This window comes from Candidatus Pelagibacter ubique HTCC1062, assembly GCF_000012345.1.
Taxonomy (GTDB): Bacteria; Pseudomonadota; Alphaproteobacteria; order Pelagibacterales; family Pelagibacteraceae; genus Pelagibacter; species Pelagibacter ubiqueversans.
Map to the genome: position 1 here is coordinate 1207901 of NC_007205.1, position 57671 is coordinate 1265571.

General features: G+C 31.7%; 59 protein-coding genes (2 of these 59 running past the window's edge). 30 read left to right on the forward strand and 29 right to left on the reverse strand.

Translation table 11 applies throughout. The annotated features are described in order from the left end of the window. The 4 genes from purE to SAR11_RS06380 all read left to right on the forward strand — a co-directional run. On the forward strand, positions 1-220 hold the end of the coding sequence (gene purE / locus SAR11_RS06365) for a 5-(carboxyamino)imidazole ribonucleotide mutase (protein ID WP_006998011.1). The gene continues 272 nt to the left of window position 1, outside the view; 220 of the gene's 492 nt are visible here — the last part of the coding sequence; the start codon falls outside the window, past its left edge; the stop codon is at positions 218-220. 9 nt (positions 221-229) lie between these two features. Continuing rightward, a complete protein-coding gene (locus SAR11_RS06370; RefSeq protein ID WP_006998010.1) occupies positions 230-1276 on the forward strand; it encodes a 5-(carboxyamino)imidazole ribonucleotide synthase in 1047 nt (348 codons plus the stop codon). Positions 1277-1287: 11 nt separating this feature from the next. Continuing rightward, the gene (locus tag SAR11_RS06375) at positions 1288-1755 is read left to right on the forward strand and encodes a GNAT family N-acetyltransferase (protein ID WP_011282269.1); all 468 of its coding nucleotides are present in this window, start codon (positions 1288-1290) and stop codon (positions 1753-1755) included. A 118-nt stretch (positions 1756-1873) separates the two neighbouring features. Beyond that, on the forward strand, positions 1874-2080 hold the full coding sequence (locus SAR11_RS06380) for a cold-shock protein (RefSeq protein WP_006998008.1): 207 nt from the start codon (positions 1874-1876) through the stop codon (positions 2078-2080). 81 nt (positions 2081-2161) lie between these two features. On the opposite strand, the gene SAR11_RS06385 is transcribed toward SAR11_RS06380, so the two are convergent. Beyond that, positions 2162-2920, reverse strand: coding sequence for an alpha/beta fold hydrolase (locus SAR11_RS06385; RefSeq protein ID WP_041185800.1), 759 nt, complete (start codon positions 2918-2920; stop codon positions 2162-2164). Positions 2921-2979: 59 nt separating this feature from the next. Between SAR11_RS06385 and SAR11_RS06390 the strand changes: the two genes are divergently transcribed. Genes SAR11_RS06390 through SAR11_RS06400 form a run of 3 tightly spaced genes read left to right on the forward strand, consistent with a single transcriptional unit; the run spans position 2980 to position 4555 of the window. Continuing rightward, on the forward strand, positions 2980-3327 hold the full coding sequence (locus tag SAR11_RS06390; protein ID WP_006998006.1) for a cupin domain-containing protein: 348 nt from the start codon (positions 2980-2982) through the stop codon (positions 3325-3327). A 37-nt stretch (positions 3328-3364) separates the two neighbouring features. Then, positions 3365-4111, forward strand: a complete 747-nt coding sequence (locus SAR11_RS06395; RefSeq protein ID WP_011282272.1) for an aspartate/glutamate racemase family protein — start codon at positions 3365-3367, stop codon at positions 4109-4111. Between the two features lie 3 nt (positions 4112-4114). Further along, positions 4115-4555 carry a hypothetical protein gene (locus SAR11_RS06400; protein ID WP_006998004.1) on the forward strand — a complete coding sequence of 147 codons (441 nt, stop codon included), beginning with the start codon at positions 4115-4117 and terminating at the stop codon, positions 4553-4555. On the opposite strand, the gene SAR11_RS06405 is transcribed toward SAR11_RS06400, so the two are convergent. Further along, a complete protein-coding gene (locus SAR11_RS06405; protein WP_011282273.1) occupies positions 4545-4856 on the reverse strand; it encodes a hypothetical protein in 312 nt (103 codons plus the stop codon). The genes SAR11_RS06400 and SAR11_RS06405 overlap by 11 nt on opposite strands. A gap of 109 nt (positions 4857-4965) precedes the next feature. Between SAR11_RS06405 and SAR11_RS06410 the strand changes: the two genes are divergently transcribed. Next, positions 4966-5817: a DMT family transporter gene (locus tag SAR11_RS06410; RefSeq protein ID WP_011282274.1), complete on the forward strand. Its 852-nt coding sequence runs from the start codon at positions 4966-4968 to the stop codon at positions 5815-5817. A gap of 4 nt (positions 5818-5821) precedes the next feature. Here SAR11_RS06410 and SAR11_RS06415 read toward each other — a convergent pair whose 3' ends face one another. From SAR11_RS06415 to SAR11_RS06430, 4 genes are read right to left on the reverse strand one after another with little or no spacing between them, the layout of a single operon-like run. Further along, positions 5822-6409 (reverse strand): sarcosine oxidase subunit gamma family protein, encoded by a 588-nt coding sequence (locus SAR11_RS06415; protein WP_011282275.1) that lies wholly within the window; start codon positions 6407-6409, stop codon positions 5822-5824. Next, positions 6406-9402 (reverse strand): sarcosine oxidase subunit alpha family protein, encoded by a 2997-nt coding sequence (locus tag SAR11_RS06420; RefSeq protein WP_011282276.1) that lies wholly within the window; start codon positions 9400-9402, stop codon positions 6406-6408. Before SAR11_RS06420 ends, SAR11_RS06415 begins: the two co-directional genes overlap by 4 nt. A gap of 1 nt (position 9403) precedes the next feature. Continuing rightward, a complete protein-coding gene (locus SAR11_RS06425) occupies positions 9404-9670 on the reverse strand; it encodes a sarcosine oxidase subunit delta (protein WP_011282277.1) in 267 nt (88 codons plus the stop codon). After that, a complete protein-coding gene (locus SAR11_RS06430; RefSeq protein WP_011282278.1) occupies positions 9671-10927 on the reverse strand; it encodes a sarcosine oxidase subunit beta family protein in 1257 nt (418 codons plus the stop codon). 126 nt (positions 10928-11053) lie between these two features. On the opposite strand from SAR11_RS06430, the gene SAR11_RS06435 reads away from it, so the two are divergent. Next, entirely contained in the window at positions 11054-12739 is a 1686-nt protein-coding gene (locus tag SAR11_RS06435) for a formate--tetrahydrofolate ligase (protein WP_011282279.1), read from the forward strand. 3 nt (positions 12740-12742) lie between these two features. On the opposite strand, the gene SAR11_RS06440 is transcribed toward SAR11_RS06435, so the two are convergent. Together SAR11_RS06440 and SAR11_RS06445 are read right to left on the reverse strand one after the other, a co-directional pair. Then, complete coding sequence (locus SAR11_RS06440; protein WP_011282280.1) at positions 12743-13534, reverse strand: type 1 glutamine amidotransferase; 792 nt, start codon at positions 13532-13534, stop codon at positions 12743-12745. After that, positions 13531-14697, reverse strand: coding sequence for an iron-containing alcohol dehydrogenase (locus tag SAR11_RS06445; protein ID WP_011282281.1), 1167 nt, complete (start codon positions 14695-14697; stop codon positions 13531-13533). The genes SAR11_RS06440 and SAR11_RS06445 overlap by 4 nt, the downstream gene beginning before the upstream one ends. A 71-nt stretch (positions 14698-14768) precedes the next feature. Between SAR11_RS06445 and SAR11_RS06450 the strand changes: the two genes are divergently transcribed. Both SAR11_RS06450 and SAR11_RS06455 read left to right on the forward strand, forming a co-directional pair. Continuing rightward, a complete protein-coding gene (locus SAR11_RS06450) occupies positions 14769-16145 on the forward strand; it encodes an aldehyde dehydrogenase family protein (protein WP_011282282.1) in 1377 nt (458 codons plus the stop codon). Position 16146: 1 nt separating this feature from the next. After that, positions 16147-16902 (forward strand): SDR family NAD(P)-dependent oxidoreductase, encoded by a 756-nt coding sequence (locus tag SAR11_RS06455; RefSeq protein ID WP_011282283.1) that lies wholly within the window; start codon positions 16147-16149, stop codon positions 16900-16902. 47 nt (positions 16903-16949) lie between these two features. Here the strand turns inward: SAR11_RS06455 and SAR11_RS06460 are convergent, their stop codons facing one another. From SAR11_RS06460 to SAR11_RS06480, 5 genes are all read right to left on the reverse strand, one after another. Beyond that, entirely contained in the window at positions 16950-18026 is a 1077-nt protein-coding gene (locus tag SAR11_RS06460; RefSeq protein WP_011282284.1) for a C4-dicarboxylate ABC transporter, read from the reverse strand. A 137-nt stretch (positions 18027-18163) separates the two neighbouring features. Beyond that, positions 18164-19495, reverse strand: coding sequence for a TRAP transporter large permease (locus SAR11_RS06465; RefSeq protein ID WP_011282285.1), 1332 nt, complete (start codon positions 19493-19495; stop codon positions 18164-18166). Continuing rightward, positions 19495-20004, reverse strand: a complete 510-nt coding sequence (locus SAR11_RS06470) for a TRAP transporter small permease subunit (RefSeq protein ID WP_011282286.1) — start codon at positions 20002-20004, stop codon at positions 19495-19497. The genes SAR11_RS06465 and SAR11_RS06470 overlap by 1 nt, the downstream gene beginning before the upstream one ends. Positions 20005-20010: 6 nt before the next feature. Continuing rightward, positions 20011-20205: a hypothetical protein gene (locus tag SAR11_RS06475; protein WP_011282287.1), complete on the reverse strand. Its 195-nt coding sequence runs from the start codon at positions 20203-20205 to the stop codon at positions 20011-20013. Beyond that, the gene (locus tag SAR11_RS06480; protein ID WP_006997993.1) at positions 20199-21227 is read right to left on the reverse strand and encodes a glycerol-3-phosphate dehydrogenase; all 1029 of its coding nucleotides are present in this window, start codon (positions 21225-21227) and stop codon (positions 20199-20201) included. The genes SAR11_RS06475 and SAR11_RS06480 overlap by 7 nt, the downstream gene beginning before the upstream one ends. Before the next feature lie 79 nt (positions 21228-21306). Here SAR11_RS06480 and SAR11_RS06485 point away from each other — a divergent pair, with 79 nt between their 5' ends. After that, positions 21307-22638, forward strand: a complete 1332-nt coding sequence (locus tag SAR11_RS06485) for an NAD(P)-binding domain-containing protein (protein ID WP_011282288.1) — start codon at positions 21307-21309, stop codon at positions 22636-22638. Between the two features lie 32 nt (positions 22639-22670). On the opposite strand, the gene SAR11_RS06490 is transcribed toward SAR11_RS06485, so the two are convergent. From SAR11_RS06490 to SAR11_RS06515, 6 genes are all read right to left on the reverse strand, one after another. After that, positions 22671-24824, reverse strand: coding sequence for an ABC transporter permease (locus tag SAR11_RS06490; RefSeq protein ID WP_011282289.1), 2154 nt, complete (start codon positions 24822-24824; stop codon positions 22671-22673). 9 nt (positions 24825-24833) lie between these two features. Further along, entirely contained in the window at positions 24834-25859 is a 1026-nt protein-coding gene (locus tag SAR11_RS06495) for a quaternary amine ABC transporter ATP-binding protein (protein ID WP_006997990.1), read from the reverse strand. Positions 25860-25931: 72 nt separating this feature from the next. Then, on the reverse strand, positions 25932-26480 hold the full coding sequence (locus tag SAR11_RS06500) for a hypothetical protein (RefSeq protein WP_011282290.1): 549 nt from the start codon (positions 26478-26480) through the stop codon (positions 25932-25934). A gap of 11 nt (positions 26481-26491) precedes the next feature. After that, on the reverse strand, positions 26492-26869 hold the full coding sequence (locus SAR11_RS06505; protein WP_006997988.1) for an MORN repeat-containing protein: 378 nt from the start codon (positions 26867-26869) through the stop codon (positions 26492-26494). A 34-nt stretch (positions 26870-26903) separates the two neighbouring features. Next, the gene (locus SAR11_RS06510) at positions 26904-27383 is read right to left on the reverse strand and encodes a hypothetical protein (RefSeq protein ID WP_006997987.1); all 480 of its coding nucleotides are present in this window, start codon (positions 27381-27383) and stop codon (positions 26904-26906) included. A 90-nt stretch (positions 27384-27473) separates the two neighbouring features. After that, complete coding sequence (locus tag SAR11_RS06515; RefSeq protein WP_006997986.1) at positions 27474-28418, reverse strand: ABC transporter substrate-binding protein; 945 nt, start codon at positions 28416-28418, stop codon at positions 27474-27476. Between the two features lie 115 nt (positions 28419-28533). Between SAR11_RS06515 and SAR11_RS06520 the strand changes: the two genes are divergently transcribed. The 17 genes from SAR11_RS06520 (at position 28534) to SAR11_RS06600 (ending at position 46643) form a co-directional block, all read left to right on the forward strand. Further along, entirely contained in the window at positions 28534-30861 is a 2328-nt protein-coding gene (locus tag SAR11_RS06520; protein WP_011282291.1) for a DUF1989 domain-containing protein, read from the forward strand. Positions 30862-30864: 3 nt separating this feature from the next. Continuing rightward, on the forward strand, positions 30865-31215 hold the full coding sequence (locus tag SAR11_RS06525; protein ID WP_011282292.1) for a hypothetical protein: 351 nt from the start codon (positions 30865-30867) through the stop codon (positions 31213-31215). Positions 31216-31314: 99 nt separating this feature from the next. Then, positions 31315-32643: an NAD(P)/FAD-dependent oxidoreductase gene (locus SAR11_RS06530; protein WP_011282293.1), complete on the forward strand. Its 1329-nt coding sequence runs from the start codon at positions 31315-31317 to the stop codon at positions 32641-32643. 72 nt (positions 32644-32715) lie between these two features. Then, the gene (locus SAR11_RS06535; protein WP_011282294.1) at positions 32716-34185 is read left to right on the forward strand and encodes a glutamine synthetase family protein; all 1470 of its coding nucleotides are present in this window, start codon (positions 32716-32718) and stop codon (positions 34183-34185) included. A gap of 24 nt (positions 34186-34209) precedes the next feature. Further along, entirely contained in the window at positions 34210-35154 is a 945-nt protein-coding gene (locus tag SAR11_RS06540; RefSeq protein WP_011282295.1) for a class II glutamine amidotransferase, read from the forward strand. Then, complete coding sequence (locus tag SAR11_RS06545; RefSeq protein WP_011282296.1) at positions 35142-35996, forward strand: GXGXG motif-containing protein; 855 nt, start codon at positions 35142-35144, stop codon at positions 35994-35996. The genes SAR11_RS06540 and SAR11_RS06545 overlap by 13 nt, the downstream gene beginning before the upstream one ends. After that, positions 35996-37420, forward strand: a complete 1425-nt coding sequence (locus SAR11_RS06550) for an FMN-binding glutamate synthase family protein (RefSeq protein WP_006997979.1) — start codon at positions 35996-35998, stop codon at positions 37418-37420. Before SAR11_RS06545 ends, SAR11_RS06550 begins: the two co-directional genes overlap by 1 nt. Before the next feature lie 9 nt (positions 37421-37429). After that, positions 37430-37831: a hypothetical protein gene (locus tag SAR11_RS06555; protein ID WP_006997978.1), complete on the forward strand. Its 402-nt coding sequence runs from the start codon at positions 37430-37432 to the stop codon at positions 37829-37831. 125 nt (positions 37832-37956) lie between these two features. After that, positions 37957-39357: an ammonium transporter gene (locus tag SAR11_RS06560; RefSeq protein WP_011282297.1), complete on the forward strand. Its 1401-nt coding sequence runs from the start codon at positions 37957-37959 to the stop codon at positions 39355-39357. 11 nt (positions 39358-39368) lie between these two features. Continuing rightward, positions 39369-39593: a hypothetical protein gene (locus tag SAR11_RS06565; RefSeq protein WP_006997976.1), complete on the forward strand. Its 225-nt coding sequence runs from the start codon at positions 39369-39371 to the stop codon at positions 39591-39593. A gap of 60 nt (positions 39594-39653) precedes the next feature. Next, complete coding sequence (locus SAR11_RS07085) at positions 39654-39806, forward strand: hypothetical protein (protein WP_006997975.1); 153 nt, start codon at positions 39654-39656, stop codon at positions 39804-39806. A 12-nt stretch (positions 39807-39818) separates the two neighbouring features. After that, on the forward strand, positions 39819-40697 hold the full coding sequence (locus tag SAR11_RS06575) for a class II glutamine amidotransferase (RefSeq protein WP_011282298.1): 879 nt from the start codon (positions 39819-39821) through the stop codon (positions 40695-40697). 3 nt (positions 40698-40700) lie between these two features. After that, positions 40701-41381, forward strand: a complete 681-nt coding sequence (locus SAR11_RS06580) for a protein glxC (protein WP_011282299.1) — start codon at positions 40701-40703, stop codon at positions 41379-41381. 2 nt (positions 41382-41383) lie between these two features. Further along, a complete protein-coding gene (locus SAR11_RS06585; RefSeq protein WP_006997972.1) occupies positions 41384-42700 on the forward strand; it encodes an FMN-binding glutamate synthase family protein in 1317 nt (438 codons plus the stop codon). Positions 42701-42743: 43 nt separating this feature from the next. After that, positions 42744-44069: a type III glutamate--ammonia ligase gene (gene glnT / locus SAR11_RS06590; RefSeq protein WP_011282300.1), complete on the forward strand. Its 1326-nt coding sequence runs from the start codon at positions 42744-42746 to the stop codon at positions 44067-44069. Between the two features lie 15 nt (positions 44070-44084). Then, positions 44085-45215, forward strand: coding sequence for a diaminopropionate ammonia-lyase (locus SAR11_RS06595; RefSeq protein ID WP_236608318.1), 1131 nt, complete (start codon positions 44085-44087; stop codon positions 45213-45215). Positions 45216-45221: 6 nt separating this feature from the next. After that, on the forward strand, positions 45222-46643 hold the full coding sequence (locus SAR11_RS06600) for a cryptochrome/photolyase family protein (RefSeq protein ID WP_011282302.1): 1422 nt from the start codon (positions 45222-45224) through the stop codon (positions 46641-46643). On the opposite strand, the gene SAR11_RS06605 is transcribed toward SAR11_RS06600, so the two are convergent. The 8 genes from SAR11_RS06605 to SAR11_RS06640 are packed head-to-tail and all read right to left on the reverse strand — an operon-like array spanning position 46640 to position 54088. Then, entirely contained in the window at positions 46640-47059 is a 420-nt protein-coding gene (locus SAR11_RS06605; protein ID WP_006997968.1) for a secondary thiamine-phosphate synthase enzyme YjbQ, read from the reverse strand. The two genes, SAR11_RS06600 and SAR11_RS06605, sit on opposite strands and share 4 nt — an antisense overlap. Continuing rightward, entirely contained in the window at positions 47056-48114 is a 1059-nt protein-coding gene (gene zapE, locus SAR11_RS06610) for a cell division protein ZapE (RefSeq protein WP_020169615.1), read from the reverse strand. Before zapE ends, SAR11_RS06605 begins: the two co-directional genes overlap by 4 nt. Further along, positions 48101-48538 carry a hypothetical protein gene (locus SAR11_RS06615; protein WP_011282304.1) on the reverse strand — a complete coding sequence of 146 codons (438 nt, stop codon included), beginning with the start codon at positions 48536-48538 and terminating at the stop codon, positions 48101-48103. Before SAR11_RS06615 ends, zapE begins: the two co-directional genes overlap by 14 nt. 2 nt (positions 48539-48540) lie before the next feature. Further along, a complete protein-coding gene (locus tag SAR11_RS06620) occupies positions 48541-49839 on the reverse strand; it encodes a PQQ-binding-like beta-propeller repeat protein (protein ID WP_006997965.1) in 1299 nt (432 codons plus the stop codon). Then, positions 49832-50476, reverse strand: coding sequence for a hypothetical protein (locus tag SAR11_RS06625; RefSeq protein WP_011282306.1), 645 nt, complete (start codon positions 50474-50476; stop codon positions 49832-49834). The genes SAR11_RS06620 and SAR11_RS06625 overlap by 8 nt, the downstream gene beginning before the upstream one ends. A 2-nt stretch (positions 50477-50478) precedes the next feature. After that, complete coding sequence (gene acnA / locus SAR11_RS06630; protein ID WP_011282307.1) at positions 50479-53148, reverse strand: aconitate hydratase AcnA; 2670 nt, start codon at positions 53146-53148, stop codon at positions 50479-50481. Positions 53149-53153: 5 nt separating this feature from the next. Next, complete coding sequence (locus SAR11_RS06635) at positions 53154-53741, reverse strand: LysE family translocator (protein WP_011282308.1); 588 nt, start codon at positions 53739-53741, stop codon at positions 53154-53156. A 5-nt stretch (positions 53742-53746) separates the two neighbouring features. Beyond that, positions 53747-54088, reverse strand: coding sequence for a tRNA-binding protein (locus SAR11_RS06640; protein ID WP_011282309.1), 342 nt, complete (start codon positions 54086-54088; stop codon positions 53747-53749). Between the two features lie 27 nt (positions 54089-54115). On the opposite strand from SAR11_RS06640, the gene argE reads away from it, so the two are divergent. After that, positions 54116-55306: an acetylornithine deacetylase gene (argE, locus tag SAR11_RS06645; protein ID WP_011282310.1), complete on the forward strand. Its 1191-nt coding sequence runs from the start codon at positions 54116-54118 to the stop codon at positions 55304-55306. A gap of 21 nt (positions 55307-55327) precedes the next feature. Here argE and SAR11_RS06650 read toward each other — a convergent pair whose 3' ends face one another. Together SAR11_RS06650 and speB are read right to left on the reverse strand one after the other, a co-directional pair. After that, on the reverse strand, positions 55328-56764 hold the full coding sequence (locus SAR11_RS06650) for an aldehyde dehydrogenase family protein (RefSeq protein WP_011282311.1): 1437 nt from the start codon (positions 56762-56764) through the stop codon (positions 55328-55330). A gap of 14 nt (positions 56765-56778) precedes the next feature. Then, positions 56779-57671, reverse strand: partial view of an agmatinase gene (gene speB / locus SAR11_RS06655; RefSeq protein ID WP_011282312.1) — the 3' portion only. 73 nt of this gene lie beyond the right edge of the window; only the last 893 of its 966 coding nucleotides appear in the window; the start codon falls outside the window, past its right edge; it ends in the stop codon at positions 56779-56781.

The window sequence follows — 57671 nt, forward strand, 5'->3', positions numbered from 1 at the left end:
AATTGAAAGTAAAAAGCTGAAAGGTCTTGATAGTCTTCTATCCATTGCACAAATGCCAAAAGGAATACCTGTTGGAACATTAGCAATTGGAGAAGATGGTGCAATTAATGCTGCCTTATTAGCTGCATCTATTATTGGTCTTAGTGATTTAACTGTTAAGAGAAAATTAAATCAGTTTCGTTTAAATCAAAGCAAATCTGTTAAAAAAAAACCCAAATAGTTGTAAAATATGTCTAAACCAATTCTTGGAATTATAGGGGGAGGTCAGTTAGGTAGTATGCTTGCTATTGCTGCAAATAAACTTGAAATTAAAACAGTTATTTTTTGCAATGATATTGATGCTCCTGCCCAAAATTTTTCTAATGATTTTGTACAAGGTGAATATAATGATAAAAACAAGATTAATGAGTTTTTGAGTAAAGTTGATGTTGTAACTTATGAATTTGAAAATATTCCCTATGAAACATTAAATGAAATTAATAAAATAAAACCTGTTTTACCAAAACCTTCTGTAAATAGAATAATTCAGCATAGATTAGCAGAAAAAGATTTTATCAATAATCTAAATATAAGAACTACAAGATATGTATCTATTGAAAAAAAATCTGAAATAGATTCTGTTGAAGATTTATTACCTGGTATACTCAAAACTACTACATTAGGATATGATGGCAAAGGTCAACACCCTATTAACAGTTTAGAAAATTTAGACTCAATTGATGTTGATTATTCAAAAGGTTATATTTTAGAAAAATTAGTAAAATTAAAAAAAGAAATTTCAATAATCATTACTAGGTTTGGTATTCAAAAATATGAAATTTATGAACCCATTGAAAATGAACATGAAGATCAAATCTTAAGAAATTCTAAAATTCCAGCAGAGATTAGTGATAAAATATTAGAACAATCAAAACTATGGGCTACAACAATTGCAGAAGAATTAAAATATGTTGGAACTTTGTGTGTTGAGTTTTTCATTGACAGGAATGATAACCTTTATGTAAATGAAATTGCACCAAGAGTTCATAACTCAGGGCATCTAACAATTAATGCGTATAATGTAAGTCAATTTGAAAATCATGTAAGAGCAGTTTGTAAACTAGAGCAAATACCTCTTAAAAAAATATCCAATGCAATGATGACAAATATAATTGGAGATCAAATTACTAATTACAGAAATAAAGAACACAATGAAAATGAATTTTTCTTTGATTATCTTAAAAAAGAAATTAAACCAAAAAGAAAAATGGGGCACCTAACAACTCTTCTTAAGTAGATATTACTCATATGCTAAAATCAATCGAAGGAAATTTTGATAATCCAGAAGTTCATGAGCTACTTATAAAGCATTTCATTGAGTTAAGATCTGTGTCACCTGAAGGTAGTGCTCACGTACTTGATATAGCTGGATTAAAAGATCCAACTATTAAATTTTGGAGCCTGTGGGAAGAAAATGACCTAATGGGTAGTGGTGCATTAAAATTCCTAGATAAAGAACATGGTGAGTTTAAATCTATAAGAGTTAGTGACAACTTTAGAGGTAAAGGAAATGGTACAAAAGTCATAAATCATCTAATTAATGAGGCAAAAAAACTTAATATTAAAAGATTGAGTTTAGAAACAGGTGCTGGTGAGTTCTTTTTAAATGCCAGAAAACTATTTAGTAAGTGTGGTTTTAAGCCCTGCGAGCCCTTCTCTCATTATAAAAAAGATATCAACTCTATTTATATGACCATGCTAATAAGCAACAAATAAGTCTTTAATTATTTATTCTTTTAAATTTAGTTGACAAAACCTCAATAAATCTAAACAAAGCGTGAATTACTTAATTATAAGTAATAAAAGTAACACAATAAAAAGTAAGAAGATAAATATGAGTCTACAAGGAAAAGTAAAATGGTTCAATCCAACTAAAGGTTTTGGTTTTATTGAAAGAGAAGATAAAGAAAAAGATGTATTCGTTCACGTTTCAGCTGTTAGAGATGCTGGTATGAACGGTTTAGATGAAGGTCAAGCTTTGACTTTTGAAGTTGAAGATGGTCCAAAAGGTCCTTCAGCGGTAAATTTAAAAACTGCATAATATTCACACTTTCTATTGGCTGCGATTTTTTAATTAAATTAATTTTTTAATTATTTAGCTAAATATTTCAGCCAATACCAATCAGTTTTTTTTAAGAAATTCACTCACTATTGTATTAAATTCATCTGGCTTCTCTAAATGGACATTGTGAGAGCAGCCATTAACTATTCTAAGTTCACTATTTATAATATTTTCTTTTAAAGTTTCTACTTGGTTGAAGTTATAGGCTTTGTCTTGATCTCCCCAAATTATCAAAGTTTCATTCTTAATATTTTTTAAATTTTCAATACCACTCCAATTTTTCATAGCAACAAGAGCATTGTCCGCCGCCTCTAAAGAAGTTTGTTTACCCGCTTCTTCACATAAATAAAAATATTTAGATTTATCCTCTTCAATGAACCATGTTTTTGCAATTCTATAAGCTGTGTTATCCAGTCCATTAATTTTTAGTTTGTCTCTAGAAACATCTATGGTTTCAAATCTGCCAGGTATATTTCCTCTTGGTCCTGTACCATAACAAATTAATTTTAATATTTTTTCACCTGCTAACTTTGCCATTTCTTGCACGATCATGCCACCCATTGAGTGACCTAATAAATAAAAACGTTCTATTTTCTTTTTTTCTAAACTTGTCAATATAGATTTAGCCATACCTTCAATTGAATTATATGAGTTAACTTTATTACTTTTTCCAAAACCGGGTAATGCTGGTGCCAAAACTCTAAAATTCTTTTTAAAAAAGTCAGTTTGCAAAGTCCACATCTCAGATGATCCTAAAAAACCATGCACTAACACTAGTGGAGTGCCACTTCCCATATCTTCAATAAATATATCTTGCATATTTATATTTTATTAATAATCATCGAATATAACAATTTAATAATAAGTAACTAACAAGTATGACAAATAGAAAAATAACTGACCTTTATGATGTTGAATTCACTCCATTTGATAATTATGGGGTTGTTGTGCCTGGAATGAGTTGGCATAAAATTAGCTATAATAAAGAAAATGGTGGTAATGGAACTTATCTTTTAAAGATGGAACCAAATGCTAAAAGTTTGCCCCATGTGCATACAGGCTTTGAGGAATTTTTGATGTTAGAAGGTGAATTAACTGATCCAGATAATAAAGTTTTTAAAAAAGGTGATTTTGTTACTTTTGAACCAGGCTCTACACACTCATCCTTTACTAAAGATGGTTGCTTAATTTTAGTTTTTATGAGAGGTATCAACAAACCTCTTTAAGGAATTATTAAATAAATTTAATAGAAAATATATATTTATGATTGGAATTTTAGGCGGAATGGGAACTCAAGCGGGACTTGATTTTTGCAATAAACTCGCAATGTTAAATAGAGGAAAAAGTGATCAAGAATACCCTTTATTCATGCTTTATAACAAATCAAATATTCCTGGAAGACCAGAATCTATTGGTGTTCAAACTAAATCATTATCTACAATTCCAAGAAACTCAAAAAATACAAAAAAATATAATAGAGTTTTAAAAAGTTTGTTAGATGGATGTAAATCATTAGAAAAAAGTGGGTGCAAATTTATTGTTATACCCTGTAACACTGCACACTATTGGTATGAAGATTTAAGGAAAAAAATCAAGATACCGATCATTAACATGCCTAAAGAAGTTTTTATACAAACAAAAAAAAGTTGTAAAAAAAATTCTAAAATTGGACTTCTTGCAACAGAGGGAACTTTAAAAACTGAGATTTATGATAAAATTTTTAAAAAGGATTATGTATTGATTAAACCTTTAAGTAATTTACAAACAAGTTCAGTAAACAAAACAATCAAACATGTAAAAATGGGCAATATAAAACTAGCAGAAAAAACTATTAAGCCTGCAATTAAATATTTAATCAAACAAAAATGTAAAAAAATAATACTTGGCTGCACTGAGATACCTATTGCAATTTTTGCATATAAATCTTTACAAAATGCTAAAGTTTCAAAATTGTACCTTGATCCTAATTTAATATTAGCCAACTCCTGTATGGCAAAATATAAAAAATAGATAATGAATATAAAAGTCAAAAAACCATATGTTATATATATGGCTGAAATTATTTACTCCTACGTTTCTATTGAAAAGAATAAAGATCCGGAGCTTGATGTAAAACAAGCTATTAATAAATTCATGGAAACTAATGAATTTATAAAATTAAGCACTGGTGCATTACATGACGAATGGTTTGGTGAATTAAAAAAAAATGAGTATCTAGACAAAGATACTGGAAATAAAATACCAGATGAAACCATTAAACTTTTAGAAATTCAAAAAGATATGACTATTAAAAATTTAATTAAAATTCCTAAACTTTACGAGACTGAAAACAATACTCTCATCGAAGCATCAAATAGAGCACAACAATTTTTATGGCGTATGTGTGAAAGTTATGAACTGTGGTGTAAAGAAACTGGGCAATCAGAGCAGCTATTATTGGGTATTACTGATTAGCTAATTGAATAATTTTACTTGTTTTTTCTATTCTACTTTTTACTAAAGCAAAAAACTCTTCTTGACTTTCTTCTTCTTCAACTTTTAATTTTTTATCATCTACAAAGCTTTTAATATTTTCAGTAGGAGACTTACCGGTAATTTCTTTAACTGCTTGATTAGAACCATATGAAAGGCCAGCTTGATAGATATTACCAGAACTAGCTAATGTATAAGCAGGTCCTAATAAGGCTGCACTTTGCACACAACCATTAAGAAAAAATAGCAAAAATAATCCAGCAAATATCTTTTTTAAAATCATTATACTCCCACTTAATCCTAAGTATTTAAAAGCACAACTCAAGAGAGAAAGTGTTCATTTTGGATATTAATCTCTAATATTGGTATAAAATATAGCCTATAACCTTGGTATGGTTAAAATTTTTCCATTCATTTTTATTGTTTTATGGTCCTCCGCTTTTGTGACAACAAAACCAATAATAGATAACAGTGATCCCTTCGCAGCATTAGCATTTAGATTTTTTGTGGTAGCTTTTGGTTTCTATATTTATTCAATTTATATAAAACAAAAAATTTTAACAAATTCAAGAAACCTTCTACAATCACTTTTTAGTGGGGTACTTTTTCATGGTGTTTATTTAGGAGGTGTTTTTTATTCAGTTTCAATCGGAATGCCCACCGGTATTGCTGCATTAATTGTAACCTTACAGCCAATTTTAACCAATGCTTTAGCAGGAAAATTTTTAGGTGAAAAAGTTACTTTTAAACAATGGATTGGAGTGATCCTTGGATTTATTGGTGCAGCTTTAGTTTTAGGTTTTGATATTGGATCAAGCCTTCCTATTTTTGGAGTGATAGCTTCTTTTGTGGCTCTTCTGGCGATCACAACTTCTACTTTATGGCAAAAAAAAATAAGTAATAATTTACCTTTATCTGTCAGTAATATGTATCAAGCAATAGGTGGCTGTTCTTTTCATATAATAATTATTTTAATTTTTAGTGAACCTTATATTAATTTTACATCCACATTCTTAATAGCAATGAGTCATCAGATATTCCTTGTATCTTTTGGAGCTTTTACAATCTTAATGTTTTTAATTAAGAACAACTCAGCAAGTAAAACTGTTTCTATATTTTTTTTAATACCCCCTACTACCGCAATAATGGCTTGGATATTTTTGAATGAAAAATTGAATAATCTAGATTTAGTTGGTTTTGCTGTGGCAACTTTTGGTGTTTATATTGCAACAAGAAAGCAATAAATTTTTAAATTCCTTTATAACCAAATTCTAAGCAAGCATCAGTAATTGAATGATAAAAAGATTCTCCAAAACTTCTTAATGTAAATATTCTAACTTTATCTGGATTGTCATCTAGCATATCAATTGTAACTGACATTCCGTTATAAATTGAATTTAAACAAGTATCTTTTTTCAATTCATTAAAATTAAAAGGGCATCCTTTTTTTAATATCTCTTTTGTATTTTTTCCCTCTATTTGAATTATCGCTCTGCTATGAGATATATTTGTTATGGCAAAATCTGTTTCTGGTAATTTTTCGTTAATTTCTTTTAAAATTTCTTTTTTTGAAGAAACTAAAAGCCAGTTATTTGGTCCATTCCATAAAATTCTTGTATTGGTGTTACAGCTTATATTTAGAGTTTCATTTTTTAAGTTCAAATCATCTAACTTAATATTTTCAATAGTTATTGCTGAACTATTATACTTAACAATTTGAATGATTAGATAATCGCTTAATTCGCTTATTTTTAACAGTTCTTTATCATTTTTTCCTTCATGATCACCAAACAAACCTTTGATATGAATATTCTTTAAAGCAGAAATTGAACTCATGATCTTACTCTTTCACCTTTTGGATCAACATAATGGGATGAAACAATCTCAACTGGTATTGTTTTATTTTTTAAAGGTGACATTGCAAATAGTTTTTGCCCTATCATATTTTTTCCATCCTTAAGAATTGCTAGTGAAAATGGATTATCGTATTCAACACTCCAACAAGATGCAGAAATATATCCTAATTTAGGGTTTGGTGTTGGAGCCATTGCATCTTTAACTAAATGAGACCCTTCTGGGATACTTGTTTTCTTATCAATTGGAACAACCCCTACTACTTTTTGTCTATCTTCAGCTATAAATGCTTCTCTTTCTAATGAACGCTTTCCTATAAAATCTTTCTTTTTACTAACAAGTCCTTCTAAAGAGTTATCATAAGGAATGGTTCTGCCATCAAGTTCTGATCCTGCAATGTGACCCATTTCAATTCTTAGAGTTGATAATGCTTCAGTGCCGTAAGGTTGAATTTTAAATTCTTGTCCTACTTCCATTATCTTCTCCCACATAAAATTTCCATTGTCAGATTCGACATTAACCTCATAAGCAAGCTCTCCTGAAAATGAGATTCTAAAAATTCGTGCGTGAACTCCAAATAAATCAGCTTCTAAATATCCCATAAAAGGTAACCCTTCATTTGAAGCATCAATATTTGGAAATAATTTTTGTAATAAATCTCTAGATTTTGGCCCAGCAATTGCAGCTCCTGCCCATTGCTCTGTAGTTGAAACCACATTTACATTTAGTTCTGGCCATACAAGTTGTAGATAATATTCAAGATGAGATAAAACATTTGCTGCTTGTGCTGTTGTTGTTGTCATATGATAATGGTTTTCAGAAATTCTCGTTGTTGTTCCATCATCCATAACAATTCCATCTTCTCTTAACATTACACCATACCTTGCTTTACCAACTGGCAGTTTTAACCAAGCATTAGTGTAAACTCTATTTAGTAGCTCTGCTGCATCAGGTCCTTTAATGTCAATTTTACCTAAAGTAGTTACGTCACAAACACCTACATTTGTTCTAACATTTTTAGCTTCTCTTTTTGAACCTTCAAATAAAGTTTCTTCTCCAATTTTATAATATCTTGGTCTCAACCAAACACCTGCGTCCACAAACACAGCATTATTTTTTTCATGCCAAGTGTGCATTGGTGATTTTCTTGTTGGTTTTGAATGTTTACCAACTTCTCTTCCAACAATTGCACCAATTGTAACTGGTGTATACGGAGGTCTAAAAGTTGTATGACCTACTTCTGGCACTATTTTATTTTCAATGTTTGAAACTAGCTGCAAACCGTTGAGATTACTTGTTTTTCCTTGGTCTGTGGCCATTCCTAGTGTCGTATATCTTTTTACATGTTCTATGGATCGATATCCTTCTTTTAGTGCAATTTCTACATCTGAAACAGCTACATCGTTTTGAAAATCTAAAAATCTTTTATATGTTTTTCCTTTAGGCAAAGGCACACACCAAAATTTATCATGTGTGGTAGATTTTTTTTCCATAACTGTTGGCGATGATGTTTTGTTATCATTATTAGTAATTTTTTTTGAAAGTTCATATCCAGTTTCAAATGAACTTTTTAAAGTTTCTTCTAATGTAAAAGTTCCATTTGCTGCACCTAAAGTTGTTTCATTTTGTTTTGATAATCCAGGTACAAATGCATCTATATCCTTATTAAAAGTAGTTTTATTTCCTGATTGAGAAGCTAAATGTATTGTTGGTGTCCAAAAACCTGAAACACAAATGCAATCACAATTGATATTTTCTAAAGTTCCTAGTTCATTTTTATCATCTGAAATTTTTGCAACTTCAGCTGATTTAACTTTTTTATACCCTTTTGCAGCAACTACTACGTAAGAAAATTTAATTTCAATATCTAGTTTTTTTGCTTCATCTATAATTTCTGACTTTGGTTCTTTTCTTGTATCTAAAATAATTGGATCAACACCATTTATTTTAAACTCTATAGCCGTTTCATATCCGCTATCATTATTGGTAAATATTAAAGGTTTTTTACCAACTAACACTCCATAAACTTTTAAATATTCTTTTGCTGCAGAAGACAGCATCACACCTGGTGTATCATTATTTCCAAATACTAAAGGTCTTTCAATTGATCCTGATGAAATTAAAACTTCTTTTGCTCTAATATACCAAAGTCTTTGTTTTGGATTGTATTTTTTAGTTTTAGGTAAGTGATCACTTAATTTTTCTGACATGACTAACATATTGTGATCATAGTAACCAAATACTTGAGATCTATTTTTAACAATAACATTAGGCATTTCTTTAAGTTCAGAAATAATATTTTCTGCCCATTCTTTTCCTGTTTGATTTCCAATATTAACCTCGCTAGTTAATAAAGTTCCACCAAATCTAGGCTTGTCTTCTGCTAAAATTACTCTTGCTCCATTTTTAGCAGCAGCATATGCACTTGCTAAGCCAGAGGGTCCTGAACCTGCAATTAACAAATCACAATACTCATATTTATGTTCATATCTTTCCTTGTCATGCTCAATTGATGCAACCCCAAGTCCTGCTGCTTTTCTTATAAATGGCTCATAAACTTTGTACCAAAAACTTTTTGGCCACATAAACGTTTTGTAATAAAATCCTGCTGGAAGAAATATTTTTAACAAATTGTTGATAGCACCAATATCAAAATTAACACTTGGCCAACAATTTACACTTGTTGCTTCCAAACCTTCAAAGAGCTCTTGTTCTGTAGCTTTTACATTCGGTTCAGTTTCATTATTTCTGTATAATTGAACAATTGCATATGGCTCATCTACACCTGCACCAAAAAAACCTCTGGGTCTATGATATTTAAAGCTTCTTCCTATTAAATGAACTCCATTAGCAAGTAATGCTGAAGCTAAGGTATCTCCCTCGTAACCAAAGTAAGTTACTCCATTAAACTTAAATGAGATTTTTTTATCTCTATTTATTAATCCAACATTATCTAATCTATAATTTTGTGTCATATTAAATATCTTCGCTAGCTTTAACGGTTTTAAATATTTCGTGAGTTGCAGTGTCTCTTTCTATTTTAATCCACTGTCTGCATCCTGATATATGTTGCCATAGCTCTTTGTGTTTTCCTCTTAAACTTTTTCTATTATAAACAAAATTATCCCAATCTTGATCTGAAACTTCTTTATTAAGTTCTGGTCTTTTAACGGTTGCATCACCACCGTATGAAAATTCATTTTGAGATCTCATCCCACAGTGAGGACATTTAATATGAAGCATTTATGAAATCCACGTTTTAGTTCCAAGTCCTTTTTCATCTAATAAGTGACCTGTGTGAAATCTATTTAAACTATATCCAGCATTTAATTTGTGAACTCTATCTTGTGCAATTGTATGTGCAAATGTCCATCCTGATGCTGGTGTTGCTTTAAATCCACCATAACACCATCCACAATTTAAATATAATCCTTCAATATGAGTTTTATCTATTATAGGTGAGCCGTCCATAGACATATCCATTATCCCACCCCAAGTTCGAAGCATTTTTAGTTTGCTAAGAAAAGGCATCATCGCAATTCCTTCAGTTAAAACATGTTGAAGGGTTGGAAGGTTTCCTCTTTGCGCATAGCTATTATAGCCATCCAAATCTCCTCCCATTACCATCTCACCTTTATCCGACTGACTAATATAAAAGTGTCCTGCACCAAAAGTTACAACTTTATCTAAAACAGGTTTAACTGGTTCTGAAACACAAGCTTGTAAAAGATGTGTTTCAATTGGTACTGTCATATTTAATTTCTCTGCTAAAATATTTGTACTACCTGCAACACACAGTCCAATTTTTTTAACTTTAATATCTCCTCGTGAAGTTCTAACTCCTTGAATTTTTCCACCTACAACATCAAAACCTGTTACTTCACAATTTTGAATAATATCTACACCCATTGAATCTGCTTGACGTGCATAACCCCATGCAACAGCATCATGCCTTGCTGTTCCAGCGCTTGGTTGCATCAGTCCACCAAATATAGGAAACCTTACATTGTCTGAAAAGTCAGCCATTGGAATAATTTCTTTTACCTCTTCTCTATTTAATAAAACTGCATCGATACCATTTAATCGCATTGAGTTTCCTCTCCTTGCGAAAACATTCATCTGGGCATCTGAGTGAGCAAGGTTAATAATTCCTCTTGGAGAAAACATTACATTGTAGTTTAAATCCTGGCTCATCTTTCTCCACAAATCCATTCCAAACTCACTGAACAATGCATTATCGTCATGCATGTAGTTTGATCTAATGATTGTGGTATTTCTTCCAACATTTCCACCCCCGATCCAACCTTTTTCAATGATAGCAACGTTTGTAATATTGTGCTCTTTAGCTAAATAATAAGCAGTTGCTAGGCCGTGACCACCTCCACCAATTATAACCACATCATATTCTTTTTTAGGAGTTGGATCTTTCCAGGCCAAATCCCAATTTTGATGACCAGAGAAGGCATTTTTGATCAAATTAAATATAGAATATTTTTGCATAAAATAATTTTATACAAAGGAATATAAATAGTTCTTATTTTTTTTATATATATTTTTTAGAAGTTTCCAAAAATTTAAAATAAGATATCAATTGGGCATTAAAAATTAATTTTATAGGAGTTTAAAATGAGCGAAGTTAAGTCAGACATTCAAATAGCTAGAGAAGCTAAAATGCAACCTATAAATGATATTTTAGCCAAGATAAATGTGCCTGATGAAAGCTCAGCTTTTAGTCCAATGGGAAGACACATAGCAAAGATTAATTTAGAATATTTAGATACTTTAAAAGATAAACCAAATGGAAAACTTGTATTAGTGACAGCAATCACTCCTACACCAGCTGGTGAAGGAAAAACCACAACTTCAGTTGGTTTAAATGATGGATTAAACAAAATTGGAAAAAAATCTATTGTTTGTTTAAGAGAGCCAAGCCTTGGTCCCTCTTTTGGAATGAAAGGTGGAGCAGCAGGTGGCGGTTATGCTCAAGTAGTTCCAATGGAACAAATTAATTTACATTTTACTGGAGATTTTCATGCAATAACATCAGCTCATAATTTGTTGTCAGCCTTAATTGATAATCATATCTATTGGGGAAATAAACTAGATATCGATGTTAGAAGAATTGTCTGGAAAAGAGTAATGGATATGAACGATCGTTCTTTAAGATCTATAAATATAAACTTAGGTGGAGTTGCAAATGGTTTTCCAAGAGAAGATGGTTTTGATATTACTGTTGCATCTGAAATCATGGCAATCTTTTGCTTATCAAATGATTTAGAAGATTTAGAAAAGAGAATAGGAAATATTACAATTGCTTATACTAGAGATAAAAAACCTGTTTATGCTAAAGATTTAAAAGCACAAGGTCCAATGACAGTATTATTAAAAGATGCAATTCGACCTAACGTTACTCAAACTTTAGAAAATAATCCTGCAATTATTCATGGTGGCCCTTTTGCTAACATTGCTCATGGCTGTAATTCTGTAATTGCAACAAAGACTGGACTAAAACTTGCTGACTATGTTGTGACAGAAGCAGGATTTGGCGCAGACCTTGGTGCAGAAAAATTCCTTGATATTAAATGTAGAAAATCAGATTTAAAACCTAGCTGTGTTGTAATTGTTGCAACTATTAGAGCATTAAAAATGCATGGTGGTGTAGCAAAAGATGATCTTAAAACAGAAAATGTAGAAGCCTTAAAAAAAGGTCTAGTTAACCTTCAAAGACATGTAGAAAATGTAAAAAAATTTGGTTTGCCAGTTGCAGTAGCTGTTAATCATTTTATTAAAGATACAGAGAATGAAGTAAAAGCTTTGATAGAATTTTGTGACACTATTGGAGTTAAAGCAAGTCTTTGTACTCATTGGGCAAATGGTGGCGAAGGTACAAAAGAACTTGCAAGTCATGTTGCTGAATTATGTGAGAAAAATGAGGATAAATTCAAATTCTTATATGAAAGTAAAACTCCTCTATTTAAAAAAATAGAAACAATTGCAAAAGAAATTTATAGAGCAGATGAGGTTATTGCAGATACTAAAATAAGAGATCAATTAAAAAGCTTTGAAGATGCTGGATATGGTGACTTTCCAATTTGTATTGCAAAAACTCAATACAGCTTCTCAACAGATCCAAGCTTAAAAGGTGCACCAACAGGACACTCTTTACCAATTAGGGAGATTAAACTTTCTTCTGGTGCAGAGTTTATTGTTGTTATATGTGGAGCCGTTATGACAATGCCTGGGTTACCAAGAGTTCCAGCGGCAGATTCAATTAAGCTAAATAAAGATGGTGAAATTGAAGGTCTATTTTAGAAACTAGTTACGCAGATAATTAAGCCAGTTTCTAACTTCACATGTTCTGTCATTAAAATCTAATAGTTCGTTTTGAGATTTTATGTATGAGATATGACTTTCATACTCTTCTTCATTTAAAAAATTTTTATTTACAAATAGTCGTTCTTTACGACCTTCAATAAGTTTAAGCATCTGAAAGTACTCATAATCAGGATGATACTGTAAGCCAATAATTTCAGAGTTTCCCGCTCTAAAACTAACACCCATTACATTGTTAACTTTATCACTTGATAGAAGAATAGCATTTTCCGGTAATTCACTTACTTCATCAAAATTAAATGCTGGTGATGTAAAAATTTTTTTCTTATCTTTGTAAATAAAATGCTTCTCACCTTCATTATTAATAATTACATCTGATGCAATTCCAATGTGAGCACCATTTTTACCAGGGTTTACCTTGCCTCCAGCTGCTGTAGAACAAACTTGTAATCCCCAACAAATAGCTAAAATCTTCTTTTTTTGAGTAAAACAATTTGATGCAAAATTAATATGTTTCTTAATCACATCCGTCATATCATTTATTCGCATTGCACCACCCGTAAAGACAATACCATTATATTTACTCATGTCTTTTAGAGCATTCGTAGTCTCATCATCATTACCAGGATTTATAATTTCAGTAATTGCAGATGGTTCTATTTTTAAGATTAAATTTTTTAAATTATCTGCTGCAGAAGCTCCAGCTGCTTTAATAAAAAACTCACTATCTTCTCTAATATTTCCTTCAACAATTAAAATATTTAAATCACTCATTTAAACAATTCACCTGTCATACTGTTCTGGTACATTATCCTCATATCATCCTCAGTTAATTTTTTTGGATTTCCTCCAGTAGATGGGTCTGCTAAAGCCATTTTTGATAATCTATCAATATCAAAATCTTTTTCATCAATCACTTCTGATAATTTATGAGGCATATCAAGTTTTTTTCTTAAATCTAAAACCCAGTTAACAAAACCATCAAAAGATCTGTCTTTAAGTTCTAAATAGTCACAAATTTTAATTATCTTATTTTCAATTACATCTTTGTTGAAAGTTAACACGTAAGGCATAAATATTGCATTAGATAAACCGTGATGAATATTATTTAATGCATTGACAGGGTGACTTAGAGAATGAATTGCTCCTAGTCCTTTTTGAAATGCAGTTGAGCCCATACTAGCTGCTGTTAACATATTCATTCTTGCTTCAATATTAGATCCATTGCTAACAGCTTCTAATAGCCACTTATCAATTAATCTCATTCCTTCTAAAGCAATTCCATCTGCCATCGGATGATAGCCTGGTGCACAATAGGCTTCTAAATTATGTGCTAGTGCATCCATTCCAGTTGCTGCAGTCATTTTTGCTGGTAATCCAACTGTTAAAATTGGATCTAAAATAACTATTGATGGTAAAAATTTTGGATGAAAAATAATATTTTTCACGCCTGTTTCTTCATTTAATATTACTGATGCTCTGCCAGTTTCAGAACCAGTGCCCGCAGTAGTAGGTACTGCAATAATGGGAGCAATCTTATCAGAGTTTGCTTTAGTCCAATTATCTCCAACATCTTCGAAATCCCAAATAGGTAGATTTTGACCTGACATAAAAGCAACTGCTTTACCAACATCTAAACCACTACCACCTCCAAACGCAATAACACCATCACAATTGTTTTTTTTATAATAATCAGCACCTTCATTAACATTCGTGCCAGTTGGGTTACCAACAACATTTGAATATAATGCTGCAATAATTCCACCCTCTTTTAAAATCGATAAAGTGTTTTTAACAATAACTGATTGAGCTAATCCATTATCAGTAACAAGCAGTGGCTTTTTAATGTTTAAATTTTTACATGCTGAAGCAACATCATTAATTCTATTTTCACCTACCCACATTGTAGTAGGATAATTCCAGTTGTATTTTTGCATATTATGTTTTAGTGTTTTATAAAGTTGGTTGATGTATATCACTTTCTAAAATAATTTTAACCGAAATATTTATGCAAAAAACTATTACACCTATTGATAATACCCTTTATATCGAAAGAAATTATGATGGAGCTAAAATAGAAGAAACTATTAATGGCTCAATGAAAGCTCAAAAAATGTGGGCCGATCTAGATATTAAAGAAAGAGTAAAACTATTAACAAGTTTTGTTGAAGATTTTTTATCAAGAAGCGATCTGATTTGTGAAGAACTAAGTAGACAAATTGGTAGACCTATTTCTCAAGCGGCTGGTGAATTAAAGGGCTTTAAAGAAAGAGCCGATTACATGCTATCTATTGCAGAAAAGAAATTATCAAATATTGATGTAGCAAAAGATGATAATTTTAAAAGTTATATAAAAAGAAAAGCTCTTGGTGTAGTTTTTGTAATAGCGCCATGGAACTATCCATACCTCGTTGCAGTAAACTCTATAATACCAGCTATGGCAGCAGGTAATTCTGTTATTTTAAAACATTCTGCTCAAACCCCTTTATGTTCTGAGCAACTTTACCAATCAGCTAAAAAAATTCTGCCTAAGGATATTTTTAATTATTTACATTTAAACCATGAAGATAGTTTAAAAATTGTTTCTGATAAGCGAATTAATTTTGTCTCATTCACTGGATCAGTAAAAGCAGGTTACGATGTTCAAAGAGCAACTCAGAATAAATTTATTGATATGACTTTAGAATTGGGTGGTAAAGATCCAGCTTATGCCAGATATGATTGTGACTTAGAAAAAACAGTTGAAAATTTGGTTGATGGATCTTTTTTTAACTCAGGTCAATCATGTTGTGGAATAGAAAGAATTTATGTTGATGAAAAAATTTATAATAATTTTTTAGAATTGTTTGTTTCAAAAACTTATAATTACAAACTTGGAAATCCATTAGAAAAAGAAACCAACTTAGGTCCTGTGGTTAAACTATCAGCTGCTGATTTTATTTTACAACAAATAAACTCTGCAATTGATAAAGGTGCAAAAAAAATGATTGATGAAAGTAAATTTAACTTTCCAAAAGAACATAAAAATTATTTAATTCCTCAGGTTTTAACAAACGTGAACCATGACATGGCTTTTATGACTGAAGAAACTTTTGGACCCTGTGTTGGGATTATGAAGGTTAAAGATGATAATGAAGCAATTAAATTAATGAATGATAGTCCTTATGGATTAACAGCTTCAGTTTGGACAAAAGATCTTGATGTTGCTCAAAAAATTGGCAATCAAATTAATACAGGCACGTTTTATATGAATAGATGTGATTATCTAGATCCTGCATTATCATGGACTGGTGTTAATGAAACCGGAAAAGGTTGTTCGCTATCTGAGGTGGCTTATGAAAAATTAACTTCACCAAAAAGCTTTCACTTAAGAAAAGAACAATAAAATGAAATTAAATTTTAAAGGTAAAACTGCTGTAATCACTGGTGCAAGTGGTGGTATGGGTTTAGAGATGTCAAAAAAACTATCTCAAAACAATATTTCAGTTTTAATGTTAGATTTAAAAAGTCCTAGTAAAGAATTTTTAGATAATAATAAAAAATGTGAATTTAAAAAAGTTGATGTAACTAATTTTAATAAATTGAAAGTATATATCGATAATTTTTATAAAAAACACAAAAGATTAGACTACCTAGTTAATACAACTGGTGTTCTTTGGTTTGATAAAGATGTCTCAGCAGTAAATATAGATTCTAATGTATGGGATAAAGTTTTTGAAATAAATTTAAAATCTATGATGTATCTTTCAAAAATTATTGTACCTAAAATGATTAAAAATAAATTTGGTTCAATGGTGCATATATCTTCCATTGATGCATTATCTGGTGATGACAAACCTCAAGACGCTTATGGTGCTTCAAAAGCAGCAATGATTAGACTTTCAAAGTCCTTTGCCATTCAATTTGCATCTAACAAAATTAGATCAAATATAATCTTACCTGGGCCAATAGATACGGGTATGCAGATTAGATGGAAAAAAAATCCTAATACAAAGAAAAATTTAGAAAAATTTATTCCTTTAAATAAAGTAGGTAAACCCGAAGATATTTCAAATGCTTCTTTATTCCTATTAAGTGATCAAGCAGATTATATTACTGGAACTGAATTGATTGTTGATGGGGGTCTTACGGCTAAGCCGTAGTTATTAACTTTAGGCGCCTCTTTCTTGAGGCGCCTAAAAAATATTAATTATCTGTAAGGGTATCCAGCTTTTTCCATTGTGTTTGCATACAACTTAAATGCATCCACAACTTTTTTAGCTCTTGGACTAATACTTGAAGTCTCATCCCAGAATGCTTTAGAGTCGTTTACGACTTTAGCCCATTCATTATCAGGAAGACTTGTTAGTTCCATTTTTTTCCCATTAACACGAAGATCAGCTTCTCCACCCCAATACCAAACTTGTCTATAATAATGAGAGTCATTAATAGACATTCTGTAAAGTGCTTGAAGTTTTGGACTTAATTTGTCCCAAGCTTTTTGATTAGCAAAGTAAGATCCAAACCATGCTCCTGTAACAGAGTTAGTTAATGCATACTTGCAGATATCAGCCCAACCCACTTCATATGCCTCAGTAAACCCGCACCAAGCAACACCATCTAGTTCTCCGGTTTGCATAGCAACTTCCACATCATCCCAAGGAACCGTAACTGGTATTAGACCGTATTGCGCCAAGAATTTTCCAGCAGTAGGAACACCAAAAACTCTTAGGCCCTTCATATCTGCTAAAGAAGTAACTTTTTTGTTTACAGTGAAAAGATGACATGGATCCCAAGCACTTGTGCTCAACCATTTAACACCTTCAACCTCACTATAAGCTTCATCCCAAATTTCATTTAAACCATAATATTTAAATAAAGCTGGAACGTCTAAGCTGTATCTAGTTGCAAATGGAAAATATCCACCAAACACTGAGATATCAACTGGTGATCCCATTGTAGCATCATCACTTTGTACGGCATCTAGAGTTCCTGCTTGCATGGCTCTGAATAGTTCATCGGTAGGAACTAATTGATCCGCATAATACAGTTCAATTTCCATTTCACCATAAGCAGCTTTATTAAATGCTTCAATTTGTGGTTTGATAACATGTGCACCAAGCGGAGCTCCAGAATATGTTTGAAGCCTCCATTTAATTGGGTTTGATGCAGAATAAGCGTAAGGTGCTTTAACAACACTTGCTCCTGCTACACCAAAAGTTAACAAGCCAGCTTTCTTAATAAACGATCGCCTCTTACTTGTTATTATTTTTTTTTCTTTTTTCATTAACTCTCCCTATTAGTTAAAAAGTATTTTTAAACCCTATTATAAAAAAAATTATGATTAAACCAAAAAATGAAATTTTTTATTCCACTAAATGATAATTTTTTCAACTTTAAAACCTAAAGTTGTATTATTATTTTTTATAGGTACTTATTTGGAAGATAAGTTGCAATTTGAGGAAAAACCATAACCAAAATCAATGCTAAGAGCATCACTAAGAGAAACGGTGTAATAGATTTATAAATATCAGATAAAGTTATTTCTTTTGGTGCCATTGCTCTCATAAGAAATAAATTATAACCAAACGGAGGGGTCATATATGCAATCTGACATGTAATTGTGTAAAGAACGCCGTACCAGATTGGATCGAATCCCAATGAGATAATTAGAGGTACATAAAGTGGCGCCACTATAACTAACATCGCCGTATCATCTAAAAACATTCCCATAAATATATAGGAAAGTTGCATCATAATTAAAACTCCCCAAGGAGTTAAATGCCATCTTTCTATAAATAAAGTTTCAATTGCACGCGCAGCACCAAGACCATCAAATACCGCTCCAAAACATAGTGCAGCTAATATTATCCACATAAACATGCAAGAAACACCAAGAGTTTTTCTAAGTGTTGTATCAAGAACTTTTCGAGTAAATCTTTTTTTGTAAATGGATGCTAAAGTTGCAAGTAAAGCACCTACAGCAGAGCATTCAACTAAGCTTGCAATACCCATTAAGAATAATCCAGTCATAGACATGAATATTACAAATGGAATTATTCCAGCTGTTAAAAGTTTTAGTTTTTCTTTAAGTGGAATATTTCTTTCTTTTTCACTTAATACAGGACCTAATTCAGGTTGAAGACGACATCTTACATAAATATAAATTATAAATAAGGTAGCCATTAAAAGGCCTGGTAAAAGTCCTGCAAGCCAAAGTTTACTTACTGGTTGACGTGCGATCATACCATAAAGAACCATCACAACACTTGGAGGTATTAAAATTCCTAACGAACTTCCTGCTTGAACGACACCAGTAATCATTCTTTTATCATAATTACGTTTTAACATTTCAGGGAGAGCAATAGTTGCTCCAATCGCCATACCAGCAACACTTAATCCATTCATAGCTGAAATTCCAACCATCATGAACATTGTACCAATTGCTAAGCCTCCTTTTATTCCACCAAAAAATACATGGAACATTTTATATAAATCGCTAGCAATACCTGACTCTGAAATCATAAAACCCATGTAAATAAAAAGTGGAAGCGTAAGCATTGGATACCACTTAAAAAGTTTCCATGTAGCCGTATATGGCATTTCAATAGCTCCATTTCCCCAAACTAATAATGCTGAAATAACAGCCACAAATCCAATTGCACCAAACACTCTTTGACCAGTAAACATCATTGCCAACATCGTTATGAACATGAACAATGCAATAAATTCATAACTTAGATATTGAGCGAGCATTATATTTTAATACCTTTAATTTTTGCGATATCTTTAATTAACATTGAAAAAGCTTGTAATAACATCAAGAGTATACCCAGTAACATCAAAGATTTTATGGGCCAAAGATAAGGCGCCCAAGCAGTAAAAAGTTTTTGTTTGTATTCCAATGTATATTGTAAACTTGAAATAGAGCCATAAAGAAGAACTACCAAGAAAAAAATCAAGAAAATACTTGTAAAAACATCCATTTTAGCTTTACCTTTTGCAGATAGTTTCCCATAGAATAAATCCATTCTAACATGATCATCAGTAATCATCGAGTAACCACCCCCAAGTAAATAATACGCTGTAAGAGTAAATTGAGCCATCTCTATAATCCACATTAAAGGATAGTTAATAATGTTTCTCGTAACGAAAGATAATATTAAAAGAAACATCATAAAAAAAACACCGTACATTACAAATCTGCCAACTTTGACACAAATGTTGTCTATTATATTTACATAAATTGAAAATATTTTTGGCATAAATTTCTAATTTTTATTTTTTTTAATTTCTTCTTCACAAAATTTTTTAGCTTCCGCAAGATCAGTAATTTTAGATTTAGATAGTTTTTGGCTTCCAGCTAAACAGGCATCTACTGCTCTTTTAAGATTATGGTCGCTAAAATTTAAAATAACCACCATTCCAAGTATTATAAAAACAAATATTAATATATTTTTTACCATTGAATTTCTAATTTCTTATTATCGCATATAGTATTTAACATACTAAACATTAATGGAAAATGTTTAGAATTAAGATCTTGTAAAATTTTAGGACCAATTTCCAATGCAAGTTGTGCACCTTCAACTGTAATATTTTTCATAAATTTTTCTTTAGCTTCTTTATAAAGGTATCCTTCACCTAAATATTTTCCCATCAAGCTATTTCTTCCTCCTATTGCACTAACATACAAATCACCTAAACCAGCTAGGCCATAAACAGTTTCAGGTCTTCCTCCATAGAAAGAAACAAACTCAACCATTTCAGATATTGATCTATGAATTAATGAGGCTGATGTATTTAAATAGTATTTAGATTGAATTTCTTTAGGTGCTTTTGAATTACTTAACCCTTCTGAGGCTCCAATTAACATAGAATAAATATTTTTAATTGCACCTGATAATTCAATGCCAGTTAAGTCATCTGATACTTCTGTTGAATAGTAATCTGTTGATATAATTTTTTTTAATTTTTCAGTTTCTTTGATATCTGGGTTTGCAATAACTGTGCCTGTCCTCATTTTATATGCAAGACCTGCTGCCAAACAGGGTCCTTTAATCGCTGAAATATTTACTTGTGTATGACCTTCATCTTTGAGAAGTTTTTTAATTTTATCTGAAAGTGTTATTAATTCATTACCCTCAATAGCCAGGCCTTTGGTTAATAAAATAATGGGAAGATTTTTTTTGTAGCTCTTTGTAATTTGCTTAACAAACCATTCAATTCCTACCGAGCTAACTCCAGCAACCATGATGTCTACTCCCTCTTCAAGTATTGATTGTAATTTTTCAAATTTTTCTACCTTCAATTTTGATGGTAATTCAATATTTAAAGCTGGATGAAGATTGTTATTAGATTTAATATTATTTATTAAATCATCTTCTAAATGCGTACCAACGAGTGTTACCTCATTTTGGTTTTCAAGACATGGTACAGCAAAAGCTGATCCCATTGCTCCAGCACCAATAATAATAATTTTTTTCATAATTTAGTATTTTTTTATATTAATTTTTAGCATTTTGTTGGTAAAGTACAGTTATAAATTTATAGAGAGAGATGATATTATGACAAAAGTAGCTATTATTGGTGCTGGCCCTTGTGGTTTGTCCGCTTTAAGATCCTTTGAACAAGCAGAAAAAAATGGTGAAAAAATACCTGAAATAGTTTGTTTTGATAAGCAAGAAGATTGGGGAGGATTATGGAATTACAGTTGGAGAACTGGATCTGATCAATACGGTGACCCTGTACCTAATAGTATGTATCGATATCTTTGGTCAAACGGCCCTAAAGAATGTTTAGAATTTGCTGACTACTCATTTGATGAACACTTTGGAAAACCAATTCCTTCTTTTCCACCTAGAGCAGTTTTATATGATTATATTTTAGGTAGAGTTAAAAAGGGAAATATAAAATCTAAAATAAAATTTAACACCTCTGTTACTAATGTTTCTTATGTAAACAGTAACTTTGAGGTTACTTATCGAGATAAAAAAAATGACAAAATTTCGAAAGATATTTTTGATTACGTAATTGTATCTACTGGTCATTTTTCGGTTCCATTCATCCCAGAATATCCTGGAATGAAATCATTTCCTGGAAGAATAATGCATTCTCATGATTTTAGAGATGCAGAAGAATTTCGAGGCAAGAATGTTGTTGTTTTAGGAAGTAGTTATTCTGCTGAAGATGTTGCTCTTCAGTGTCATAAGTATGGGGCAAAAAGTGTTACTATTGGTTATAGACACAATCCAATGGGATTTAAATGGCCCAAAGGTATGAAAGAAGTTTTTCATCTAGATAGACTTGAGGGGAATAAGGCAATATTTAAAGATGGCCACGTGCAAGAAGCAGATGCTGTAATTTTATGTACTGGATATCTTCATCATTTCCCTTTTATATCTGAAGATCTTAAATTAAAAACTGGCAATAGATTGTATCCACCAATGCTATACAAAGGTGTAGTTTGGCAAAATAATCACAAATTAATGTATTTAGGTATGCAAGATCAATTTCATACTTTTAATATGTTTGATTGTCAGGCTTGGTTTGCAAGGGATGTTATAATGGGAAAAATTAAAGTTCCAAATGACTCTGAAATTGAAAAAGATATTAATAAATGGGTATCAATGGAAGAAAAATTGGAAAATCCTGAACAAATGATAGATTTTCAAACTGAGTACACCAAAGAACTTCATGATTTATCTGATTATCCTAAAATTAATTTTGAATTAATTAGAAAAACTTTTAAAGAATGGGAACATCATAAAGTGGAAAATATAATGACTTATAGAAATAAATCATTTGCTTCACCAGTGACAGGCTCTGTTGGACCAATTCACCATACACCATGGGAAGAAGCTATGGATGACTCTTTAAAAACATTTTTAAATAAATAAAAGATTTATTATCTAGTTTAAGAGAATATTAGCTATCCTATACCAAGGTGTTTTTTTCTTTTCCCAACCCACGTTCTGATTAAATGGTCAAATATTAGGCCAATAAAAGCAACACAAAGTCCCAATGTCAATCCTATACCTGCACCCTTTTTATCAGATAGAGCTTTTAGAATGTACTGTCCTAAATCTTCTGTTCCAATAAAAGCCCCAATAATTACCATGAACAAAGCAAATACAATTGTTTGATTTAAACCAAGCATCATGTGAGGAAAAGCTAAAGGGAATTCAATTTTTAATAACCTTTGTACTTTATTTACACCTGACATTGTGGCAGCGTCATGTAAAGCTTCTGGAACACTTCTTAAACCTTCAATAGTATACCTTGTTGCAGGTATAGTTGCATAAACTATTACAGCAATTAATACTGAAGTATCTGTAACTCCAAAAAGCATCATCACAGGAATCAAGTATACAAACGAAGGGAAGGTTTGAAAGATATCACAAACGCCCAGCATAAAATTTGCAGTATGCTTGTTTTGAAATGATATAATTCCAACTGTAAATCCAATTATAGTGGATATAAAAACTCCAAAAGTTGCCATGTACAATGTAACTAAAGCTCTATCCCACCAAGGACTCAATGCAATAAATAAAGTTAATCCGCCCACTACAAGAGCTGAACGAATTCCTCCAATTATATAACCCGCTCCAATGACTAAAACTAAAGTAGCAACTGCTGGCATTCTTAAATATAAAGCTCTCATGGGTTGCAACACATCTACTATCAACCAAGTATTAAAAATCTTTAAAGTATGAAAGAAAGTATCCCAAATCCAATCCACACCTTTATTCCAAAAATCTGCTGTTGATATTCCTTTATTGTGAGGAACTTCAAATAAATAATTAGACCCATCTTTAAAATAAAATGACCCCAGATATGAAAAAATAATTCCTAGAATTACAGCAGCTGCAAAAAATAATATATTTTTATTACGCTGAAAATAAGTCAAGTTACCAAAATAATCTATTTGCTTATTTGCCCAAGCTAAGGACATCTTATCCAAAAGTATTGCAATCAAACTAATACATAAACCAGCCTCTAATGCTAATCCAATATTTAGCTGGTTTAATGCTAATAATAAATTAAACCCTAAACCTTTTGCTCCTATAAAAGCTGAAATAACTGCCATAGAAAAACACACCATTATGACCTGGTTAACTCCAATTAAAATATCTCTTCTAGCAGTAGGAATTAATACTTTAGTCATCAGTTGCCAATTATTACACCCACTCATTCTACCAGCCTCAATAACCTCAGAGGGTATTCCTCTTAGACCTAACAAGGTTAATAATATCATTGGTGGAACCGCTACAACCATAGTTATAATAACTGCAGCATGATCACCAATGCCAAAAAGAACAATTGCAGGAACTAATACTGCGTATTGAGGCATAGTTTGCATAACCAAAAGTATTGGATATAAGAATTTTTCTACACGTTTGCTTTTAAATGCCATAACTCCAAAAGTTAAACCAAAAAGAAAAGAAAGTGGTGCTGCTACTAATATAAAAGAAAGAGTTTGCATCGAAGGTTTCCATTGACCAAAAACAGAAATATAAATCATGACTAAACCTGCAAATAAAGCTAAGCCTTTACCGCTTAATTTATATCCAAGTATTACCGCACCTGCTGTAACGATTGTCCAAGGTAATCCTGGCAGTTCTGCCCATGGATTTGCATCTATCCAATCCCAACTACTAAATGAAACAATTGTTTCAACACCTCCTAATAAAATTTCTCTTATTAACTCTATAAGAAACGTCATAAATGAAGTTAAATTTCTTGTAATTTGTAAAAGTAGAGGTTGAGTTCTGAACTCTTGAATGTCTTCATTCCAAAACTCCATTGGCATCCATTCATTCATTAAAAAAAATAAAGAATCGTTTATCCAAATAGGCAACCATCCAAGTAAAGGTGGTAGTCTCCAAAAAACATCAAACGCATAATATCTCACCTCAGCACCAAATAATGTGTAAGTACTTTGATTAGGGTCTTTAATGAATTCGGCTTGGCCTCTTATAAAATTATAAGTTTCAGGAACTTCTATTGCAAAACATAAGCTAAAAAATACAATTAACAAAAATAACCATTGAAAAAATTTTGGATATTTTTTTAATAATTCCATATTTTGCCTTTATTTTTTCTCCCTTGAAAAAACAGTATGAATTATTTTTGAGGGGTGAACGCTTCCAACAATTTTATTATTTTCATCTGTAACAGCTACAGATTTTTCTTGAGTTAAAATTTTTTCAGCCACATTTTCAATTATTTCATTTTTCGAAACTTTGAAATCACTTAAATTTTCAGTTTCTGGTTTTTCCATTAGATCTGCTATTTTTAGAACCTTTCCCCTAGGTACTTCTTCGGTAAATTTTCTTACATATTCAGTTGCTGGATTTAAGACAATGTTGGCGGGTGTATCCAATTGCTCAATAACTCCATCCTTCATAATTGCAATACGGTCAGCAAGTCTTAATGCCTCATCAAAATCATGAGTAATAAACATAATTGTTTTTTGTAACTTTTCTTGAAGTCTTAAAAATTCATCCTGCATTTCTTTTCTAATTAATGGATCTAATGCAGAAAATGGTTCATCTAAAAACCAAATATCGGGCTCAACCGCTAATGATCGAGCAATACCTACTCTTTGTTGTTGTCCACCAGAAAGTTCTCTTGGAAAGTAGTTTTCTCTTCCATCAAGACCTACAAGTTTAACCATTTCCATTGCTTTATTGATGCTATCTTGAGTTTTAATCCCTTTGATTTGAAGTGGAAAAGCAATATTTTCAACAACTGTTTTATGAGGCAGTAAAGCAAAACTTTGAAAAACCATTCCCATCTTATTTCTTCTAAGTTCAATTAATTCTTTATTATTTAGTGTAAGTAAATCTTGACCGTCTATATAAATTTTTCCGCTTGTTGCATCTGTTAATCTAGAAATACATCTTAGTAATGTTGATTTTCCTGAACCAGATAGCCCCATCACAACTAACATTTCACCTTTTACAACTTCAAAAGAGGCATTATTTACACCAACTATACACCCATTATCTTGAAATGTTTTTGCATCCACATTTCCATTTGCTTCATGAAGCATCTTCTTGGCGTTAGAGCCAAAAATTTTGTAAACTGATTCACATTTAATTACAGGATCGCTCATAATGTATTAATAAGTTATACGAAATAGAAATAAAATACACTGTATATTATTTTTATTTATTGTTTTTCCTCCTTAAAAATTTTTAATAAAATAAACTCTTGTATCAATACCAGTACTTAAAAAACTTAAAGCTTCACCAGTAACAGTAATTGTTTCATCTATCCCAATGTTATTTCCACTTACCGTATAACCTGTAATACATTTGTTTTTGTCTTTGTCCCATTTAACAAATGTTTCATCAATTAGATTTCCATTCTTAGTATAAATTTCATGTGCCTTAAAATTTAAAAAATTTGCACCCATAATTGCACGTTGTGGAATAAGTTTTGTTGCATTACAAACTGCCTCATACAATTCATCTGTTAATTTAAAATGATTCGTTCCATCAAAAGTTACTAAAATACCTGATGGAAGACTTGATGTCAGTTCACTTAGTTTTCTTTCTTTTGCAATTCTTTCTTCTTCTATTTTCATCTTTTTAACTAATTCATCTCCTTGACCAAAAAAGATATTTAGAGTTACAAAAAATAAAATTACAACAACGGTAACTGAAATAAGACCAACAAATTGATTAAGTGCATGAGGTAAGTTTCTTAATTTATCTAAATATTTTTTTTCCATTATTATTTTAATTATTCTTGTAACTTCCCATTTTTCCAAATTCCTATTTTTTCCTTTCCATCGGACCAGGTAAATTTTCCTTCACCATTCATGAAGCCATTAGTCCATTCCCCATCATAAGTTGAGCCATCAGGAAAAGTTAAAATACCTTGACCACTCCATTCGCTATTTTTAAATTCACCTTTATAAATATAGCCATTTGGCCAAGTTTCAGTTCCATTACCCTCTTTTTGCGTCTGAACCCACTCTCCTTCATAGGTGGTTTTATCTGTGTACACCCATTTTCCAAAGCCGTTTTCACAGTTTCCCTCTTTACATCCGGTACTTCGGGCTAGGGCTATAGATGTGGTTAAAAAACTTAAAATAATACAAATAAGATATTTTTTCATTATTATATTTTACACAAAATTAGATAAAAAAAAATCAGACTTTTTTCTCATTTTTTTTACATGAATAAAAAGAAATATCTTTTTCAGAGTTTTCACTTTTCATGTCTCTTGTAATTTCATGAATTAATTCACCAGATTTTCTATTTATAATTCCTGATTCAGAGTAGTTTTTTTCTTCATCAATAGCTTTAAATAAAACTACGTCTTTGTTTACTATTCTAACTGTTAGTTTTTCTTTTTTTGAAAGAAATGAAGATAATCCATTTATTAAAAGTGTTTTTGGTTGTTTTGCATTGATTTCAAATTTATCTAAATCTTTATCCTCTAAATCCTTAGCTAAAAAAGTTTGATAATTATATTCTGCATTCTTAACTATTTTTTTTTCTAATTCACATACAAAGCTAAGACTAATATTTTCCTCTATATTCACATCTTGTGCTAAAGAAAAATTAAAAACAAATAAACTTATGGAAATGTAAAAAAAATATTTCATAACTTGTATAATTTTTTTCATTAATAATATGAATGTTTCTTGAAAAATTACCTATAAAAAAATCCCCCCCAATAAATATTGGGGGAGATCTTAAATTATTTGTTTATATCCTTATTTAGTAAAAGGAGTCCAAACTGACTTATTATCTGCAAGCCACTTTTTAGCTGCATCTTCGTGAGTCATTTTGTCAACGTCAACTAAAGCAGCCATTGCACCAATGTGACTTGTAGAGAATGACATCTTTTTAAACGTTGCAGCCGCAGCTGGATGAGTTTTTGGAAAGTCTGCATTTACAGCTTTTTTCAAGTAACCATCAGGCGAACCACATTTACCGTCACCACCATCTTCTGGTCTACAACCAGCAGTATATGGAGGGAAGTCTATAAATGTAAAACCAGCACCATCTGTAAAGTTTGGTGTCCAGTTGAATATTATAGTTCCTCTTCCTTCTTTTTCAGCAGCTACTAATTCTGCCCAAAGTGCATCTGCACTTCCAGCAAATTTAACTGTCCAAAGATCTCCTAAGCCTAAAGCATCAACCCTTTGAGGTATCAAATCTCCATGCCAAGTTTGAGGTCCTTCTAACATTCTTCCTTTTCCACCTGAGTCAGGTGTTGTAAAGTTTTTAGCACAAGCTGGATTTTTTAAAGCAGTCCAATCTGGTAGACCTGGACATAATCCTTTTTCAGCAACCCAGTTTGGATATCCCATATCTTCAAGCGTTCGAGCTTCATGATCTCCCCAATCAACTAAACCACCTTTATCAAGCGCTGTAGTAAATGATTTACCAAAAGCAGATTCCCAAACTTCATGAGATAAACTTACATCACCTAGACGAATTGACTCATACACAGCTTGTGAATCAGTATTTACGTATTTTACGTTATTTCCCATACTTTCGAAAATTCCACCAATAACGTGAGCCATTACAATTTGGCTTGACCAGTTATGAGTTGGAATTACGATGGGCTTTTTACTGTCTGCTGCGTTAGAAATTCCAGCGAAACTTACTACTGAAATTACTAGGGCAGACATTAATGATACTATTTTTTTCATTATTCTCTCTCCCTTAATATTAAGTTATAGAAGTATGTTCTCATTTATTAAATTTATAGTCAATCCCTTATGAATATATTATGCTTAAGGTAATTTATCAAAATTTACACTGGCAATGCTACATACTAGTAAAGATATACGAAGTCCTGGTTTAAGAACGTTACCACCTGGAGTTGAAAGATATTTTGTAAGAGGTGGAGGTTTATCAATTATAGAAGTTTTACCAGAAGATAAAATAGAAATAATAAATGAAGAAGGAAAACAAATTTGTGAAATAATTGTTTTTAATTCAAAAGGTAAATCTGATTTATCTATTTTAAATTTAAAAGAAAATTCTAACGCAGATTTTTCAAAAAAAACTATCTCAAACGATGAAAAAATTTCAAAAATTTTAAAGAAAAAAAACTTAAATTTAAGTAATGCTAAAGCATCTATCATTTTTAACGATGATTGCTTGATGGGTGAAAAAATAACACTAACCTCAAAAGATAAATGCATTGTAATGATTGCTGCACCTGGTGATGCAATGAATGTTCATGAACAAAATCCTCCAACAGATTTAACGATTTATTTAAATAAAGCTAAATTTATTGAAACTGATGAACAATTTATCTTACCAGATCCACTTAGTGATCCAATTATAGAACAACTTGTAAAAAGAAGAACTGCTGAAACCTACAGTGTTAAAGCTGGTGAATATATTCAAATAATTGATCCAGGTGGAAGACAGTGTTCTGATTTTTTAGCTTTTGATACACAAAAATTAAATGACGGTATTGAAAGCATTATTGATGATAAAACAACACGAACCTTTATGGGTGGTGCCTACCCTGGGCCAGGATTATTTTCAAAGTTTTATGACGGCGATCATGAAGCTATGATTGAAGTTGTGAGAGATACCGTTGGAAGACATGATACTTTCAATCTTGCTTGCACATCAAAATACTATGAAGACATGGGATATATGGGGCACATAAATTGTACAGATAATTTTAATAATAGGCTGGATAAATATGACATCAATTCTCGAAAAAGCTGGTCTGCAATAAATCTTTTTTTCAATACTGCTATTGACGCTAATAATGTTGCATCTTTTGATGAGCCTTGGTCAAGACCAGGGGATTATGTTTTGTTTAGGGCTTTAAAAGATTTAACTTGTATATCCTCTGCTTGCCCATGTGATGTAGATGCTGCAAATGGCTGGAATCCAACTGATATTTTTGTTAGGACTTATTCAAAGGAAAAAAAATATTCAAAAGCAATAGCATTTAGAATGAAAACAGACTCAGAGCCTAAATTAACACAAGAGACAGGGTTTCATAAAAAAACTTCTGAGCTAACAAGAAATTTTGTTGAGTATAAAGGTTTTTGGCTTGCTAATAATTTTACAAATTCAGGAACAATAAAAGAGTATACGGCTTGTAGAGAAAGTGCGATTGCAACAGACTTATCACCTCTTAGAAAGTTTGAAATTCTTGGACCTGATGCAGAAAATTTAATGCAATACACACTTACTAGAAATGTTAAAAAACTATCTATCGGACAAGTTGTTTATACAGCTATGTGTTATGAAAATGGCTGTATGCTAGATGACGGTACTTTATTTAAATTAGGACAAGATAATTTTAGATGGATCGGTGGAGATGAATACAGTGGTGAATGGTTAAAAGAACAAGCTAAGAAGAAAAATTACAAAGTTTGGATAAAATCTGCAACAGATCATATTCATAACATTGCCGTTCAAGGTCCAAATAGTAGAAAAATTTTAGAAAAGTTTGTATGGACGGCGCCAATCCAACCATCAATCACTGAACTTGAATGGTTCAGATTTAATATTGCAAGAATAGATCATGAAACAGGTACGCCAATTGTTATTTCAAGAACAGGTTACACGGGTGAACTTGGTTATGAAATATGGTGTCATCCAAAAGATGCTGCAGAAGTTTGGGATAAAGTTTGGGAAGCTGGTAAAGAGTTTGATATTACCCCATTAGGTTTAGAAGCTTTAGACATGGTTCGTATAGAAGCTGGCCTTATTTTTTATGGTTATGAGTTTGACGATCAAACAGATCCATTTGAAGCTGGAATTGGTTTTACAGTTCCACTTAAAACTAAGGAAGATGATTTTATAGGTAAAGAAGAATTAATTAAAAGAAAAGCAAATCCACAAAAAAAATTAGTTGGTCTGGAATTAGTAGGTCATGAACCGGCATTACATGGAGATTGTGTTCATGTAGGTCGTGGTCAAGTAGGTGTAATAACAAGTGGAATGCTATCCCCTAAACTTGGAAAAAATATTGCGCTTTGTAGAATAGATGTAAAATATTCTGAGATTGGAACTGAAGTTGAAATTGGTAAACTTGATGGTCATCAAAAAAGAATTGGAGCGAAAGTTGTACCTTTTCCTTTCTACGATCCAACAAAATCAAGAGTTAGAGCGTAATAAATGCCTAATAACAGTAAAGATCTTTTAAGTTTTTGGGAAGACCAAATGAAGCAATCCCATACTTCAAGCAACTATTTTTTTAGAAAATCCCCTTCTCATTATCATATGATGCTACTTGTAATGTCAGCTTACAAACATAATGAAAAGTTATCTGTTGAAGGGCTAAAGACAAAACTATTCAAAACTTCTAGACCAAAATCTGCATTGATTATTAATGAAGCTTGTGAAAAAGGATTCTTTCGTCTTGAAAAGACTTCAACTGACCAGCGAATAAAAAACATAGTGCCTAGTGAGACTTTTATTAATGAGTTTAAAGAATATTTAAATACACTGCAAAAGTTAAGTTATTAGTCACTTTTTAAAAAAATCTATAATATATAATTTATATATATAATTTATAGATCTATAAAAAATTGTATTTTTTTTTATCCAAAAAAATATTGTTTTGCTATGTCAACTTTACCAAAAAAAGCAAAAGTCGTAATTATAGGTGGTGGGATTCATGGCTTAAGTACAGCATGGAAACTTTCTGAAACTTATAAAAACGAAAATGACATAGTTGTTCTAGAAAAAAAAGATATCGCAGCAGGTGCAAGTGGAATTGCTTGTGGTGTTGTTAGAAATAATTATTTTCAGCCCGCTATGAGAGAATTAATGGCTCACTCAGTATCGGTTTGGGAAAGTGATCCCAAAGCATTTAAATATAACTCTGTCGGTTATTTGCAAATTTCACCGGAAGTTATGCACGAAGATGTTGCTTCAATAGCTAAACAACAAAAAGCAATAGGATATGATTCAGAATTTATAGAAGGTGAAGCAGACTGCATGAAGTATATGAAAAATATGTTTGGTGACTGGCAAGCTCAAGGGATAACTTCAGTTCTTCATGAAAAAAAAGGTGGTTATGCATTTAATAAAGATTCTATAAAAGCGCTTGAAGAAAAATCAACATCAAATGGGGTCAAGGTTGTTAAAGGGGTAACTGTTACAGGTTTTAAAAGAGGTAGTAACAGTAAAGCTGTTACAGGTGTTGAAACAGACAAAGGTATTATTGAGTGCGATCAAGTTGTTGTTGGTGCTGGTCCTTGGGTGAGAGATTTTTGGAATATGCTAGAGCTACCAAAAACTGCAAAAATTAAAGATAAAGATGGTAAATTTCATGAAACTGAAATGTGGAAATACTGGATGCTACAGGAAGGTGTAATTGGTGTTGATGAGGATTTTTTAAAAATGGATAATGGTGGTCAACCACCTGTAATTCATGTCGATTCTACGGCTCCTTTATATTCTGATAAAACAAAAAAATTAATTACTGATAAAATTTGGGGAATTTATTATAAACCTGATATCGAAGGTTTGGGAGTACAAGGTGGAACGTCACCCTACATAGTTGATAAACATTTTGATAAAGTTAATGTTGACCCCTATGGAATTGAGTCTCCTGAATTTCAAACTACAGAAGAGTTTAATGATATGTGGTGCTCAGCTTTAGCTCATTGTCAAAAAAGATTTGAAGGAAAATCTGATCTTTATAGAAAAGGCCCTTCAGGTGGACTTGGTTGCATGACCCCTGACTCATTTCCAATTTTTGATAAATTTTTAGAAAATGTTTACATGATTGCTGATGCTAACCACGGTTACAAAATGATTGGTGTTGGTGAACTTGTTGCAAAAGAAATTCTTGGAACTGAAAGTGATTTATTAAAACCGTTTAGATTCAACCGTTACGAGAAAGGTGAACTTCACCCAACTTCTAACAGTCCGTTCCCTTGGAGTTAAACTTCAAGCCTAGACACTAATAAATTTTTCAGTTACGGTTCGTTAAATAAAAATTCATTAGAGGGAGAGATAATGACAGATTTAGATAGACACGTAAGACAACCTGGTAGAGACAAATTAGTAAAGCAAGTTAGAGCTAAGATTAATGAGCTAGGTGTTGAATATATTTTTTTTCAATTTATTTCAGTAACTGGAAGAGTTGTAGGTAAAGGTATTCCTACTGATCACTGGGAAAGAACTTGCGAAAAAGGTTTTCAATTAGTTTACGGTGCTACAGCTAACTTATTTGTTGATCGTCATGGAGATTATATTGGTTATGGTCCAGAAGCAAAAGAGCTAGTTGGTATTCCTGATCCTGAAACTTTTTGCCAACTCCCTTGGGATAAAAAAGTTGCAAGAGTGTTTGTTACTTGCTTTAGAAATAGAGAAGAAAGAGAAAACCCAGGTGCACACTTAACTTCAGACTGCCGTGGAAATTTAAGAATACACGCTCAAGAATTTAAAAAGAAACACGGCTACCAATTAAGAGTTGGAACAGAGCCTGAAATGATGTGGTTAACTAAAAATGAAGATGGTTCACCAACAGGTAAAGGTTTTTCTAAACCCTACTGCTATCATATTGATCAATTCGAGTCGTTAAGACCAGTATTTATGAAAGTTTTTGAATACGCTAGAGCAATGGGCTTTGACATGATTCAAGGTGATCATGAGGATGCACCAGGACAATTAGAATTAAACTGGATGTATGATGACGTATTAAGAAATGCAGATAGACTTTCAACTTATAGACAAATTTGTGCTCAAGTTGCAAGAGAGTTTAATTTGATAGCTTGCTTTATGACAAAACCTTTTATGGGAGTGTCAGCAAGTGGTTGTCATACTAATATGTCTTTGTGGAAAGGTGGAAAAGATAAAGTTAATAAATTATCCCACAAATCAATACCAGCGATGGATGAAGTTTTCACTTATGTTGAAGGTGGAACTAATTACTTTATGCCTGATACTAAAGATATTCAGTTACCAGGTAAGATTGGATTAAAAGCAATTGGTGGAGTAATGAAACATTTAGGTGCATTAACTGCAATTGGATCATCAACTGTAAACTCTTATAGAAGATTATGGGATACAGGTTTTTGGGCTCCTGTTTATGCTGATTGGGGATTTCAAAACAGAACATGTGGATTAAGAGTTTCTGCACCAGGAAGATTTGAATATCGTTCAGTTGACTCAATGCATAATCCTTACTTGATGGGTTCAGGATTATTGAAATGTTTTGATGATGGGATAACAAATAATATTGATCCAGGAAAACCAGAATCTAGAAGTATGTACGATGCTCAGGCAGCTGGTAAAGAAGTTAAAAAATTACCTTTAAGTCTAGGTGAAGCTTTAGATCGTCTGGCAGAAGATGAAGTGATCAAAGCAGCTATGCCAGATGAAATGTATAAAGTTTTCCATTGGTATAAAAATGATGAATGGGAAAGATTTTTAGGGGCAACAACTCAGTGGGACTTAGATACTTATCTAGATTGTCTACCGTAATCTTTAATAAAATAGGGGAAATATATGTGTGGAATAGCAGGATTAATACATAGAGGAAAATCATCCAATGTAGGAAGTGAGCTACAAGGAATGCTTCAAGCTTTAAAACATAGAGGAGAAGATTCTACAGGTTATGCTTTGTATGGAGATACTGATGGTAAAAATTTTATCATGCGTTTTAAAGTTGGAGAAAATGTTGGTGAAGGAAGTTCATCCATAATGGAAGATGTTTCTGTTTATGACAAAAGAAAGAAAATTGTTGATCAATATTTATCTGAACTAGGTGCTAAAATAGTAAAAGAGGAAAGAATTTTACCCTACTCTTTGAGATATGAGCTTGATTATGATGTAAAAGATCTACTAGAATTTTCACAAAAGATTGAAAGTATTCCAGGTGTTGAAATTTTATCTATGGGAAAATCCTTAGAGGTAATTAAAGATTTAGGAAATGCTCAAATGGTTCTTGATAGGTATGATTTAGGTAAAGTAGTTGGAACTCATGCAATTGGCCATGCAAGAATGGCTACAGAATCTGGTGTAGATATTAAATCAGCCCACCCTTTTTGGGGTTATCCTTTCAGTGATGTATCAGTAGTTCATAACGGTCAGTTAACTAACTATTGGAACAATAGAAGAATGCTTGAAAATAAAGGCATGAGATTTATGTCTGAGTGCGATTCAGAATTAATAGCGGTTTATATTGCTCAAAAAATGAAAGAAGGAGCAAGCCTTGAAGAGGGCATGAAAGCTTCATTAACAGGTCTTGATGGAGTGTTTACATATTTTGTTGCAACTAAAGATTCTTTAGGAATGGCAAAAGATACTATGGCTGCAAAACCTTTGGTTCTTTATGAGTCAGATGATTTAGTGGCAATGGGCTCAGAAGAAATAGCAATCAGATCAGTTCTACCACAAGAGATAGATACATATGATCCATTTGATGGAGAGGTAAAAGTATGGCAAATTTAAAGAATACAGAGAAAAAAACTAAAGCCCAGTCAATGGGTATGCACTCAGAAGTTTTAACAGGAAGAACTCAACAAAAGTTTTTTAATCCTGATGAAGGTGAAAACCTTTATTATTTTGGAACTTACGATGTAGATTTTAATAAAAGAACAGAGCTAGATGTTAAAGATATGACAGCTCCAGAAGCTAATAAAGAAATTGATAACTTAATGAGCCAAGGATTTGGCACAATTGTTATTAAAAACCCTCAAGGTAAACATAGTTTAGGGGTTGGTATTTTAAATAAATTAAATTTAATTTTTGAGGGAAGTTTAGGTTATTTTGGTATGGGTTCATGTGATGGACCTACTGTTAGAATTAATGGTAGAGTTGGTTGGTCTTGTGCAGAAAACTTAATGGCAGGAAAAGTTGTTATAGAGAAAAATGCAGGGTCTTGCTTTGGTGCCGCTATAAGAGGTGGTGATTTAATTTGCAAAGGAAGTGTTGGTGCAAGAACTGGAATTGACATGAAGGGTGGAACTATCATTGTTGGTGGTGATGCTGGAGCGTTCACTGGTTTTATGATGCAAAGAGGAAGAATAATTATTCTTGGTGATGTTGGAATAAACTTAGGTGACTCTATGTATGATGGCACAATCTTTATTGGTGGAAAAATAGGATCATTTGGAAGTGATGCTGTGCCTGCTGATCTAACTGCTAGTGATCAAGATTGGTTAAAACGAAAATTAAAAGTTGCAGAAATTGGTGAAAAATTTGATGTTAGTAAAATGACTAAAATTGTAGCTGGTAAAAAACTTTGGAACTATGACAATCTAGAACCTCATGAAAAGAAAGGAGCTATCTAATGGCTAAAAAGAAAACAAAAAAAAATGAAAAAAAATTAAAAAAAGCTAAAGGTAGTGTTGGTGGAAAAGCTGATGTTCATGCACATGAAGATGGTAAAAGAAATAAAAGTCTATTAGGTCACAATGCTATTTTTACTCCTGAAGTTATAGACGATATTCATATCAAAGCTCAACTTGGAAGATACAGAATGCGTGGAATGGCATTAATGAAAAAAATTCCAACATTTGATGATTTAGTATTCCTACCAGGAACTCTTACTAGATTTGTAATTGAAGGTTATAGAGAAAAATGTGAAACAAAAACTATTATCGGTCCTAATTGTGAGAACCCGATTGAACTAGATATACCAGTATATATTACAGGTATGAGTTTTGGTGCGCTTTCTTATGAAGCTAAAACTGCTTTAGCAAGAGGAGCAACAATGGCTGGAAGTGCTACTTGTTCAGGAGAGGGTGGAATGATTCCAGATGAAAGAAGATATTCTGAAAAATGGTACTATCAATGTATTCAATCAAGATACGGGTTTAACCCTCACCACGCTCAACTTGCTGATGCAATAGAAGTGTTTATTGGTCAAGGACAAAAAGTTGGAATGGGTGGACATTTAATGGGTCAAAAAGTTACTGATCAAGTTGCAGAAATGAGATCTTTACCATCTGGTATTGATCAAAGATCTCCAGCAAGACACCCCGACTGGCTAGGTCCAGATGATTTAGCTTTAAAAGTTGAAGAATTAAGACAACTTACAAAAAACAAAGTACCAATTCAGTTAAAACTAGGTGCATCAAAAGTTTATGATGATGTTCGTATGGCTGCAAAATGTAATCCTGACTCAATCTTTTTAGATGGTATGGAAGGTTCAACTGGAGCTGGTCCACATATAGCTGCTGCAAATACTGGTATCCCAGGAATTGCTGCAATCAGAGAAGCAAGAAGAGCTATTGATGATGTGGGTAAAACTGGACAGGTAACTTTAATTTATGCAGGTGGTATTAGAGATGGTGCTGATATGGCGAAGGCTTTAGCCTTAGGTGCTGATGCAATAGCAATTGGAACTGGTGCTTTAATAGCCTTAAACTGCAATAAAGATATTCCAGAAGCAAACTTTGAAAAAGAAATGGGTGTTAAGGCTGGTGACTGTTATCACTGCCACACTGGTCGTTGTCCAGTTGGTGTTGCAACCCAAGATCCTAAATTAAGAGCTAGATTAAATCCTGATGATGCTGCTTTAAGAGTTTATAATTACTTGCATGCAATGACATTAGAGGCTCAACTTTTAGCAAGAGCTTGTGGTAAAACTAATATTCACTCATTAGAACCAGAGGATTTAGCTGCACTAACAATGGAAGCTTCTGCACTAGCAAAAGTTCCTTTAACAGGAACCAACTTCACTGTTGGTGTTGATAACTATCACAAAATATAAGAGGTAAATATGGTTAAGAAAAAAACGAAAATAAAAGTAAAAAAAGAAAATCTAGGTGGAAAGTCTAAAGAAACTGCTAGAGAAAAAATGATTGGGCAACATATTGGTTATAGATATGATGTTAACTTACTCCCTGATTATAAAAAAATCACTCCATTCTTAAAAAAGTATATTGAAGCAATGGGATGGGATGATCTTAATTGGCTAGAAGATATACACATGGGTTATGAAGAAGATAGACCTGCTGTATTTTGTAGAAATGCAAATGGCTGGGTTACAATTCCAAAATCAATCAAATTGCCAAACAACCAACAAGACAGAGATATGATCGCAAGAGAGCTTTTAGTTAAGTTTCAAATGTCTAAAAAACACCCTCTTGTTGATTTGAAAAAAGCTTACCTTAAGTTTTAGTACCTCAATCAAAGGTTGATTATTTTTCAAAACTTGTAGTTATTACTTGCTTATTTAAGCAATGTATAGTTTGTCACGTCTCTATAAATTTTATAGTCTTTCTTAAAACTAATAGGAGAGAGATTATGGATGATCAATTAGGCGCTCTTACAGTTATATTTACAGAATTTTACTACTGGGTAACAGTGGTATTAATGTTCCTGATTCACGTCGGGTTTTGTATGTATGAAGTTGGAGCCTCACGATACAAGCATCACCAACATACTTTAATGAAAAATACCATGGTAATACCACTAGTAACGGTAACCTGGTTTTTCTTTGGTTGGTGGATTTACTGGGCATTCCCAACAGGACCGGGAATAGCACCTTCAATAATGAATGAGAGTTCAGCATTAATTACTGATGAAAGTACTTTTAGTGCGAAATGGTATGTGGCAAATACTGAATTTATGGCTGTCAACTTAGGTGACCGTATAAGTGGAGTATTCTGGGCTGCATTCTTACTATTTTCATGGACAGCTGCTTCAATTGTTTCTGGAGCAATCATTGAAAGAATTACAACTTTTGCATTTGGTATTTTAGCAATTGCAATTGGTTCGTGTTTCTGGGTAATTGATGCTGCTTGGGGATGGCACTTTGATGGATGGATGCTTAAAATTTTAGGGTATCATGACGCTTATGCATCAGGAGTAATTCACGCAATTGCGGGTGGATTTGCTTTAGGTGTTCTAATCGTACTAGGACCTAGAATTGGAAAATTCTCATCAAGTGGTGAACCAAGAAATATAGGACCAAGAAATCCATGGCTAGTTACAGTTGGATTATTTTTAATCTATACTGGTTTCTGGGGATTTTATGCGGCATGTAATATACCAATATTTGATCTTGGACCTGAGTATGGAATGGAAGGTGTCACATACTGGACAGCAACAAACATATATGTAACCCCAACCACACTGAGTGGAATAACCTATAACTTCTTGATGTCACTATCAGGTGGATTATTGGCTGGATACGTGGTCGCTAAAGGTGATCCATTCTGGACTTACTCAAGTGGACTGGCTGGTATCATCTGTGCATCTGCAGGTAATGATTTGTATCACCCGATACAAGCAATGCTTATTGGTGCAATCGGTGTAGTTATTTCATATAAAATGCATTACTGGGTTGAACGTAAGTTCAAAATTGATGATGCAGTTGGTGCAGTAGCAGTGCATGGTTATGCAGGGTTTGTTGGTCTTGTAATTTGTGGATTTGTTTTAAATGGCTATCCTTCATCTGGATACAGTGTTGGAGCTATGTGGGACGGATCAACTTATGCATCAATCAATCCACTGGGACAATTCCTTGGAGCAATTATAATGTTCGGAGTTCTTGGAATGTTACCAGGTTATGTTTTAGCTAGAATACTAAGCGCATTTGGCAAATTAAGAATACCACGTGAAGTTGAAATAGCTGGACTAGACTATGAAATAATGGAGGACGATAGAGAAGCTGAAAAAGCGGTCGCCTCTGCAACTAGGTAAAGGAGAAAAATATGGCTACAGTTACAAACTGGATAGATCATTTAAGTGCAGAAGAGGTTGTCGGAGCCATTTATCCGGGAGCTGGATCCACTGAAACTTTGCTAGTTATTCTTGGTGTAGTTTTTTGGATTGGGTGGCATGTCATCACAGCTAAATCTGAGAGTGAAAAACTCTCAAGATTAGCTAAGAAAAGACATGGTGCAAATGATCATAAAAGCAATATTACCGACTGGTAATATTAAATAAACTTTGGGCGCTGCTTAATTGTGGCGCCCTTTTTTTTATAAAAATTCTATATGAATGAGAATAATCAAGAAAATCAAAGACCAAGTAAGATGAGAGGTGTTGTTTTTCCAAAAGCAAAGTACGGAGTAATAGCAGCTATCATCATCATTGTAGTGGGAAATATTTTCTACTATAAGGAATTCTTACTATCTTTAATAAAATAAACTTAAAAATTTATGTGTGGAATTGTAGGGATTTATCTTAAAACAAAGAAATACGAAAAAGATCTTGGTAAATTTTTATCTGGAATGCTTGATGGTATGGCGACTAGAGGCCCTGATAGTGCTGGATTTGCAATATATACAAAGCAAAATAAAAATAAATTTAAATACTCTATTTGTTTAAATCAATTAACAGATAAAGAATTTAAAAAAAAAATATCTAAATTTTTAAAAAAAATAACACTTAAAACTTTTTCGGATCATGTAATTCTTGAAACAGAGGAAAAACCCAAAAAGGTATTAGAAATCCTAGATACTAAATTAAAAGAAGTTTCTTTGGTGGGCTATGGTAAAAGTATTAATATTTTTAAACAAACGGGAAACCCTAAAGATGTCGTTAGAAAATTTAAATTATCTTCTTTTTCAGGAACTCATGCAATAGGCCATACTAGAATGGCAACAGAGAGTGCAATTACAACTCAAGGTTCTCACCCCTACTCTACATCAGAAGATGAGTGCTTGGTTCATAATGGATCTCTTTCAAATCATAACAACGTACGAAGGTCTTTAAAAAAAGAAGGTCAGAAATTTAATTCAGAAAATGATACTGAGGTTGCGGCTGGTTACATCTCTAATCAAATTTCAAAAGGAGAAAATCTAGAAGAAACCCTAAAAAATAGCCTAAAAGATTTAGATGGTTTCTACACCTTTATAGCTGGTACTAAAGATGGTTTTGCATTGTTGAGAGATGAAATAGCTTGCAAGCCAGCAGTTGTTGCAGAAACAAAAGATTATGTAGCGGTTGCTTCAGAATTTCAATGTATGGCGCACTTGCCAAATGTAAACACAGCTAAAATTTTTGAACCAAAACCAGGTATTGTTTATCACTGGTAAATTATGAATTTAGATCTAAATAAAAAAAAACTAAGAGAAATTAATCAACTACTACAAAACGTTGGTAGAGAAAAAAATAACAGAAGTTTCCAAATTTTAAATCCCCAAGGTCAACACGCTATTTGTGCAGGTTTAAAAGATGATATTGAAGTTTCAATAAAAGGACACACTGGCTATTATTGTGCTGGGATGAATAAAAATGCTTCTATTACCGTACACGGAAATGTTGGAACGGGTGTAGCTGAAAACATGATGTCTGGTAAAGTAATTATCAAAGGCAATGCTTCGCAGTCTGCTGGTGCCACCGGACATGGGGGCTCTTTAATTATTGAAGGAGATGCAAGTTCAAGATGTGGAATTTCAATGAAGGGGATTAACATTATAGTAAAGGGGTCTGTTGGTCATATGTCAGCATTTATGGCACAAAAAGGTAATTTAATTATTTTGGGAGACGCTGATGCTGATTTAGGAGACTCAATTTATGAGGCAAAAATATTTGTTAAAGGTAAGGTTAAAAGTTTAGGTTCTGATTGTATAGAAAAACAAATGGATGATAAAAATATAAAGGAATTAAATAAAATTTTTAAAGATTTGAATATATCTGAAGATGCAAAAAAATTTAAAAGATATGGATCTGCAAGAAATTTATATAATTTTAAAATTGATAATGTGAGCTCATATTAGTTATGAAAAAAGATTTAAAAGAATTTAAAACGTTTCCATCTTCAACAATTAAAGAAATTCAAAGAGCTGCTAAGGAAGGAATTTACCAAATTAGAGGATTGGGTGCTAAAAGAAAAGTTCCAGACTTTGATGACTTGGTATTTTTAGGAGCTTCCATGTCTAGATATCCATTAGAAGGTTATAGAGAGAAATGTAATACCTCTGTAATACTTGGAGACCGTTTTGCAAAAAATCCTATTAAATTAGATATACCAATTACTATTGCTGGAATGAGTTTTGGAGCTTTAGGTGCCAATGCAAAGGAAGCTTTGGGCAGAGGTGCTTCTGCTATGGGAACTTCGACAACCACTGGAGATGGAGGCATGACAAAAGAAGAAAGAGGATCTTCTAAATATCTAGTATATCAATTATTACCTTCTCGATACGGTATGAATCCAGATGATTTAAGAAAAGCAGATGCTATAGAAATAGTTGTGGGACAAGGTGCAAAACCTGGAGGGGGTGGAATGCTTCTTGGACAAAAAATTAATAAAAGAGTTGCTGGTATGAGAACTTTACCTGAGGGCATAGATCAAAGAAGTGCTTGTCGACATCCAGATTGGACAGGACCTGACGATTTAGAAATAAAAATTCAAGAATTGAGAGAAATTACAAATTGGGAAAAACCAATTTATATAAAAGTTGGAGCAGCAAGACCATACTATGATACGACTTTAGCAGTAAAAGCTGGTGCTGATGTTGTTGTGTTAGATGGAATGCAAGGTGGAACCGCTGCAACACAAGATGTTTTTATAGAACATGTGGGTATACCAACTCTTGGTGCCTTAAGAGAATCTGTAGATGCTTTAAAAGAATTGAACATGCATAGAAAAGTTCAATTAATTGTTTCTGGTGGAATTAGAACTGGTGCTGATGTTGCAAAAGCAATTGCAATGGGAGCAGATGCTGTATCAATAGGATCTGCTGCTATGATGGCTTTAAATTGTAATGCAGATCTTTATAGAAAAGATTACGAAAAACTTGGAACAGAGCCAGGTTACTGTCATCACTGTCATACAGGAAAATGTCCTGTAGGTGTTGCTACACAAGATCCTATACTAGAAAAAAGACTCAATCCTATAGAGGGGGGTAAAAGATTAAAAAATTATTTATCCACATTAACCCTAGAGTTGCAAACATTAGCAAGAGCAAATGGAAAATCAGATGTAAGAAATTTAGAACCTGAAGATTTAGCAGCTTTAACAGTAGAAGCTGCAGCAATGGCAAGAGTTCCACTGGCTGGAACAGATTGGATACCAGGACTAAAAAATAAAAAATAGTATTGTGAAGACTAATTAACAGTTGTAAATTAAGAAATAAAATATGCCTATTAATTTATCTAAAATTGCTAAAGCTAAAAAAATAAAATATTTTTTGATTAGTTTTGTAGATTTTTTTGGTGTCTTGAGATCAAAATTAGTACCAGCACAAGCGATTGCAGACATGCAAAAAAATGGGGCGGGTTTTGCAGGTTTTGCAACTTGGCTAGATATGTCTCCTGCAGATGGGGATATGTTTGCTCTACCAGATCCTAAAAGTTTAATTCAATTACCTTGGAACAAAGAAATTGGCTGGTTAGCTTCTGATTTATATATGTATGGTAAGCCTGTTAAGGCTTCACCTAGAGTAATGCTCAAAGAGCAAATTAATAAATTAGATAAAAAAGATTTGGTCATGAAGTCAGGTGTAGAGTGTGAATATTTTTTGATATCAGAAGATGGGAGTAAAATTGCTGATGCAAGAGACACTCAATCAAAACCTTGTTACGATCAGTCTGCTTTAATGAGGAGATATGATTTAATCAAAGAAATATGTGATAGCATGATTACTATGGGTTGGAACCCATACCAAAATGATCATGAAGATGCTAATGGCCAGTTTGAAATGAATTGGGATTATACAGATTGTTTAACTACTGCTGATAGACATGTATTCTTTAAATATATGGTGAAATCATTAGCTGAAAAACATGGTCTTAGAGCAACATTTATGCCAAAACCTTTTAGCAATCTAACTGGTAATGGCTGTCATGCTCACATTTCTTTATGGAATGGAAAAATTAATAAATTTCTAGATAATGGAGACAAATTAGGTTTGAGCAAATTAGCATATAATTTTCTAGGTGGAATTATGAAACTTACTCAGCCTTTAACTGCTTTTTTTAATCCGACAATTAATAGCTATAGAAGAATAAATGCACCACCAACAAAATCAGGAGCTACATGGTCACCTAGTAGTATTTCTTATACAGGAAATAATAGAACTCATATGATAAGAATTCCTGATAAAGGTAGATTTGAATTAAGGTTAATGGATGGAGCAGTAAATCCTTATTTACTTCAAGCTGGAGTAATAGCTGCTGGTTTACATGGAATAAATAATAAAATAGATCCTGGTGAACCTTTATCTTGTAATATGTACACTGATCATAAAAATTACCCTCACCTAAAAAAATTACCTGACATAATTGAAGATGCATTAGATCAACTAGAAAATAGTAAAGAAATTAAGGAAGCATTTGGCGGTGATACTATTAAAAGCTATCTAAAGTTAAAAAGGTCTGAAATTAATGATTTTAATCAAGAAGAAAAATTTGATAAAAAAAGTTCGGTAACTCACTGGGAAAAAAATAGCACTCTTGATTGTTAATAAATGAAATCAATCATGCAGAAAAACCTTTGGTCTATTACATCATTTTTAGAGAATAAAAATTATAAATTTAATAAAGAAAATATATTTACGCAACTTCCAGAAAAATTTATAGATGAAGCAATTAAGGCTATATCTAGTTGGGATAATTATGCCCCCACTCCATTGGTTAAATTAAATAAACTAAATGATGAATTAAAATTTAAAAATATTTACTACAAAGATGAGGATAAACGGTTTGATCTAAAATCTTTTAAAGCTTTAGGTGGAGCTTTTGCTGTTTATAAGATTGCCAGTGAAAAAAAGAATATAACTGTATCAACAGCAACAGCTGGAAATCATGGTCGATCTGTAGCCTGGGGAGCTCAAAGACTTGGATTAAAATGTAAAATATTTATAAGTGAATTTGTTAGTGAATCTAGAGCTGAAGCAATGCGTAAATTGGATGCTGAAGTGATTAGAGTTAAAGGTAATTATGATAATTCATTAAAAGAATGCATAAAACAATCTAAAGAAAATAATTGGGAAATTGTGCAAGATGTGTCTTGGGAAGGTTACAAGGAAGTACCAAAATTAATTATGGCTGGATACACCATAATGATTAAAGAAATTTTAGATGAAGTAAAATCTAATTCAATATCACACGTATTTCTTCAAGCTGGAGTTGGTGGAATGGCTGCAGCAATGATTGCTGGCTTTGCAAAATTATCACAAGATATTCCAAAATTTATTATTGTTGAACCGGAAAATGCAGACTGTGTATTTCAAAGTATTAAGAATAATAAACCCACAAGTGTTGATATTAAAAAGGAAACAGTAATGGGTGGAATGTCATGTGGTGATGTATCAAGTATTGCCTGGGAAATTTTAAAAAATTCTTCAAATTATTGTTTAACTATATCTGATGAAGCAATCTCAACTACTGTAGCATTGCTAGCAGAAAAGCGTTTATCCGATGAAAAAATAATAGCTGGTGAATGTGCGGTCCCAGGTATAATCGCGTTAATAAGCTCATTTAACAATAAAGAATACTTAGATAAGCTAGAGTTAAATGAACAATCAAATGTACTTTTATTTGGTTGTGAAGGTTTAACTGATAGTGCAATGTATCAAAAACTACTAAGTGATGGATTGCAAAAAATCTGAGTAAATATGACAAAAAAAGCCATTGTTTGGATTAGAGAAGATTTTAGAATTGAATATAACGAAGCCTTAGCGACAGCAACTCAAAATCATGAGTATGTAAGTGCTATTTATATATATAACCCAAAAAACTTTGATAAAAAAAGAGAGGCCCAAAAATGGTGGCTGTCTAAATCATTAGAAAATTTAAGTATAGATCTAAAGAAATTAAATATCACATTGGAAGTTCAGTTAGGTGATGAACTAGAGGTATTATCAATTTTAAAAAAGAAAGATGATGTTACTGTTTATTGGAGTAAGGTTTATGAGCCAGATGTAATTAATAAAGGTAAAAAAATAAGAGATCTATTTATTAAGAATGAAATTCAATATAAATATTTTAAAGGAAACATTCTTGTAGAATTTCAAGAAATGACTAAAGACGATGGCACTCCCTATAAAGTATTCACTCCATTTTGGAAAAAAACTGAACAGCACTATATTTCAAAAGCTCCTTCAAAATTAATACGAGTTAAATCAAAAATTAAAAAGATAAACATATTCAAAAATTCAATTTCTATAAAAGAAATTTTGCCTAAAAAAAATTGGCATAAAAAATTTGAGAAATACTGGGACCCATCTGAAAAAGAAGCTAAAAAATATTTACAAGAATTAATAAATAATAAAATTGAGGACTATGGTGACGCACGAGATATTCCAGGTGTTAATGGAACCTCCAAGTTATCTCCTTTCTTAAAATTTGGTCAAATACATGTAGAAACAATTTGGAAGAAATGCCAAGACATTAAAGTTAAAAAAATTGGATATAGAAAGTATATTAATGAATTAGGATGGAGAGAATTTTCTCATAGTTTAATTAATTACTTTCCACAAATGTTAAAAGGTAATCTTAGAAAAGATTTTGACAATTTTCCTTGGGTTAAAAATGATAAATTTCTTAAAGCTTGGAAAGCAGGCATGACAGGATACCCTATTGTAGATGCTGGAATGAGAGAACTATACGAAACAGGATGGATGCACAATAGAGTTCGAATGATTGTTGCTTCTTTTCTTGTTAAGCATTTAAGAATTCATTGGATGGAGGGTGAAAAACATTTTAAAAATTGTTTAGTTGATTATAATGAAGCTAGTAACGTTGCTCAATGGCAATGGGTTGCAGGATGTGGTGCAGATGCAGCTCCCTACTTTAGAATCTTCAATCCTATTCTCCAGGGTGAAAAATTTGACAAAGATGGGATTTATACAAAAAAGTGGGTTCCTGAACTTAAAAACATGCCTAATAAATTTTTATACAAGCCATGGGAACTTGAAACCAAATACCAAGAACAGATTAAAGTAATTGTTGGTATCAACTATCCAAAACCAATTATAGATCACGTTGAAGCAAGAAATGCTGCTCTAGATGCTTTTAAAACAATTAAAAAAAACTAATCTCCTAAATAATGAAGAATAATCAATCTTTTTTGCTTCTCAATTCTGTGCTCAAAAAGATATAAACCCTGCCAGGTACCAAGTAATAACTCATTGTTTTTAACGCTTAAAGAGATTTGATTATTAGTTAACGCAGATTTTATATGTGCAGGCATGTCATCTTTTCCCTCAGCTGTATGGATGTAAAGGGAATTGTCCATAGGTACGAGCTTATTAAAAAAATTTACTAAATCACTCTGAACATCTGGATCAGCATTCTCTTGAATTATTAAAGAAGCACTGGTGTGTTGAATACTTATATTGATAATTCCATTATTAAATTCATTATCCTTGATCCATTTATTAGTTTCGCTTGTAAATTCATAGAGACTCTGGCCATTAGTACTCAATTCTAAATTAAAAAACTCTTGTCTCATAACTTCGTATACTTAATAGATGTTAATTCATACAACCTACTAATGGTTCTTTTAAATATCTTTTTTAAATCTTCAGAAGAGCTTAATAAATCTAATTGTAGTTGAGAAGTTATCATAAGTGGTATATTTTTTTCATAAAGAATATCAATTAAAGTAATAAATCTTTGTTGTTGATTAGAATTATCACTATTAAAAATTGGAATATTTTCTATAACAATAAAATTGCATACTTCAGTTATTTTAATGTAATCTTCAGCTCCAATATTTTTAGAACATAACTCTTTAAAATCAAAACGTGCTATTCCATTAAAGTAATTCTTAATAGTAAGCTTTCTACCTTTAATACTTAAGATCATTTCTTGATTAGTAAGATTTTTTGTTATTTTTCTGAAAAATTTATTAAGTTTAAAATTAGTTGATTCATTTAATGGATAAAAATATCTTTCATTTCTGTTTTTTACAGACTTCCTATAATCATCTTGGATAATTAATTGTGTCTCATAAGATCTTTCCTTCATTATTTTAATAAAGGGAAGAAATTGATCTCTTTGTAATCCATCTTTGTAAAGATCATTTATTTTAGTATTTGATGAAAATAAAACTTTGATATTCTCATCAAATATTTTTTTGAATAAGCTACCTAAAATCATAGCATCTACAATATTTGTAACCTGAAACTCATCTAAATAAATTAATTTAGATTTATTTTTTAGTTTTTGAACAAATTTATCTATAATATTTTCTTGTTTATTTTCTTTGTTTTTAAATACAAAGTCATGAAAACTAATCATAAACTCGTTAAAGTGAAATCTTTGTTTAGTTTTATCAAATTTATTATAAAAAAAATTTAGTATCATGGTTTTACCCACACCCACATCCCCTTGTAAATAAAACCCTGTTTTATAATTTTGTTTAGTAAATATTTTTTTTAGAAGTGATTTATTAAAGTTTTGATTATAGAATAAATTCAGCTCATCGATTGAGCCTAATTGATTGGGATTAATTTCTAAATTGTTAATTTTACAATAACTAAGAAATAATTTATTTAAATTCATTTGTTGTTTTAAAATCTATACCATATTCTGATCTAGGGCCTTTTCTTAATCCAAAAGGACCAGATAAAAATAATGTAAGAGGTCTTGTTCCTGGTTTAAGATCAACTCTGTGTAAATTATTTGCTGATCTAAAACCAATATATCCTGGCGGTCTCCAAAATCTTCCATTTTTTAACGTTTCCCAATAACCCCCTCTTAATATAACGGTTATGTAAGGAAATGTGTGATTATGAACCCCTTCCCCATGATCGTCTGCTAACATTTCATGTAATAAAATATTAAATGGAAACCATTTAGGCCTATGTCTTAATAAAACATAATATCTATTCATCCAGGGTTTAGCTTCATTAAATTTGGGGTGGGAAGGTCCACGATCTAAAACAACTTTTTTTCTTCCTAATTTATCGAGTAACTTAAGAAACATTACTAATTAAATTTGATAATAGAACCGTTGCTTATTAAAAAAAGATTATTTTCATTTATAAATGGCTGCAAAATTTTACTTCCTGAAACTTTTACTACATTCAAGATGTTACCTTCATTACTATTTACAATAATTAATTTTCCGTCACTATTAGTTAAATATATTTTATTCAAAGCTACGATAAAACCAGTAGGTTTTATTTGGTTTCTTTTTTTATCTTTATAGTTTTTATATAAATCGTTAATTCTTATTATATTCCCTGATTTTTTGTCAATAATATATAAATATCCTTTTTCAGATATGGTTATTATAAGTTTGCCAATAACAACAGGTTTAAGATCTGAGCTAATCTCAGTTTTCCAATTAATTAATCCTGTAGCACTATCAATAGAATAAAATTCATTTTTATTATTAGAGAAAAATATTGTGTTTTCATTGATAACTAATTCTGAATTAGATAATTGAAATGCATTTTGACTAATATTATTATTTTGTGTGGGTAGTTGCCACACCAGTTGACCAGATTTTATATCTACCGCTGTGATGTCTCCAATTGAATTATTAAAATAAATATTTTTATCATCGAGCACAATTGATATTTGGGTATTTGATTTTGTTAAAGACTCTTCAGTTTTTAAATTCCATATTTCTGATCCATCCTTTATTGATATTGATCTTAGAATATTTTTGTAATCCACCACATAAAAAACATCATTTTTTATTTTAATGTTAGAGTTAAAAGGAACTATGTTTGTTTTTGTCCATAATAGCTCTCCTGTATCAATATTAATTGCATAATATTTTGCCACATCATCAGTTACAATTAATATATTGTTTTTTAATGCAAAATTTAGTCTTGGCCTAATTTTTTTTTCACTTTTATTGTAAAAATTATTTTTCCATAAAGTTTTTTGGTTTTCATCGTAAAGAGTTATTTCACCTTTGTTGTCATAAAAAACTAAATTATTATTATAAAATAAAGGGCTGGGACTTATAAAATCAAAATCATTAAATTTAGAAAAGTTATATTTTCCAATTTTTTCTAAGACCCCTTCATAAGTTAGTTCGCCAGTATCATTTTGATCATTCAAGCTGTTTTGATTTAGCTTGCCATTTGATATTTTAACATAAAGATTTGAATTAAATTCATCTTCAGGTCTTATTTGTTTGGTTAAAATAGTTTTGTTATTTTCAATTTGCTGTTGATTTTTGTCATCTTTATTCCAAAAACCTGCTTTTTTACTAGTTGAGCAATTGTTTAAAATTAAGAGGATTAGGACTGATAATAGTACTTTATTCACCAAGGTCTCTGTTTAGTCTCTTTTGTGACTCAGTTTTAATTGTGCTGTTAGCATTAGGTAAAATTATAATTTGGTTAAAAAATTCTTTAGCTTTTTGTTTTTCATCTTTTGAATAAAAAAATTCTGCAAGTAAGTATAATGCATGGGACTTCCAGATACTTTCAGAATTAATTACTGGATTAAGTATTTTCAATAATTCATTTTCACTAACAAAGTCTGAATTAAATAATGCTTTTTTATATATAATCAAATTCTTAATTTCATTATCAAGTTTTGTATTTTCAATTAACTCATTAAATAATATATTTATCTCATCATTGTTCTCTAATAAATTATTGTCTAGTAGATGGTATAAAGCTAATGGAGAATAAGTTGCATCATTACTTTTTACAACATTAACCATTTCATCAATTGTTTTTTGTTTATTTTCAGGATTAAGATCTATTAATGCTAAGTTGTATTGATTGGCTAATTTAATTCTATTTTTTTCTTTAGAATTTTCAAATGATAGATAGCCAATTATAATTACTAATATTATTGAAATAATTATTATAAGTTTTTTTTTATTATTTATAAAAAAATTCTTTATTCTCTCATTTCTTGCGTTTGTATCTATGATTGTAATTTCTTCGTCCATTGCTATATCATATTCCTTAATACATACTGAAGTATTCCACCATTCTTATAATATTCTAATTCGTTTTTAGTGTCTATTCTACATAGAGTTTTAATCTTTTTAATATCTCCCGAGGCATATTTTATTTCAACTTGAACATGATCTGATGCATTTATACCGTCTTCAATTTGAAGAACGGTTATCAACTCTGAACCAATTAATTTTAAGTTTACCCTGTCGTGTCCTTCAGTAAATTGTAGAGGTAAAACACCCATTCCAATTAAATTAGATCTATGAATTCTTTCAAAACTTTCTGCTATTACAACTTTAACACCTAATAGTTTTGTTCCTTTAGCAGCCCAATCTCTTGACGATCCTGTTCCATATTCTTTTCCTCCTATAACAACAAGGTCTGTCCCTCTTTTTTTATATTCCTCAACAGCATTATAAACTGGCATTACTTTTTCTTCTGGATATAATTTTGTAAACCCACCTTCTGTTCCTGGTGCCATTTCATTTCTTATTCTAATATTTGCAAAAGTTCCTCTCATCATTACCTCATGGTTTCCTCTTCTTGATCCGTAAGAGTTATAATCTGTTGGAAGTATTTGATGTTCCATAAAATATTCACCTGTCGGGCTTTCTTTTTGAATATTTCCTGCTGGAGAAATATGATCAGTTGTAACCATATCCCCTAAAATTAAAAGTGGTCTTGCCTCTTTAATAGGTTTAAACCCCTCAGGTTGATCAGATAAATTTTCAAAAAATGGTGGTTTCTTCACATAAGTTGAACTTGAGTCCCAATTGTAAATACTGGTATTTTCAGTTTTAATTTCTTGCCATTGTTTAGGGCCTTCTGAAACATTTGAATATCTTTTAACAAACATCTCTGCATTTAGAGATTCTCTTAATGTGTCTTCAATTTCTTTATTTGATGGCCAAATATCTTTTAAAAATATATCTTTACCATCTTTACTTTTTCCTAAAGGCTCTTTGTATAAATCAAATTCCATGTGACCAGCAAGTGCATAAGCTACTACAAGTGGTGGTGATGCTAAGTAATTAGCTTTTATATGTGGAGATATTCTTCCTTCAAAATTTCTATTTCCAGATAAAACTGACACAGCGTAGATGTTTTCCTTGTCTATTGCTTTAACAATTTCCTCTGGTAAAGGGCCTGAATTTCCTATGCAAGTCGTGCAACCATATCCAACCAAATTGAAACCAAGTTTATCTAAAAATACATTCAGTCCTGCTTTTGCTAAATAATCTGTAACTACTTGTGAGCCTGGTGCTAATGATGTTTTAACCCAAGGTTTGGTCTCTAAACCAAGTTCAACTGCTTTTTTTGCTAATAACCCAGCACCAATTAATACATTTGGATTAGATGTATTTGTGCATGAAGTTATAGCTGCAATTAATATTGAGCCATCTTTAATTTCATAATCTGTTCCTGATACTTTTGAAATATGCTGTTCTTTTCTATTAGTTGCATCTTCAAAAACTTTTTTAAATCCGGTAGATGCATCTGTTAATAAAACTTTGTCCTGAGGTCTTTTAGGTCCTGAAATAGTTGGAACAACTGTAGACATATCTAACGATAAGGTATCAGTAAATTCAACTTGGTCATTAGCCCATAAACCTTGTTCTTTTGCATAATTTTCAACTATATTTACTGTGTTCTCATCTCTACCTGAGAATCTTAAATATTTTAATGTCTCTTCATCAATTGGGAAAAAACCACATGTCGCTCCATATTCTGGTGCCATATTTGCAATTGTTGCTCTATCAGCAAGAGTTAAATTCTTTAAGCCTTCTCCATAAAATTCAACAAATTTTCCAACAACTCCTTTATCTCTTAACATTTTTACAACTGTTAAAACTAAATCTGTCGCAGTAGTACCTTCTGGCATTTTATTTTTAACTTCAAATCCTATTACTTCTGGAATTAACATTGAAATTGGCTGACCTAACATTCCAGCTTCAGCTTCTATTCCACCAACACCCCAACCAAGAACTGATAAACCATTAACCATAGTAGTGTGACTATCAGTACCAACTAACGTGTCAGGAAATAAATAGTCCTCGTTTTGAAATTTTTCAGACCAGACTACTTTTGATAAATATTCTAAATTAACCTGGTGACAAATCCCAGTTCCAGGAGGAACAATTCTAAAGTTATTAAAAGCTTGTTGTCCCCATTTTAAAAAAGAATATCTCTCACCATTTCTTTTAAATTCAATATCAACATTTTTTTCAAATGAATCTGAGTTTGCAGATTTATCTACTTGTACAGAGTGATCAATAACTAGATCAACTGCAGAAAGTGGGTTGATTGTATTGGGATCTTTATTTTTTTCTTTAACCGCTTCTCTCATAGCTGCAAGATCAGCAACTGCTGGTATTCCCGTGTAGTCCTGCAACAAAACTCTAGCTGGTCTATAAGCTATCTCAGTTAATGATTTTTTTGTCTTTAGCCATTCTTTAATTGCTTCTATTTGACTTTTAGTAACTGATAGATCGTCCTCGTATCTTAAAAGGTTTTCTAACAAAACTTTTAATGACTTTGGAAGTTTTGAAATTCCATCTAAACCGTTCTTTTCTGCTTCTACTAGAGAATAATATTTGTAATCCCTATCATTAATACTGATAGTTTTTAGGGAGTTATAAGAATTTTGATTTCCTGGTTTCATTTAATTTAGATATAGAACCCTATTATACAAACAATAAGTAGCAAGGACATAGCATAATTAAATCGTTTAATAAAATTATTATTTGTCGCAAAATTCCTTAAAAACTTACCTAAAAAAGCCCATGCTGTAATACTTGTTAGAGCTGTCAAAGAGCAAACGACAATAACTGTTAAAGAACTATTTAAGTAATCGTTTTCTAATACAAATTTTGAGATTAATGTAATAGCTGCCATTACTCCTTTAGGATTTAAAAACTGGAATGTAAAAGTATCAATAAATTTTACTGGATTAATTTTTTTACCCTCTTTGGATGTTTCAGAAAATGAAATTTTATAAGCTAAATATATGAGGAATAAAGTTCCTAATATTCTGATCACTTCCTGGATTAATGGATATTTAATAAAAGTTGATATCAATACAAAATTGATCAAAATTACTAACACAGTATAACCCAACCAAACTCCCATTATTAATGGAATTGTTTTTTTTATACCAAAATTAAAACCTGAGTAAGAAGCAACAGCATTATTAGGTCCTGGTGTAAAACCTAATGAACAAGAAATTCCAATCAATAAAAATACTTCAGGATGCATAAAGTTTAAGCTATTGGAAGCCCATTCTCTGATTGTTGAGATGGGTGAACTAGTATAACTTTGCCTTCATCATCAATCGAACCTAAAATAAGAACTTGTGAAACTACACCTGCAATATTTTTTTCTGGAAAGTTACAAACGCCAATAACTTGTTTACCTTTTAAATTTTCTTCATTGTAATAATGTGTAATTTGTGCAGATGATTGCTTAACACCTATATCTTTTCCAAAATCCACTTCAATTATTAGTGAAGGTTTTCTAGCTTTTTCATTTTTTTTAACTGATATTACAGTGCCTACTCTAATGTCTATTTTGTCAAAAATATCATAGGTTATTTGTTCTTTCATAAATTTAATATATAATACAACTATATTATGAGTACAGAAAATAGTTCAGATCAATTATTCAACAACTCTGTTAAAATCTTAACTGATTTAATTAGTTTCAAAACTATATCTGGAGAAGACAATAGTTCATTAATTAACTATTGTGATGAAATTCTAAACAAACTAGGTGCTACTTCATTTAAAACTTTTGACGATGAAAAAAAAAGAGTTAATCTTTTTGCTACACTTAAAGCAAAGAAACCTAGTAATAAAAAACCTATAATTTTATCAGGTCATACTGATGTTGTTCCAGTTTCTAAGGGATGGAGTACCGATCCATTTGTTGCAACAATAAAAGATGACAAACTTTTTGGTAGAGGTTCTTGTGATATGAAAGGTTTTATAGCTTGCACATTAGCTTTTGCTCCTATTTATGCAAAAGCTAATTTAGATAGAGATATTCATTTCTCATATACGTTTGATGAAGAAACTGCCTGTATAGGGGCTCCAATTTTAATTGAAGAGTTAAAAAAAAGAGGAGTTAAAGATGGAATTTGTATAATTGGTGAGCCTACTAATATGAAAATAATAGATGCACACAAAGGATGCTACGAATACACAACTTATTTTGAGGGTTTAGCAGGTCATAGTTCTGCTCCACACAAGGGAGTTAGTGCTGTTGAATACGCATCAAGATATGTGAATAAACTAATTGAATTAAGAGAAGAATTAAAAGAAAGATCACCTAAAGACTCTATTTTTGACCCTCCTCACTCTACTTTATCAATTGGAGGGATTTTTGGCGGTATAGCACACAATGTAATAGCGGATAAATGTCATGTGAATTGGGAAACAAGACCTGTCGTCAAAGAAGATGGTGTTTTTTTAAATGCAAAAATAGATAAATATGCAAATGAAATACTTTTACCAGATATGAAAAAAGTTTTTCCTAACGCATCAATTAAAAAAAAAATTATTGGTGAAGTCACTGGTTTTGATAGAGATGAAAAATCGAATGCTTGTGAACTAGTTTCAAGTTTAACAGGAGACAACACAAGAGAAGTTGTGTCATTTGGAACTGAAGCTGGTTTATTTCAAGAAATAGGAATAAGCACAGTTGTGTGTGGACCAGGCTCGATTGAGCAAGCTCACAAAATTGATGAATTTATAATTCTTGATGAGCTTAAAAAATGTTTAAGCTTGCTGGATGGCATTAAAGAAAAATCTGTAATAAATTAACAAATTGTTAATTTAGTTAAATTAATCGTTCCAACCACTAACTACCTTAACTTCTAAATATTCTTCTAAACCTAATTTACCAGCTTCACGGCCAATACCTGAATGTTTGTATCCACCAAAAGGGGCATCAGGAGCTAAGCCTGCACCATTAATATCGACCATTCCTGATCTTAATTTTCTAGCAACTCTATTCGCTTTTTCTTGATCTTGAGTTTGAATAAAATTTAATAATCCATACGGAGTGTCATTAGCTATAGCAATAGCCTCTTCTTCAGTTTCGAAAGGTATAATTGACAAAACAGGACCAAATATTTCTGTTCTTGCAATCTGCATTTGGTTATTAACATCCGCAAATGCTGTAGGTTTAACAAAATAACCTTTATCAAGGCCATCTGGTTTGCCTGTTCCACCAGCAACTAATTTTGCACCTTCATCAATTCCAACCTGTATTAATGTTTGAATTTTTTCAAATTGAGTTTTTGAAACAACAGGACCAATATGATCACCATTTTTTGTTGCAACATCAACTTTCATTGAGTTAGCAAAATTTTTAACTCTTTCCACTGCATCTGCATAGATTGATTTTTCAACTAACATTCTTGTTGGAGCATTACATGATTGCCCTGAATTTCTAAAACATCTAAGCGCTCCTCTTTCAATTGCTTCAGCGTCAGCATCTTTAAATATGATATTTGCACCTTTCCCTCCAAGTTCAAGACTAATTCTTTTAAAATCACTTGCAGCATTTTGAGAAATTAAAGCACCTGCTCTAGTTGATCCTGTAAATGAAACCATGTTTACATCTGGATGACTAGTAAGTGCATTACCAGCAACAGCACCATCTCCGTTAATAAGATTAAAAACACCTTTTGGTAGTTTAATTTCATCAATCATTTCTGCTAAAATTATTGATGATAATGGAGCTATCTCCGATGGTTTAAGAACCATTGTGCATCCAGCTGCTATAGCAGGAATCACTTTCAAGCAAACCTGATTCATTGGCCAGTTCCATGGAGTTATTAACGCGCAAACTCCTTTTGGTTCATGTAAAATATTATTATTAAGAGCATGTTCTCCTAATTTTGCTTCAAATGTGTATTCTTTTAAAACTTTTATATAGGATTTTATGTGGCTAGCTCCAGTTCCCGCTTGTAATTGTGTTGAAAAATCTATCGGCGATCCCATTTCAAGTGAGATTGCCTTAGCCATATCATTCCATCTTTTTTTATAAACTTCATAGAGGGCTTCTAAATACTTTAATCTTTCTTCTTTAGTAGAGAAGGCCCAAGTTTCAAATGCTTTAGTTGCAGCACTTACAGCATCATTTACATCATCAACTCCAGCTAAAGATATAACTGCGCATTCCTCTTCAGTTGAAGGGTCAATTACTTTGAAATCATTTGATTTTTTTGGAGAAACCCATTCTCCATTTATATAAAAATTTTTTTTATCCAACATTTCTAAAAATTATATTATCTTTTAACTTTTGCAAACAAATTAGTTAATTCATAAACAATTGTAGCTGCTGCTAAAGATGTAACTTCTGCATGGTCATATGCTGGAGACACTTCAACTACATCCGCAGAAATTAAATTTAAACCTGAAAGGCCTCTTATGACATTAACCATTTCTCTTGTAGTCATTCCTGCAATTTCGGGTGTACCCGTCCCAGGTGCAAAAGCAGGATCCAAAACATCTATATCAATAGATAAATAAAGTGGATTGTTCCCAACTCTTTTTCTTATTCTTTCAGCAATTTTATCTGTACCTTGTGTTTGAAATTCATCACAGTGAATGATTTTAAAACCAAACTCTTCATCATTTTTAATATCATCTCTACTGTAAAGAGGACCTCTAATCCCAACATGCATTGAAGCATCATCTAAAAATAAATTTTCTTCTCTTGCTCTTCTAAAAGGAGTTCCATGAGTATAGGGCGCTCCAAAATATGTGTCCCATGTATCTAGGTGAGCATCAAAATGTACTAAAGCAACTGGCCCATTATTCATTTTATTAATAGCTCTTAGCAAAGGAAGAGCAATTGTGTGATCACCTCCTAAACTAATAATGCCACCTACTTTATCTAAAAGTTCCGTAGCCCCCTCTTCTATTTGTTTAATGGCTTCATCAATGTTAAATGGGTTACATGTAATGTCGCCTGCATCAGCAACTTGCTGAACTTTAAATGGTTCAACGTCGTAACTTGGATGATAATTAGTTCTTAAATGTCTTGATGCCTGTCTAATACTCATGGGTCCAAATCTCGCACCAGCTCTATAACTAGTGCCTGCATCAAATGGAATTCCAACAATTGCTACGTCACAACTCTCAACATCTCTTAATTCTGGTAATCTTGCAAATGTAG

Coding starts and splice junctions, on each gene's coding strand:
- SAR11_RS06415 (WP_011282275.1), bottom strand. CDS start 6,409: ATGAGTTCAATTTCTGCTTTAAAGAATATTCATATCAAAGGTTTGTTT.
- SAR11_RS06400 (WP_006998004.1), top strand. CDS start 4,115: ATGAATATAAAAGTCAAAAAACCATATGTTATATATATGGCTGAAATT.
- SAR11_RS06485 (WP_011282288.1), top strand. CDS start 21,307: ATGACAAAAGTAGCTATTATTGGTGCTGGCCCTTGTGGTTTGTCCGCT.
- SAR11_RS06560 (WP_011282297.1), top strand. CDS start 37,957: ATGGATGATCAATTAGGCGCTCTTACAGTTATATTTACAGAATTTTAC.
- SAR11_RS06430 (WP_011282278.1), bottom strand. CDS start 10,927: ATGCAAAAATATTCTATATTTAATTTGATCAAAAATGCCTTCTCTGGT.
- SAR11_RS06585 (WP_006997972.1), top strand. CDS start 41,384: ATGAAAAAAGATTTAAAAGAATTTAAAACGTTTCCATCTTCAACAATT.
- SAR11_RS06490 (WP_011282289.1), bottom strand. CDS start 24,824: ATGGAATTATTAAAAAAATATCCAAAATTTTTTCAATGGTTATTTTTG.
- SAR11_RS06440 (WP_011282280.1), bottom strand. CDS start 13,534: ATGAGTGATTTAAATATTTTAATTGTTGAAGGAAATATTAGAGAAGAT.
- argE (WP_011282310.1), top strand. CDS start 54,116: ATGAGTACAGAAAATAGTTCAGATCAATTATTCAACAACTCTGTTAAA.
- SAR11_RS06625 (WP_011282306.1), bottom strand. CDS start 50,476: ATGGACGAAGAAATTACAATCATAGATACAAACGCAAGAAATGAGAGA.
- SAR11_RS06650 (WP_011282311.1), bottom strand. CDS start 56,764: ATGTTGGATAAAAAAAATTTTTATATAAATGGAGAATGGGTTTCTCCA.
- SAR11_RS06615 (WP_011282304.1), bottom strand. CDS start 48,538: ATGTTTCTTAAGTTACTCGATAAATTAGGAAGAAAAAAAGTTGTTTTA.
- SAR11_RS06495 (WP_006997990.1), bottom strand. CDS start 25,859: ATGAGCGATCCTGTAATTAAATGTGAATCAGTTTACAAAATTTTTGGC.
- SAR11_RS06550 (WP_006997979.1), top strand. CDS start 35,996: ATGGCTAAAAAGAAAACAAAAAAAAATGAAAAAAAATTAAAAAAAGCT.
- SAR11_RS06600 (WP_011282302.1), top strand. CDS start 45,222: ATGACAAAAAAAGCCATTGTTTGGATTAGAGAAGATTTTAGAATTGAA.
- SAR11_RS06375 (WP_011282269.1), top strand. CDS start 1,288: ATGCTAAAATCAATCGAAGGAAATTTTGATAATCCAGAAGTTCATGAG.
- SAR11_RS06435 (WP_011282279.1), top strand. CDS start 11,054: ATGAGCGAAGTTAAGTCAGACATTCAAATAGCTAGAGAAGCTAAAATG.
- glnT (WP_011282300.1), top strand. CDS start 42,744: ATGCCTATTAATTTATCTAAAATTGCTAAAGCTAAAAAAATAAAATAT.
- SAR11_RS06635 (WP_011282308.1), bottom strand. CDS start 53,741: ATGCATCCTGAAGTATTTTTATTGATTGGAATTTCTTGTTCATTAGGT.
- SAR11_RS06460 (WP_011282284.1), bottom strand. CDS start 18,026: ATGAAAAAAGAAAAAAAAATAATAACAAGTAAGAGGCGATCGTTTATT.
- SAR11_RS06595 (WP_236608318.1), top strand. CDS start 44,085: ATGCAGAAAAACCTTTGGTCTATTACATCATTTTTAGAGAATAAAAAT.
- SAR11_RS06580 (WP_011282299.1), top strand. CDS start 40,701: ATGAATTTAGATCTAAATAAAAAAAAACTAAGAGAAATTAATCAACTA.
- SAR11_RS06520 (WP_011282291.1), top strand. CDS start 28,534: ATGCTACATACTAGTAAAGATATACGAAGTCCTGGTTTAAGAACGTTA.
- SAR11_RS06370 (WP_006998010.1), top strand. CDS start 230: ATGTCTAAACCAATTCTTGGAATTATAGGGGGAGGTCAGTTAGGTAGT.
- SAR11_RS06540 (WP_011282295.1), top strand. CDS start 34,210: ATGTGTGGAATAGCAGGATTAATACATAGAGGAAAATCATCCAATGTA.
- SAR11_RS06385 (WP_041185800.1), bottom strand. CDS start 2,920: ATGCAAGATATATTTATTGAAGATATGGGAAGTGGCACTCCACTAGTG.
- zapE (WP_020169615.1), bottom strand. CDS start 48,114: ATGAATTTAAATAAATTATTTCTTAGTTATTGTAAAATTAACAATTTA.
- SAR11_RS06530 (WP_011282293.1), top strand. CDS start 31,315: ATGTCAACTTTACCAAAAAAAGCAAAAGTCGTAATTATAGGTGGTGGG.
- SAR11_RS06535 (WP_011282294.1), top strand. CDS start 32,716: ATGACAGATTTAGATAGACACGTAAGACAACCTGGTAGAGACAAATTA.
- SAR11_RS06500 (WP_011282290.1), bottom strand. CDS start 26,480: ATGGAAAAAAAATATTTAGATAAATTAAGAAACTTACCTCATGCACTT.
- SAR11_RS06565 (WP_006997976.1), top strand. CDS start 39,369: ATGGCTACAGTTACAAACTGGATAGATCATTTAAGTGCAGAAGAGGTT.
- SAR11_RS06455 (WP_011282283.1), top strand. CDS start 16,147: ATGAAATTAAATTTTAAAGGTAAAACTGCTGTAATCACTGGTGCAAGT.
- SAR11_RS06510 (WP_006997987.1), bottom strand. CDS start 27,383: ATGAAAAAAATTATACAAGTTATGAAATATTTTTTTTACATTTCCATA.
- SAR11_RS06475 (WP_011282287.1), bottom strand. CDS start 20,205: ATGGTAAAAAATATATTAATATTTGTTTTTATAATACTTGGAATGGTG.
- SAR11_RS06470 (WP_011282286.1), bottom strand. CDS start 20,004: ATGCCAAAAATATTTTCAATTTATGTAAATATAATAGACAACATTTGT.
- SAR11_RS06425 (WP_011282277.1), bottom strand. CDS start 9,670: ATGCTTCATATTAAATGTCCTCACTGTGGGATGAGATCTCAAAATGAA.
- SAR11_RS06395 (WP_011282272.1), top strand. CDS start 3,365: ATGATTGGAATTTTAGGCGGAATGGGAACTCAAGCGGGACTTGATTTT.
- SAR11_RS06505 (WP_006997988.1), bottom strand. CDS start 26,869: ATGAAAAAATATCTTATTTGTATTATTTTAAGTTTTTTAACCACATCT.
- SAR11_RS06545 (WP_011282296.1), top strand. CDS start 35,142: ATGGCAAATTTAAAGAATACAGAGAAAAAAACTAAAGCCCAGTCAATG.
- SAR11_RS06450 (WP_011282282.1), top strand. CDS start 14,769: ATGCAAAAAACTATTACACCTATTGATAATACCCTTTATATCGAAAGA.
- SAR11_RS06640 (WP_011282309.1), bottom strand. CDS start 54,088: ATGAAAGAACAAATAACCTATGATATTTTTGACAAAATAGACATTAGA.
- SAR11_RS07085 (WP_006997975.1), top strand. CDS start 39,654: ATGAATGAGAATAATCAAGAAAATCAAAGACCAAGTAAGATGAGAGGT.
- SAR11_RS06380 (WP_006998008.1), top strand. CDS start 1,874: ATGAGTCTACAAGGAAAAGTAAAATGGTTCAATCCAACTAAAGGTTTT.
- SAR11_RS06420 (WP_011282276.1), bottom strand. CDS start 9,402: ATGACACAAAATTATAGATTAGATAATGTTGGATTAATAAATAGAGAT.
- SAR11_RS06390 (WP_006998006.1), top strand. CDS start 2,980: ATGACAAATAGAAAAATAACTGACCTTTATGATGTTGAATTCACTCCA.
- SAR11_RS06465 (WP_011282285.1), bottom strand. CDS start 19,495: ATGCTCGCTCAATATCTAAGTTATGAATTTATTGCATTGTTCATGTTC.
- SAR11_RS06525 (WP_011282292.1), top strand. CDS start 30,865: ATGCCTAATAACAGTAAAGATCTTTTAAGTTTTTGGGAAGACCAAATG.
- SAR11_RS06480 (WP_006997993.1), bottom strand. CDS start 21,227: ATGAAAAAAATTATTATTATTGGTGCTGGAGCAATGGGATCAGCTTTT.
- SAR11_RS06445 (WP_011282281.1), bottom strand. CDS start 14,697: ATGCAAAAATACAACTGGAATTATCCTACTACAATGTGGGTAGGTGAA.
- acnA (WP_011282307.1), bottom strand. CDS start 53,148: ATGAAACCAGGAAATCAAAATTCTTATAACTCCCTAAAAACTATCAGT.
- SAR11_RS06575 (WP_011282298.1), top strand. CDS start 39,819: ATGTGTGGAATTGTAGGGATTTATCTTAAAACAAAGAAATACGAAAAA.
- SAR11_RS06605 (WP_006997968.1), bottom strand. CDS start 47,059: ATGAGACAAGAGTTTTTTAATTTAGAATTGAGTACTAATGGCCAGAGT.
- SAR11_RS06410 (WP_011282274.1), top strand. CDS start 4,966: ATGGTTAAAATTTTTCCATTCATTTTTATTGTTTTATGGTCCTCCGCT.
- SAR11_RS06515 (WP_006997986.1), bottom strand. CDS start 28,418: ATGAAAAAAATAGTATCATTAATGTCTGCCCTAGTAATTTCAGTAGTA.
- SAR11_RS06555 (WP_006997978.1), top strand. CDS start 37,430: ATGGTTAAGAAAAAAACGAAAATAAAAGTAAAAAAAGAAAATCTAGGT.
- SAR11_RS06405 (WP_011282273.1), bottom strand. CDS start 4,856: ATGATTTTAAAAAAGATATTTGCTGGATTATTTTTGCTATTTTTTCTT.